Here is a 57,671-nt window from a genome sequence, read left to right on the forward strand (position 1 = left end):
GCTGGGAAGTCGGTGCAATGTGGGAAGACACTAAACTAGGATTACAGCACAACCGTGATTTTATCCGTTTAGCGGTCGTTGGCGGCGGCGAATGGCTCGATTGGGCAGTAAAACTCGGCGCACTCTTTATCAGAGGCGAAACCAAACATTTTAAAGATACTCAGTTTTTACAGGCACTTCACTGGATTGATGCAGGCGAGTAACCGTCCACTACAGATAAGATAGACAGATCAGGCTTGATATCAAACGCCTCTCAAGCCTGTCACCTCTCGACACAAAATCATCCAACCATTTTTCAGCACCAAACCTTGATCTGAATACCGAGACCAACCCTCGGTTTCTGCTACGCTAGAGCCATGCTTTCAACGGAAGGTGAATATCATGGATTCTCACAGCAAAGACCGGACATTGCACACCGCAAACGAGACAAGCGAAGCCCCTGTGTGGCATACCTGTAATGCACAGCAGATCAACGACCACCTACAAACATCCCCTCAAGGGCTAAGTGCAGCAGAAGCGGCTCAACGCCAGCGTCAGTATGGTGCAAATCAACTTCCCCCCGCTAAACGCCGTAACGGCTTGATGCGTTTATTAGCTCAATTTCATAACGTATTGATCTATGTGCTGCTGGTCGCCGCCGTCGTCACCGCCCTACTGGGCCATAGTATCGATTCTGGGGTTATTATTGCCGTTGTTCTCATTAACTCGCTGGTTGGCTTTATACAGGAAGGTAAAGCCGAGAAAGCGATTGATGCCGTGCGCAATATGCTCTCACAACAAGCCGTAGTGATTCGTGACGGGCATCGACAAGAGGTGCCCGCCGAAGCGTTAGTACCCGGTGATATTGTCTTTATTCAATCGGGTGATCGGGTGCCCGCTGACCTGCATCTACATAAAGTCAAAGAGTTAAATATTGAAGAAGCGTTACTCACCGGCGAATCTGTTCCGGTGCTCAAGCAAACACAACCGGTAGCCCCTAATGCCGACCTTGGCGACCGTACCAATATCGCTTTTTCTGGCACCCTAGTCACCTATGGTCAAGGTACCGGCACCGTGGTGGCCACCGGAGCAAACACCGAGATCGGCCGCATCAGCACCCTATTAGCCGATGTCTCCCCCCTAACCACCCCATTAACCCGCCAATTAGACAGTTTTGCGCGTTGGCTAACCGGCTCGATCCTACTGATCGCGCTAGCCACCATGCTGTTTGGCTCTTGGGTAAGAGGCTATGCGCTGGAAGATATGTTTCTGGCGGCGGTCGGTTTGGCCGTTGCCGCCATTCCAGAAGGCTTACCTGCCGTTATCACCATTGCACTGGCCATCGGAGTACAACGGATGGCTAACCGGCGCGCCATTATTCGTCGCCTGCCCGCGGTAGAGACATTGGGTTCAGTATCGGTTATCTGTTCAGATAAAACCGGTACCCTAACCCGTAATGAGATGACCGTGACCTCCGTGGTATCCGCCTGTTGCAACGCTGAGATCAGCGGCGCTGGCTATAATCCCCATGGCACCTTCACTTGCAACCATCGGGATCTTAACCTCAGCAACCTAGTCGAACTGCAACAATTATGTCGCGCCAGCATACTCTGCAACGAGGCACAGTTGCGTCAAAAAGGAGATGAGTGGATCATCGAAGGTGACCCCACCGAAGGTGCACTCTTAGTTCTGGGGGCAAAATCCGGTCTTGATATTACCGAACTGCAGTCAGAAATGCCCCGCGATGATCTGATTCCATTCGAGTCAGAGCATCGTTTTATGGCCACCCTACACCATGATCACAATGGTAATGGGGTTATCTATATCAAAGGCGCTATCGAAGCCATTTTACCCCGTTGCCAGTGGCAGATGAGCAATGGTCGAGAAGATACGTTAGATAGCGAATACTGGAGCCGCCAGCAGGAACAGATCGCCAATCAAGGTAAAAGAACCTTGGCATTGGCGATGCTCCCCGTTGATGAAAACCATCGCATCCTCCATTTCGATGATGTTAGCAAAGGGCTGGTGATGCTCGGTCTCGTTGGCATTATTGATCCCCCCCGTGAAGAAGCTATTCAGGCTGTCGCCGAATGTCACCGCGCGGGTATCAAAGTCAAAATGATCACGGGTGATCATATTGCTACCGCCTCTGCGATCGCTCGGCAGATGGGCATTACCGATAACCCCCGCGCGATGACCGGCAACGAAGTCGAACAATTGAGTGATAGTCAGCTTCAGGCACGGGTAGAACAGGTCGATGTATTTGCCCGCTCTAGCCCTGAACACAAGCTACGCATTGTCCAAGCCCTGCAAGCCTGCCAGCATGTTGTCGCTATGACCGGTGACGGTGTCAACGATGCCCCTGCGTTAAAACGCGCCGACGTGGGTACCGCGATGGGAATAAAGGGCACTGAAGCGGCAAAAGAGGCTTCGGAGATGGTTTTGGCGGATGATAACTTCGCCTCCATTACCTATGCCGTCGAAGAGGGCCGGACAGTTTTCGATAACATTAAAAAATCGATTCTTTTTATCCTACCCACTAATGGCGGTGAAGCGCTCACGGTGATCGCTGCTATCGCGTTCGGTACAATGCTGCCGGTAACGCCCGCTCAGATTCTTTGGGTGAATATGATCACTGCGGTGACACTCGCCCTATCGCTAACATTTGAATCAACCGAACCAGGCGTGATGCTGCGACCACCCCGTAATACTCGCAGTCCGATACTATCGCCCTTTATGATCTGGCGGATTATCTTTGTATCCCTGCTAATGGTCAGCGCCACCTTCGGGCTATTCCTTTGGGAGCGTAGCAACGGCACTGATATCGATACCGCCCGCACCATTGCGGTCAATACCTTGGTGGTACTAGAGGTGTTCTATCTCCTCAACTCACGCTATCTCACCCGCTCAGTACTGAGTAGAGAGGGGTTATTAGGTAACCGTTATGCGCTCTATGCGATCGCCACGGTCATGGCGTTTCAACTTCTATTTACCTATCTGCCGATTATGCAGCTGTTTTTTCACACCCATGCGCTTGATCTCGCTGACTGGGGAAAAATACTGGTAGTAGGCCTGATACTGTTTCTGGTCGTGGAGTTGGAGAAAAAACTACTGCATTCAACCAATAGAGGTGAATAAGCAACTTAGCAACCCAAACTGAGGTATCTCTTTTGCTATTACGACACTAAATAGGGCATAATTGATCGTTTATTATACACATCAGGGGGAATTGAACATGATCAAGCGTCAAACCAAATCCGAACTGCGCAAACAATTGCAGCTGCAAACTCAAGCCTTTCTTAAAAAAGGCGGTGAAGTAGCGGAAGTTGAAACCGGCGCGACAGGTCTGATCAATGGCTCCTATCGTAATGCTGGTTTTATTCTTAACCCTCAACGGCAAGAACGTACGCCACTCAACGGCGTGCTCGCAAAAATCGATGCTCGCAAAGCTGAGCGAACGCAAAGAACCGTGCCAAAAAGCACTCGGCAGCGCAAAAAAGTGATCTATGATGATTTTGGCGAACCGTTGCGGGTGGTATTTGAATAACCCCCTTACCGTTCTTGGTAGACGTTCGTAGCCCATGCTTAGCCAATAGAAAGCAGTCTTAGCGGTAACACCCAAAGAACGACATTCTAACGATAGACAACCCACACAGGCTTAATGCCCCAGTATCTGATTGATTTTAAGCGTATCAATCAGGCTGGTCGGTTCTGTTTAGCACGGTTCTGTTTAACACAACGGCTTGGCGGGTCAAACACTACAACCGATCTCTACAGTAAACCTTAATAACCTGCCCGATTAATACCCCATCAACTTATGACTGATTTTCATCAGGCGCTCTCAGTGGACCGCCTTCTGGATGACCCTCTGGGCCACTAGGACGCACCGTCTCACCGTGGAAACAGCCAATAAACATGTTTTCACTCGGACTAGCGGCATGATAGTGATAGCCACGAACATCATCCGTTTGACCGCGACAGGCATCTAGCCCTTCAACCGCTTTGCCCTCGGCATTTTTCAGTGCATAAATACCATAACCATCTGACGCATAACCGATTAAGGGTGCGTGGCCATCATCGCTATCCGATTTATCGGTACAGCCTGCCGCCGAGTGGTAATGATAGCCCTGATGTACGTTGATATGCCCACCACAATCATCAAAGGCGGCGATGGTATAGGCGCCTAAAATAGCATCAATCGGTGCTGATCCTGAGAGTTCAGTTCCATCAAGTGCAATACCCGCGGTTCGTACACGACTGGGTTTAGCGGCGGGGATCGGCGTTGTAGGTATCAAAAAAGTACGTGAGAAGTCATCCTCAAGATAGGATAGTTCGCACTCAATACAGTTCTGCTTATACTCATCTTCAACATCGGGTTTGGCTGCGCCTAAACAGGCGGCCTTTGTCGCGGTATATCGTACTTTGTTACTTTTAGCGTCATATACCATCCACTTCTCATCACCATAATAATCTCCCAGCTTAAGGATGAACTCACCCGTGATATCCACTAAGTCGCCGGTCCCCTCTTTGCTAAACCAAGCACCTGCGACATCTGCACCATCGGACGTTGTTCGTGGACAAAAAGGCCCGGGGGTTCGTCCTGCTGGCGCGCCATTGGTCACAAACTGATAACAGGTGGTTTTTGTGCCTTCCACCGTTTCACAGTCAACAATGATAGGCTCTTGAGTAAAGGCATCCTTAGCAAACAAAGAAAGGTCGATGCCTTTCGGTTTCGACACCTCTCCATCAGCAACGTGCTTATGGCTAACCCCATGCCTGTGATCATGGAAATGGGCGCAGCCGCCTAACATGAGTGTACTAAAGGCGATAACACCTATTAATGATCGGCTCGTCAAACTCATCGTCTATGTCCTGTTCAATTAGTGGGTAGATTTCACTGCTGCAGATCATGCAGCACAATTGTGCAGATAATAAGAATGATAGATTACTTATATCGATCAAGCAGAAGAGGAAAATGTGGCGCAAAACCAAAACAATAACGGCAACAGTAACCGTCCACTACCTTAAGCGCTTGCGGGCCTGTTGTTACACGGATGTTTCTTTAGGTTTTTAGGCGCAGAGCATCCACAAATGCAGTACAGGTCTGAACCCAAGCGGTAAGATTTTTATCCGATTCAACCTCGGGCAGAACATACACCATGCTGCGGATCGGCTTACCAGTAAAATCCGTCTCTGCGGTATAAGGCTAAGCCAAACAACGGTCATAATCATCATGGCCGATACGTGCCATCAGTTTATTGCCCATAACGCCACAGCACATATGTTCAGACAATAAGAAACATAAGCCAGCCAACATTCTTTTCACGACTAAATCGTGACGATCCTGAAAATGCTCGTAAAGCCTTTATTCTAAGCCTCGATCAAATGCCATGCTTAACCAATGCCTCTTACCGGTATTAAGGGCGGGTGTTCTCCCTAGATCGTCATTAGCATTGCAAGGCAGCAATAATGTCATCAGGCTCTGAACGGGTTCGATAGTCGACATCAACATAACGCCAGCTAACGATACCATCACGGCCGATAATGAAGGTGGCAGGAATCGGCAATACATGACCATTGCCGTTATTGATAGCGTCTAGGTCGAGCTGGCGATCCACTCGCATATGTTCCGTTAAAAACGCAGGCACTTTCCATGCAACACCGAACTCGGCGGCGACCTTCGCATCTTGATCTGACAAGACACAAAAACCCATGTCACTAATGGCATCTTTTGTCATTGAACCATCGGGCACCTGCGGACTAATGGCAACCAGTTGAGCGCCCAAGGCATGAATTTCATCTAATCGCGCACTCAAAGCTCTAAGCTGCAAGTTACAATAAGGGCACCAACTGCCACGATAAAAAGTCACAATCAGTGGACCCTTTTTAAGTAAATCGCTCAACGAGATTGATTGACCATCGGCATCTGGCAATGTAAATGCAGGTGCCTTTTCGCCAACAGCAATGGCGCTATCGCCTTGCTGAAAGGCTTTTGCCTGTTCAATGATCTCATCGACCGCTTGCATAAAATCAGGATTAGCCTGTCGTCCCGCTTCGATCTTTGCTTCAGTTTGCGCTTTTAAAGTTCCCATATGTCTCCTAATCTATTTTACGTTTAGATACTGCTTGAAAAACTAATCAATAAACACATAGTCTTTAGTATTTCTATCGTTTAGTAACGGAACACCGAAAAATAAACGTTATTTTAACCGATTAGCGCTGTTTGACGATCACGCTTAAGCACGAACGACAGGCTATTGTTATCTGCCCGTTTGAACAACTTCAGCCTCTGACGCTATATCACCACCACCGAGTGATTGATAAAGTTTTGCCTGAATGACGAATTGGTTATAGCGGTTTTCCAACAGTGATGTTTCGATACTGCGTCTCGATTCCATCGCGCTGATCCAATCGATGATATCACTCTCCCCCTGTTGATAGCGGCTACCGTAGATCGCCTCAATTGCTTGCGCGTTAGTATACTGCGCTTGATAAACATCCCCCTGATATCCGAAATGTTGTTTAGCTGTCAACAGGTTCGCCACCTCTTCGAATGCTTGATAAATCGTATCTCGATAATCCACCACCGCCAGCTGATAATCGACTTCAGAAATATCTTTGTTTAATGTCATCTCCTGCCACTCTAAGAAGGGCAAAACAATACCGCTACCCAACGTAGCAACCGGGTTTTGCAATAAATTCAATAAGCTTGAAGATGAGGTGTTTAGCGATCCGGTTAGGGTAAAGGTCGGCATATAGCTGGCATCTAACGCATCTTTAGACGCTAGCGTGGATTTCAGTGCATACAAACTGGCTTTAACATCCGGTCTGCGCAACAGCAGATCCGCCGGAATCCCCGCCTCAATATCAGGGATAAGTTGAGCCGGTAATCGATCGACGTTTATACCAGCGTCTTGCAAAGGCTGATTAAGCAGAATGGAGATCGCATTTTGCGTTTCTGATAGCGTTTGTTGCAATTGACTCAGTTCCACCCGCTGGTTATACAGCGACTGGGTTGACTCTAACACCGCCAGACGGCTCTCTGCGCCAACCTCATATTTGTTTTGTGTCAGCATAACGACCCGTTCAGTATCGGCGATGGTCTGCTCCCTAAGCGCAATCACCTGATTGAGATAGGCGACTTTCCAATACAGCGTCGCCGTTGTTACGACGAGGTTGTGGGCGGTATTCTCACGATCTTCATAACGCGCGCTGGCGGTCCATTCAGCGGCATCGGCCACCGCATCCACCCGTCCCCAAAGATCCAGTTCATAGGCTAGAGATAAGCTCAAACCAAAACTACTATCGGAGCTATCTGCGTCAATATCATATTCCTGTGACGAGGACTGCGAAGCGCTGATGCTTGGTACTTTGTTATTTTCACTGACACCGGCCTCCAGCCGTGCTCTCTTTAACGTCAGCGTCGCTTTTGCCAAATCACTATTGGACGCCAATACCTGATCGATCAACCGATTTAACTGTGGGTCTTCAAATAACGTCCACCAAGCGTCAGGGCGCGCCACGGTTGCGCTCGCTTGCACTTGAGACTGGGACCAGCTTTCTGGAACATCTAACTCTGGCGGCTGATACTCACTGCGCATTGAACTACACCCAGATAACCCAAGTACGCATAACAGCATGACGGTAGAGATTTTGTTGACAATTTTCATTTTAATATCCTTCACCCTAATCTCGGGAAAGTGCCTCAATAGGGTTAAGTCGTGCGGCATTACGGGCAGGCAGATAGCCAAACAGAATGCCAATTAAGGTCGAGCAGGTAAACGCCGCCACGATAGAGGTACCGGAATAGATCATCTGAAAATCGCTACCGCTATAGCTAAAGATGATACCAACGAGATAAGCCAGCCCTATCCCTAACGCACCACCACAAAAGCAAACCAGCACCGCTTCGATTAAAAACTGCCACATGATATCGGTCTGCCTAGCACCGACGGCGATACGGATACCGATCTCGCGTGTTCGCTCGGTAACGGAGACCAACATAATATTCATCACTCCAATGCCGCCCACCAGCAGTGAGATGAAAGCGATAGCCGAAATAAGCATGGTCATGGTATCCGATGTTTTCTCAATACTTTTGCGGATGGTGTCGGTATTGATCGTAAAGAAATCCACCGTGTCATGACGCATCGTTAGCAGACTAATAATGCCCTGCTCTGCCAACTCACTCTCGACATTTTCATCCACTCTAACGGTGATATCGTCGACATAGTTTTGCCGAAAAATACGCCCTGATACGGTGGTATAAGGTAACCAAACATTCAGTTCATCACTGTTACTAGAAACACTTTCAATGGGTTGTGTTACGCCAATCACCCGTACCGGCAGGTGACCAAGAAAGATAACGCTACCCAGTGCATCCCCTTCAGAAAAAAGCGCTTGCTCGGTGTTTTCGTCTATGACCGCCACCTGCTCCATCGCGACGACACTGTCTTCCGCAAAAAACTGTCCCTGCGCCAAGCTATAACCGCGCACACGGAAGTAATCCGTGCCAACCCCCTGCACTGAACCGCTTACCGTTTCACTGGAATAGCGAATTGCCACATTCGCTCTCACCGTTGGTGTAACACTATCGACAAAGGATAAGCTTTTCAGTGCATTGGCATCCGCCGCCGTTAGTGTACGAATCCGCCCAGAACGCCGATCACCGCGACCGGTCCCGGGCTTTATCTCAATGGTGTTGGTCCCCATAGAGGCGATATTATCCATAATCGACTGCTGCGATCCGGCCCCTAGTGCAACCACCGACACCACAGAAGCAATACCAATAATAATGCCTAGCATGGTCAAAAATGTGCGCAGCCGATTATTCGTCATTCCAACCAGCGCCATTTTTAACGCTTCAAGGTAACGTGACCAGTTAAGCGTGCGCGCCAACCTACGGTGCTTAACCGCTGGCGGCTTAATTGTTTGTTGATCGGCTTGTGGCTTATGATCGTCAAGCTCGATTGCAGACAGCGATGCGTCCTCTGCCGCGCTATCACTCGATTGATCGTCATTGATTTTAGTATTGAGCGTATCGCCAATGATCTCGCCATCTTTGATCTCAATGACACGATCGGCAAACTCGGCAATATGCGGATCATGTGTTACCAAAATAATGGTGTGGCCATCACGGTGTAGCTCACGCAGCAGCTTCATCATCTCTTCGCCGCTGCTGCTGTCTAACGCGCCGGTCGGCTCATCCGCGAGGATCACATCTCCGCCATTGATCAGCGCCCTAGCGACACTAACCCGCTGCTGCTGGCCACCACTCAGTTGATTTGGCTTATGCTCTAAGCGATCACTTAATCCCAACCGAGTGAGTAACTGTTTCGCTTTTTTCTGCCGCTCATTAGGCCCTTCATTCGCATAGAGTGCCGGCACTTCGACGTTACCCAAGGCGGTTAAATCACCCAACAGATGATAACGCTGGAAAATAAAGCCGAAGTATTCACGCCGTAGCGCCGCCAGCTCATTTTCATCCATCGCCGAGGTATCTTGGCCATTGATGAAGTAATGCCCTTTATTGGGTTTATCCAAGCAGCCAAGGATATTCATCAGGGTCGATTTTCCCGAGCCAGAGGCGCCGATAATCGCCACCATCTCGCCGCGATTAATCTGAAGATTAATCTCCTTCAAAACCGTCAGTTCGTCTTCTCCGGCAGAAAAGCTACGGCTGACACCCACTACATTTAACAGTGCTTCAGTCATGGGTTATCACCTTCTACCTGAGCCGGGCCGAGTTTGCCCCATCAACCCACTCGCCAGGCCGCCAGCGCTCGCCTTGGCACTGCTACCGCTGGACGACTGACCAATAACGATTTCATCTGTTTCGTTAAGGCCTGACAAGATTTGCGCGTAGACTTTATTATTGATGCCCACCGTCACATCGCGGTATTCCACCTCATCCTTGTTTTTCACCAGCACCTGATAAGCGCTCTTTGACCCCCGCTTGGCGACTAACACCTGCGAAGGCACCAATAACGCTTCCGCTGCCCGCGCTAAAATAATAGAGACCTGCGCAGTCATACCGAAACGCAACAGGTTGTCGGGGTTTTCCACATCAAACAGAGCGTTGTAATAGATCGCCTCATCATCACCAATCGTTAGATCGCTATCATCACCGCTGAGCAAGGTAGGGCCGGGTTCAATCGCCCGTAAAACACCGTGATACTTCTTATCCGTCGCCCCCAAAATGGTAAAATAAACTTCCTGCCCAGCAGCCACATTAATGATGTCGGCTTCAGACACCTGCGCCTTGATGGTCATCACATCCAGCTGTGCCAGCTCGATAATACTGGGCGTCCCCTGATTGTTATTAACCGTCTGGCCCTCTTCGACAGAGACATAAACCACCGTGCCATCAATGGGCGATGAAATGGTGGTGTAACCTAGATCGAGCTTGGCATTATCCACGCTGATAATCGATTTTTCTTTCTCGGCGCTCAGTTGGTCCAGTTCTGCCCGATAGACTGCCAATGATGATTCCGCCGTATCGTATTCCGCTTGCGAAGTAGCGCCATCCACCAGTAGTTTTTGCTTACGTTTAAACTCGGCTTCTGCGGCTTTAATCTGCGCTTGTTTTGCTTTGTATTGAGCATTAATGCTCTTGAGTGATGCTTGCGCTTCTTTCAGCGCATTTTGCTGTGTCAGATTATCGATCTGAGCAATAAGCTCACCCTTTTTTAACGTATCGCCCACCTGAATATCGATTTTTTCGATCAAGCCAGACACCTGAGAACCTACACTCACCAATTTTGACGGATACAAAACCCCGTTGGTCAGCACCACATTTTCGATGTTACCTCGCCTAACAACATCCGTGATATAGGCAGGCTGAACCTGCTGTGCCAAGGTGTATTTATAACCAACCCCGATGGCGACAGCCACAATCAGAAGCAGGACGATCAACGTGTATTTCATCTTCTTTTTCATATCAATCTCTTGAGATCTTGTGACGATTCAACTTCGTGAACACAAACAGGTTTATACAATAGTCACCACTGATTGGCGTGACGATTTTCAATGAACCGGCTTCTGCGTTTCAACATATCGTTCAAAACTAACAGTGAGGGAATCAGACCCCAGCACCAAACCTTGCATCTTGTTTCGCAGCACCGCAGCGGACACATTATCGGACTCTGGCACCGCTAAAAACGTTGACAGTGCATAGAGATGAAAGCTGTAGTTCTTCACTCCAGGCCCTTTGGAACAGGGTGGTGCGTACTCATTTTTCCGATTCACAACATTGCTGCCCAACGCGCCGGCAACTTGTCCAGCTTGAATACCCGACACCGTGGCGGGCACGTTGTACATCCCCCAATACCAACGCAATCCTTCCGGCTTGTTTGGCTTATGTGAGGGAAGAGGAGCGGGAGTGACCTGTGCGGGATAGTTTTCATCATGACCCGCCTGAGGGTCTGGGCTGCCGGCTGGGTACTTGGCCACTTTAGGCTCAGGTTTAGACATCGGCATATGATCCATAATAATGACCAAAGACTCTGTACCCTGCGGTACTCCACGCCAACTTAACGGTGGCGATATACCCTCACCTTCACAGGTAAACTTAACGGGTAAGCGTCCTTCATCAACAAACTCAGAGCTGCTAAGTTCGAGGGAGTCATGAGCCTGAGCCCCAGACACCAGCAGTATCGAGGTAACGAGAGTCAATAGAACAAATTTTTTCGTCTGCATGGCTAATCTCTTTAGTCATTAAGGTAACGATTTTATCAGTTAACTTAAGTCTAACGATTAGACGGCTGGGATGGATGACAATGCTGTCATTTAACGATGGGCAACACTAATCTCATCATCACAACATCTTGCGCGCTGGGCTCAAGTGAAAGATCGCCACCGTGGGCACGGGCTATCTCGCGCGCCAAGCTCAACCCAAGACCACTACCAGAAACACCTTGAATTTGTGCGGACTCGCCACGGTAAAAACGCTCGAATAGCTGACTTCTCACCTGTTCTGACAGTGGTAAACAGGCGTTGCTGATCACCACCTCAATGGTCGAGCCGTTTTCGCTGGCGTTAATCGTAACGCCTTTTTCTGGCAGGCAATAGCGCATCACATTAACGAGTAAATTATTCAGCAGCTGCGTCAGCAAGACACTATCGCCTTGTGTTATTAGGCCTTGCTCGATCGAGCAATGCAGCACTAACGCTTCGGACAACAGCTCCATATCGGCGGTTAGTTCATCTAATAGATCGGTCATATTAATCGGTTCCAGATGAAGTGCCATAGAGCCGGAGTCTGCTTGTGACAAAAGCAGCAATTTACGCGTGATCGCCGAGAGGTGCCCGACTTCATCAAGAATGGCATTGAGGTCTAACTGCGATGAATTTTCAGCGAGCACCGCTTGTTCCAGCTTGCCTCTTAAAACGGTCAGCGGTGTTTTTAATTCATGAGCGGCATCGGCAGTAAAGCGTGAGATTTGCTGAAAGCTATCCTCAAGCCGATCGAGCATTGTATTGTAAGCCTCAATTAAACGCTGAAACTCTTTGTCTTCTTTATGCTCAGGCAAGCGGTGGCTCAGATCTTTCTCGGTCACCCGATCCATGGAACGATGCAGACGATTGATCGGCCGAAGGGTATGACTCGCGATCAGCCAAGAGCCCAACAGACTGAGCAAAAAAGAGAATGGAATCACAACAACCAACGCCTCACGCAGGGTGCTTTTTAACTCCCGGGTGCTGGCTGCCACATCAATGCCGATAAAGCTCTGATAGTCTCGAACCTTTAACAGCGCACCGAGCCATTGCTTCTCTTCATGTTCAAAAAAGGCTACTCGACAATAGGCTTTGGCTTGGTTTTTATCGGCTAATTCTAACTGATCGGCGCTAGCCCAATTGATGTTGCTGATAATCGCGTTGATATCAACACCCTCAGATGTTCTCACAACACCAGCGTCACCAGCATCGAGATAGATCATGACCTCATTTGGTGAGCTAACTCTTAGTTTATTGACTAAGTCAGCAATAATCTGACTATCTGAAGGCTTTCCCGTACTTGAAATCGGTCGATAAAGAGGAGAACCATCGGCATCAAACCGTGGAATCAGTCGCCTTGCTTCCATACACAGTCGGTCATCAAGGCGATTAAACTCGACTTGCATAATGCGTGACCAGCTCAGGGTGATCACAATCGCCAGCACTGCGCTCACCGTTAGCAGGGAGATGGTAATAATCCGTGTGCGAAAATACATGCTAGCCCCTCAGCCTGCGCTCAAACGGTAGCCCGTACCGCGCACGGATTCAATCGCGCCGACCATCTTGCCGGCCCCTTCCAATGATGCGATTTTACGACGAATGCGCTTAATACAGACATCCACTACATTGGTGCAGGGATCAAAATCGTAACCCCAAACATGTTCCAACAACTGGCCCCGCGTTAAGACTTGATTGGGCGAGCGCATCAAATATTCAAGCAGGCTAAATTCGCGGCTGGTGAGTTCCACCGATTGCCCCTGGCAATGAAGACTGCGATTGATGCAATCCAATTGCAGCGAACCAACTTCCAGCAGATGCTGTGCTCTGCCGCTATGGCGTCTCAGTAACGCTTGAATCCGCGCATTCAACTCTTCCACATAGAAAGGTTTGGCCAAATAATCATCGGCCCCCATCTCTAAGCCCTGCACACGATCACCTAACTCATTTCGAGCCGTCAGCAGAATAACCGGCGTCTCAACCCCGATTTGTCGAAGGGAGGCCAAAATATCCAGCCCATCGCGGCCCGGCAGCATAATATCGAGAATAATAACATCGAAAGCCTGACTGCTTGCAGCCTCATACCCCTTATGGCCATCGGCACAGTGGGTAACGCTGAAATTTTTTGCCCGTAAACCTTCACAAATAAAATCAGCAATTTTTTGTTCATCTTCGACTAGCAACAGATTCATTGAGACTCATCCTTAAATGACTCAAACAAGTATCTCAGCTGAGCTATTGCAACCGCAATCAATATGACAAATTTGTCATTTTAGATAAGGCTATTCGCTGACGCCACGGGTTGCCCTATCCATCGTCGATGCATTTAAACCGGCCCTTGAGATGCTTCCTAGCAATTGCAGAAAAGGCTCAGACAAAGAAAAACAATACCCAGTTAAACCTTACTATCTATAACTGCTCACTCAATAGCCTTATTTAAAAATGGATCATAACGTTGCTTTTGATTCCCAATGGCCTATCCGCACTGCTTATATGAATCCTCTGTACAGCTTGATTAATAATGGATTAGCACGACGAACAACCCATAAAAAACTGAATTTAATCGATCAAGCGCTGTCTTCAATTAGTAACCTTTTTTATGTGATCGTTAAAACAAGAGCTAACCTAAATGACATTAATCAAACGCCTCGCTTGCTGTGTTCTCTGCTTTGCAGCAGTACTCTCCCTCAACACCTACGCTGCACCCAAAGCCGAACTATGGGAACACTGGCAACAACAGAACCCACAGAGCAAAACGGTTATTACACACACTGAATGGGATCGTTTTCTGTCAACCTATATCGTGACCAATAATGACAGCACTGCCGCGATACGAGGAATTAATACCTTCAACTACGCTAAAGTCACTCCCAGTGATAAACAGACATTAAAGGCTTACATTGCCAAGCTCACCGCTCTGCCCATTAGTGAATATAACCGTGACCAGCAACGGGCCTACTGGACCAATCTATACAATGCGTTGACCATCGATGTGGTTCTCGACCACTACCCAGTCAAATCCATTATGGATATAAAACTCTCTGGCTTCTTCACTCGAGGTCCGTGGGAAGAGCAACTGGTTACGGTGGAGCAACAGCCTATCAGCCTTAATGATATAGAACACCGTATTCTGCGCCCTATCTGGAATGACCCTAGAACCCATTACGCCGTTAACTGTGCTTCCCTTGGCTGCCCAAACCTGAGTAACAAAGCTTATACAGCAGAAAACATGGAACAACAGTTAGAACAGGCAGCAAGCGACTTTATCAATCATCCGCGCGGGGTTAGCGTTAATAGCGATGAATTAACCGTATCGAGTATCTATAACTGGTTTAAAGAAGATTTTGGTAGCAGTGATACACAGATTATCGAACACTTAAAGCAGTACGCCAAAGCGCCTCTTAAACAGCAACTCGCCGCTATTCAAGAGATTTCAGATGATCAATACGATTGGCAGCTGAATGAGGTACGTTAACCTCAGCCTGTCTTAGCGGCTAACCGCTAAGGCATGACTGCGCCGAATTTAACCCGCTAAATGGCCTTTTCTAGCAGAAAAGGCCATAAGAGCGACTGCACTCTCACTCCTCCACAGTACTGCACTTCTGGTGAGCGTCTCTTTGTTGATGTTTACCAACCCCTTCTGTGTCTCAACAACCGAAACGCTTGCAATATCTACAGCCGCATCCATCACTTCTACAGCATTTTGCCCAGATTCCGCTAGCGCTTTCATAACGAGCAGAATGGGGGACAGGCCGCCGCTTTCCTCGCTTTTACCGTATAGTGTGCTATACATAATGGTGAGTTCGAAAGAAACACACTAACGTTCTAACTCATAAAGAGTTCAGAGCATGATTTATAAAAATAAGCTCTCTAAAAGAGCATAGCTTACCTCCTATTCATGCAGTATTTCATCGAGCCCAATACTCAATGACATTGAAAAACAGTTGGATCAAAAAAGCACTGCCCTTCTTAACACTGATTTTCTTTTTATTCTCGTTACTGTTGATATGGGGATTTCTGACGCTCAATCACAGTAATTATTTTCATCAACTCAATATGCGTCACTTCAAACACACGGCTGCTTTAACCGGTTTAATTTACGAACCGACAAAGCTACTCGAAACAGAAACGCCCATTGATATCAACCAAATTCGTGCCGCTATTATTGATATTCGCAATCAACCGACCGAATGCTTATCCATCATTAATAGCGCTGATCGGCTGCTAATGCGTTTGATTGATACCGAGTCAGTCATTACCATTTGTGAAAGTGATGTCAAAAGCGCCGACGAAACCCTTGAAGCACTCACTCGCTATGAAAATGGTGCTATCAGTATACAGACGCTACAAACTCAGTTGCTAAAGGCGCTTGGTGAATTCAGAACGAACTCAAGCCGATTTGAAATACCGGTTGAAAAGACCGCCAATTTCATAGCCAAAACAACTATCGGAATTATCATTTTATCTTCAATTATCGTTTTGTTTTTTACAGTGCTGCTGTCTCGCGCAGTATCCATCGTACTCACAAAGAGAGAAGAGGCGATGAACGCCCTCGCAAAAAGCGAGGAGCGCAATAAGCAACTGGCCTATAACGACACATTAACCGGCTTACCGAATAGAAATTCACTCGAGCATACAATAAACACCGCTATTGCCAGATCAAGCCGGAGCAAGTCACAGTTTGCGGTTATGTTTATAGACCTTGACCAGTTTAAAGATATCAACGATACCCTAGGCCATACCGTGGGCGACCTGCTCCTAATCGAGATGGGTAAACGTATCGCACATACCCTGAGAGAAAACGATTCAGTGGTCCGTTTTGGCGGGGATGAATTTGTCGCCGTGACAGATTGTTTTGAATCCATTGAAACCGCCGATATCATAGCTCGCCGAATTATCGATGCGATCAGTAAACCGGTCAAGCTAATGGACATTGAATCGTATATTACGGCGAGTATCGGCATTGCCTGCTATCCCCGAAACGGCGAAAACGCCACCGCTTTACTAAAGCATGCAGATACCGCGATGTATCAAGCCAAAAATGCGGGCAAAAATCAGTCTCAAGCCTACGACAAACAAACGGCCATTAAGCAAAACCGTAAACTCAGCATCGTTAACCAACTTCACCAAGCCATTAACAATAATGAATTCCACCTAGTTTACCAACCCGTGGTCAAACTGGCAGACGGCAGCACCGTCGGTAGCGAAGCTCTCTTACGCTGGACGAACGCCGAGAATGAGATCATTGGGCCTGATGAGTTTATTCCTATTGCAGAAAACTCAGGTCAGATCATTGATATTGGTAACTGGGTGCTGCAACAAGCGTGTAGGCAATGTAGAATTTGGCACGACGCAGGTGCCATCAACCATGCAATGGCCATTAATGTGTCTTCCCATCAATTGAAAGATCCACTGTTTACTAAACGCTTAGCGGATCTGTTAACCCGTTTTTCTTTACCCGCAGATTGTATCCACATTGAAATCACAGAAAACAGTGTTATTTCTGAAGATCAATACAGTGTTGCCACGCTGCATGAACTGGATGAGTTGGGTACTCGATTACTGCTAGATGACTTTGGTACAGGTTATTCCTGTTTAAGTTACCTGAAAGACTTACCCTTCGACGTGTTAAAGATTGATAAAAGTTTTATGCCCGCTAATACCACGATTGCATCAACCATTATTGCTATGGGGCATGAACTCAATATGGAAATTATTGCCGAAGGTATCGAAACAAAGAGCTGTTATGAGTATCTCAAAAACCTAAACTGCCAATATGGTCAGGGCTACCTATTCCAAAAACCTGTCCCGCCTAGTGAATTCGATCTTTTCAAACGGTTCAACTAAACAGCATGATGAATCATCATGTCATAGGTTGCTTATAACAACACTTCAATCGCAAACTCAGAGGCCGCAAAGTAAACGCTATGATGCCTCTCAGTCACCCGCTAATCGGTTACTGTCCCATTATCTTAAGGGCGATATAGGGCACGATGAAAAAGATAAGCGATAACGTTTTGTAATTAGCTAGATACTTAAAGTAGATAATGGCTAGCTCATTGTTTGAGATACCAAACATTTTGCTATGAATGGAAGTGATCAACGGCCTCATATAAACCAGCACCGCGCTAACAAAAACCAACATTCCGATATTTAGAAGGGAGGCCCATCCAAGCAGCTCTGTCAGTTGTGATAGTGTCATCATAATGGTGTTCCTTATGGACTAACGGGTCTAGCAACAGAGCTTATACCTGAGAGGGTCGTAGATGACTCAGCGTGAGTAGCTAAGAATAACCCCTTTAAACGGATTATCCATAAAGTCAGGCTGTCCTGGGCGGTCGATTGATAGTGTAAAACCGGCCTCTTCCATCGCTTTACTAAAACGGGCATGTCGTCCACGGCCGGGATCCACCAGTACCACCTCACCTTCAGGCTTACTATGCTGACAGATAAAGCCGGCCAACTGTTTCACGTGCTCATCTTCATAGAGAAGATCGCTACCGATAATCAGATCAAATTTCCCTAAATCAGTTTCAGGATCGGCCCAGCCGGTGCGGACAAAAGGCACCCGTGGGTCATTATTGAGATCGGTATTACACTGCATAAAGCTTTCAGCGCGGGGGTGGTAATCGGTGGCGGTGATATCCGCATGGAGATGATTCAACAAAATACTGGTAAGGCCAATGCCACAGCCGACCTCCAGTATGCGTTTATCTTTAAAATCGGAGTGATACAGATGGTGTGCAAGCACTTTACCCGATGGCCAGACAATACCAAATAAAGGCCAAGTAGCGGATGAGATACCTAAGGCTTCAGCCTCGCCAGCATCATCTTCAAATTCCTGATTGCTGCGAAGGCTTCGCAGATGGATATCAACTTGATCAAACTCATGGGTTTCGTAACGAACGCGTAATGACATATAAGCTCCTGCTAAGTTAGAAAAATAGCAGATGGCTTGAAATACAACGGTTACTTCACAAGGAATATGCTTTGAACCTTCAGGTTACAGCAGATAACGATAAATAGCGAACAGAGGCAGTAGCGAAAAAACGCATCAAAAGATGCGTTTTATAGAGAAATAGAAAGGCCATAATAGATTAGCTAGTCTGTTCTACAATCTTATCGCAGATATAGTTACCAATAGGTATTGCTGAAGTAGCTGCGGGTGATGGTGCATTGCACACATGCAGTGAACGCGGACTTTCAGCAAAAAGAAAATCATGGACCAGCGAGCCATCGTTCATCACCGCCTGCGCACGAATGCCCGCCGGATAAGGCTGTAGATCCTCAAGTTTCAATTGCGGACAGTACTTCTGCACCAGTTTCAAATAGCCTGGTTTCCACAGGGAGTTTTTAGTCTCAACAATACCCGTGCCAATATTAGCCTTCAACACGCGCCAAAAACCGGGAAAGGTCACCATATCCCAGATATCCCGCAGGCTAATATTGATTTTGCCATAACCTTCCCGCTTCCATCCTTGCACCGCATTTGGGCCAACAGTGACTGAGCCGTCGATCATTCGCGTTAGATGAACCCCCAGAAATGGCAGTTCAGGATCAGGAATAGGATAGATCAGATGATTAACGATACTGTTGTATTTATCCGGCAATTTATAATATTCGCCCCGGAATGGGATGATCTGAAAGTCCGTTTTGATACCCAGCATTTTGGTAGTACGATCCGCCATTAAGCCGGAACAGGTAATCAGGAACTTACCTTTAAAGCTAACCGTTTCACCCTGATGTAACGCCTCGACTCGGACCTCATCAGCGGTTTCCTGCAAACCGATCACCTTATGATTTAGGCGAGCATCACCGCCCATCTCAACAAAGCGTTCGGCCATTTTAGTGGTCACTTGCTGATAATTAACAATGGCAGTGTCTTTTACTAGCATGCCACCGACACCGACAATGTTCGGCTCACGGGTTTTTAACTGCTCAGCATCCAGTAGTTCAACATCAATACCATTATCATGACAGCGTTGATACAGCGCCTGCATCCGTTCGGCTTCTAAGGCGTTGGTGGCCACCAGCAACTTACCGCACTGGTTATAGGGCACATCATTGTCATCACAGAACTGCATCGTTGCTGCGACACCCGCTTTGCAGAACTGTGCTTTAAGACTGCCAGGCGCATAATAAACACCCGCATGGATTACGCCACTGTTATGCCCTGTTTGATGCTTTGAATAAACGGATTCTTTTTCCAGCAACAGGATATTAGCGTCTGGAAAGCGTTGTTTTAACTGCCAACCGGTGGACATACCGACGATGCCTCCGCCAATGATAATGTAATCGTATGTCATGGTTATCACCCGTAAATCTGGAATCAATGGAATGCTTTATTAAACGCGCTTGAACATAGCTCACAACAAAAGGCGGAAACGCTTAAGCGCCCCCACCCTGTCTATCGGCCCTGCCTTACTTAGTGAAACGACCACGCTGACGCAGCAACTCACGGCTAAGCTGAGGATGGGCAACAAATTTATCACGGCCATGCAACCAGCAATGGTTTTGCGCAACCAACATGGTACCAACCGGCAAACGTACACGGAAGAAGTTTTCATCCGCTTCCAGTGACGCGCCCATCTCGTAAAGATAAAGACCTTCGGCCATATTCTGCGGCTCGGCAAATTGATCGATAAACAGCATGTTTGGCTTGCCGTTTTTATCTTCTTCAAAAAAGATTGGGTGTTTAATTTTGCTTTCTACATTTTTGGATTTAGGCGCACCCCAAACAATATCCTGTTTCGCTAGTGGGTGACGGTAAAACTTATCGAGTTCGGCCCAATCATCCACATGCAACAGCAATGAATCACCCCCTTCCATATGGGCTTCACCGAGCTTTTGCATCAAAACAAAATCAGTGCGCTCATTCACATAGGTGCCATCATTGTGCAGCTCCATACGACGATGTGCTTGACGCAGGTAACTATCGGAGTTGTCATCGTTCAGTACGGTGAAACGTGCATAGTATTTACCATACATCGCATCATGATTTGGCATGCCGATCAGATGAGAGATAGCCGTCGACAGTTTGATATCAAACTCTGTACGCAACTCACCCTCAGTGACTGCCGGTTGCCCTTCATACTGGAGCAAGAAGGCGGCGGTATTACGATCCTGCATCGTGGCATTCAAGAACTTGCCCAGTGAGTATCCGGTCAACGCATCCAGTTTATCCGCCACGGCAAAGCGTAGAAACGGTTTGTATTCTAGCGCTTGTACAGGCCATTCACTGATCGCCTCATCAAATGCGGCAATGGTTTCCGCCGTCAGTGTCACAACTTGCAAACGCTTGTTCGCAGCATAAGGGGCAACGGAAAAACCATTAGGTTGGGTCGCTTCAACTTCACGTAACAGAGCAGTCATCTTCTTCTCTCCAAAACTGTATTCGTTCTGATTACCAAATATTTTTATAAAGCTCTTTCCAAATGTGCTTACCAAAACTACTGATTAGCACCCGAATACCCTTCAACACCTGCGAGGTTATTGGTACTTGGATAAGGTTCTTTAAAATATTTTTGTTTTCTTGGCAGATATTTAATCCTTGTATTGATCTGCATCACTGCCAACATCGACGCAACGCAATAATGTCGATGTTTTTGCTTATCGTCAACAATATTTTCAAATATTAATCTTAACTATTAAATGTCGGTAAATTAAAATAGGCTGTACAGAGTGAAACAACTCATCAATAAGCCTTTTAAAAACAACCGAATAAGACCCTATCAATGATGACGTACAGCAGCGTAGCAATACCCGACAATGGCGATAACTCTGCCCTGAAAGTGGTAGGTGATCTGAAACAGGATATTCTCACGGGCTACTTTGAACCTGGCGAAAAGCTCAAAATGAACCGTCTAAAAGAGCGCTATCAGGTTGGTGTGAGTCCATTGCGCGAAGCACTTTCGCAGCTATTGATTGAGCAGTTGGTGGTGGTTGAAAATCAACGGGGCTTTAAAGTGCATCCGGTTTCTCGAGAAGAGATGCTAGATATCTACGCGACTCGGGCAGAAATCGAAGCCCTCTGTATCGCGCTGGCGATAGAGAAAGGAGATGATGAGTGGGAAGCCGGTATCTTAGCCGCTGCTCATACCATGCAAAAGTTTAGCGATATGATCGAAACAGACCCACAAGAGTGGGAGCGACGTCATCAGGCGTTTCATACAGCGATCGCTCGAGGTTGTAACTCCCCTACCTTGCTGCAGGTGCGTCGCTCCCTCTATGAAAAAGCGTCCCGTTATCGCAACCTCTGGCTGAAAAAGAATATGGCTAACAGCATGGTTTTCGATGCCAATCAAAAAGAGCATCAACAACTGATTGATGCCCTACTCAAGGGTGAAGGCGAAACCGCCCGCACCTTGATCCGACAACATCTGCTTAGCCCTAGCCGCGCACTGGAGAAAACGCCGGGACTCGAAGCACTATCAGGGTGAGTTTATTCAGCTAGGCTCGCCTTATTACAACGGTTTTATCAAAAAACAGTCTTATCAACCAAAAGGCGCTACACCGATTAACCATTTGTGCGCCCACAGTACGGTAACAACATAGAGTGCTAGGCCCACCACTAGCAAAATCACATCATTGACCCAGGATTTCGGCATTCCGGGCACTGGCCGCGGTTGACGCCTTTTCATTGAGATACGATCAATCACCGCCCACGCTAAGAAGCTGCCAAACAAAATCAGATCAGCTAATGTACCGTTAACTAAAAGATGAGATAGTGCCCAGAGCTTAACGGCCACCAACTGTGGATGCCCTAAAACCCGTTTAATACGCCCAGGAAAATAGGGCGCCAAAGCAAACACAAACACCGGTAGTAATAACAGCGCCGCCAGATGTCTCGTCCAGCGAGGGCTGACATAGATAAGATAGGGATCAAGTCGCGCGGCGCTATAACCACTGATAATCAACCACAAGCCCAGCAATGACACTGCCGCATAAAAGAGCTTCCAACCCAGTTCACTGATGGCAACAGCGCGATCTCGCAATGGCTCCGCCACAATAGAAATGGAATGAATTCCCAAAAAAAGAATCAAACCCAAAATTAAAACCAGCATTGTTAGCCCCTGTACAAAAAGTACATTAAATAAATCTAATAAATAATGCGTATAGCTAACCATAAAAGTGTAACCGATAACCATCATTAACCGATTAATCAATCACAATCCAGCCATTCAATGTCATCTCCCTGTTACCTGCTAGTCATCTAATATTCATATTTCGAGTCTAGTCTTATGGCGATAAATGACTCCACTCACCTTTGTTATCAGACCGTTTTTAGGAACATTGAGCATGAAAAAAGATCTTCTGCAGGCCGATTCAGCATTGCATACCGAACTAGACTCCGACTTCAGCAAAATTATTGATGCCGGTATGAGCCGCCGCCGCTTTATGCAGGGTGGTGCCACTGCAATGGGGCTTTTTCTGGCCGCCAACCCACTGAGCAAAGCGGTTGCTGCCACGACTCATCCTGACAGCAAACTACTGGGCTTTACAAAGGTGCCGACCAGCACCGCCGATACCTTTATCGTGCCTGACGGTTATGTTGCCAAACCGCTGATCTCTTGGGGTGATCCTATTCTTAAAGGTGCACCGGCGTTTAATGAAAATGGTATGCAGCCGGCATCTGCTCAAACAGGACAGTTTGGTGATAACACCGATGGTATGTCGTTCTTTCCACTGTCTGATGATCGTGCCCTACTTGCCGTCAATAACGAATACACTAACTACAAGCTACTGTTTGAGCATCAAGGTAAGGCGCTCAGCGCCGATGATGTGAAAAAAGCGCAAGCGGCGCACGGTGTCTCTGTATTTGAAATCAAACGTACATCCTCTGGCTGGGAGTACGTGGCTGAATCACAATACAACCGCCGTATTACGGCCAACACTGAGATGATGCTAACCGGCCCTGCTGCCGGTGACGCGCTGCTCAAAACCAGTGCTGATAGCACGGGTAAAAAGGTTTTCGGCACCATGAACAACTGCTCCAATGGCGAAACACCTTGGGGCACTTACCTCACCTGTGAAGAAAACTTCAACGGCTACTTTGCTAAGCCCGGTGGTGGCCAAGATGTCCACCAGCAACGTTATGGCATCGGTGACGACAGCAAATATCAGTGGTACAAATCTGATGCTCGTTTTGATCTAAACAAAGAACCAAACGAAGCTAACCGCTTTGGTTGGGTGGTTGAGATTGATCCAATGGATCCCACCTCAACGCCAATGAAACGAACCGCTCTGGGTCGTTTTAAACACGAAAATGCCGCCGTAACCATTGCCGACAATGGCCATGTGGTTGTTTATTTGGGTGATGATGAGCGCGGTGAGCACCTGTATAAGTTTGTCACTAAAAACAAATACAACCCAGCCGATAAAGCCGCTAACCGTCATTTACTCGATGAAGGTACCCTTTACGTTTCCCGCTTCAACGCCCAGCCGGGTGAGGTGAAAGGTAGCGGTGAGTGGATTGAACTGACCCATGGCAAAAATGGCCTAACGACAGAAAATGGCTTCAACAACCAGGCCGAAGTCATGATCTTTGCCCGTGAAGCCGCCACCGTGGTCGGTGCGACCACCATGGATCGGCCTGAGTGGGTAGCAGTAAACCCACACAATAATACGGTTTATTGTACGCTGACGAACAATAAGCACCGTGGCAAGAAAGCCGGACAACCGGTGATCGGCCCTAACCCTCGTGCCGAAAACCACTATGGCCAAATCGTACGTTGGAAAGAAGCCAACAATGACAACGCTGCCTTAAGCTTCAAATGGGATCTGTTTGTGGTCGCAGGCAACCCTACCGTGCATAAGGATTTCTACGCTGGTTCTGCCAACATCAACGATGAAAACATGTTCAACAGCCCTGATGGCTTAGGCTTTGATAATGGCGGCCGTCTGTGGATCATGACCGATGGTTCATACTCCAACAAGGGTGATTTTGCGGGCATGGGCAATAACCAAGTGTTAGTAGCTGACCCGGACAGCGGGGAGATTCGCCGTTTCGCCACAGGCCCTATCGCTTGTGAATTGACCGGACTTACCTTTAGCCCAGATCAACGCACTGTTTTCATCGGTGTGCAGCATCCAGGTGAAAAAGCTGAATCTCACTTCCCTGCCGGCGGTAACAGCAAGCCTCGTTCGACCATCATGGCGGTTCAGCGAAAAGATGGTGGCATTATCGGCGCCTAACCTAATTCAGCCCTCGGTTTAGCACCATAAAAAACCGGATTAAAAGCGATAATTAGCCTGAGCACCTGCTCAAAGATTACCTGCTAGAGAAAAAGCCTCTTATTTAGAGGCTTTTTAATGTTTACCCTCCCCCTCAATCACTGACAGCTATGCTTAAGCTCTGCTAATATAAGGGTATATTTGTGTTATACGAAACTTCACCATGACGCATTGATCTGAATAAATTTTAAGCAGCCATACGCTAGGTCACTTTATTCAGTTAATGTCGAATAAGGCTATTTAATCCTAATGCTAGCTCGCCTTCTTCTTTTTATTATCTTAATAACAGCCGACATGCTGACCATCCACGGCATGCAGAAACTTGATATCGCCATCAATTTCTTCTGGTTAGAGACCTTTCTAAACGCCTGTATTATGGCGCTAGTGACCATTTTTTCTGTTCGAATTTTTACCCACTTCAAACAGCTTAAATCTAGAGAGGGCCTCTCCTCTGAGTCTCTTTTGCTACGTTCGGGCTTAGTTGCCTTTGCCGTTGAAACGGTGTTGTCCCTATCCTTGCCATTACTGAAGTTATCCGCCACACAAGTATCAACAACCATCACCTGCGGCTTATTATTTGCCCTATTAACCACGGTATTAATCCATTTTCTACTCTTACATTCCGGTGAGATAACCCAATTTAATAACCGCTCCCTCATCGAGAAAATCTTTGCCTTACGGGGTGTTTTGCTACTTTCGTATCTCTTTTCACTGAGCCTTTTCCTACTGTTACTGCTGAACATCTATCAGCAGCAACATCTCAGTAATATTCGCCAATCTATTACTCAAGAACAGCAACAACTGGCTTTGGTAAGAAATGGTCTGAACGAGCATATAGACAAAGCGGCCTTAGATACACGCATGCTGGCGCTGCAGGATAACCTGCAAAAACTACTCACAGGCGATCCTGAAGCCATCACCCGTTTAACCCATGACTACCTAAGTCTGGCAACCATCAAGCCCGCTTATGAGCAGATCCGCTTTATCGATAACGAAGGTATTGAAAGAATAAGAGTTGATCAGTCCAGTCTAGGTCCTATCGCAATCACGTCGAAAAAAATGCAAGACAAGCATCAACGCTATTACTTTACCGATGCTTTTAAACTATCTGCTGGGCAGGTGTATATCTCGCGAATGGATCTCAACATTGAGAATGGCCGTATTGAGCTACCTTTTAAACCTATTGTGCGTCTCGCCACGCCTGTTTTTGACCAACAGGGTGAAAAGCGTGGGATTGTGATTATCAATCTCAATAGCAGCGCGCTATTCACTCAATTAAAGAATGAAGCTAAGAATATTACCGGCGAACTCATGCTGCTTAATGACGAGGGTTATTGGCTATTTGGTCGTGAACGGGATGCGGCTTGGGCCTTTATGTTTCCACGCTATAAAGATCGTACTATTGATAAATACTACCCAGGCATATGGCCCAAGATCAAAACAGATCAACGGGGTTATATCATGACATCCGATGGCTATTTCATATTTGACACGATCTCGATCAGCCATCATAACACCCTAGATACCGACCAGACCCGTTCGTCTAGCGAACCTCAGCGGCATGAATGGAAATTGATCTCGCTGGCCAGTGACGAAGATTTTTCCGCTGCATATCGCAATATGCTCCCGCCGCTGATCATGTTTTTTATCCTCACATCCATCATTACCGGCATTGGTACGCTGCTCTATTTCAGAATTCAGCGAAAACACCTCACCGCGCAACAAAAAATAGAGCAACTCGCTCACTACGATCAGTTAACAGGCCTGTACAACCGCAACCTATTTATCGAACTGTTAGAGCTGCAGTTGGCACAGTCAAGACGTAAAAACGAAGCCCTCGCCGTCATCTATATGGACCTCGACCAATTCAAGCCCATTAATGATCAATATGGCCATCAAGCCGGTGATTATGTTTTACAACAGGCGGCGACTCGGATGAGGGAAGTGCTCCGTGACACCGATAGCATCGCCCGTCTGGGCGGGGATGAATTTGCCGCCATACTGCCATCCCATGGCACTCGGCGACAACTATCAATAATAGCCCAACGTGTCATTACCTCGATGCAACAGCCGATTCACTTTAATGGTCAAACAATCAATATGAGTATCAGCATTGGCATTGCCATTCATTTTAAAGGCCAGCCTCTGGAGTCACTGCTGCACGAAGCGGATTTAGCGATGTATGCGGCAAAACGTAGCAAGAATGTTCATTTTAAATATGCAGATGAGCTTCCCACAACTTCGGAGTAAGCAAGCTAAGCTATCGAACAACGATGGATTAGCACGCTGACTATTTAGCGCCTAGTTTTGATCGTTCAGATCACCATCCTTTTATTCTTTATTTGCATCAAAAAAAACTACTTATAACCAAAAACAATTACATATGGTAAATCAATATTAGAACTGATTCTTCTAACCGGTATAATCCCGCCTTAAATTAGTGGGGTTACCTATCAGGTCTCTCCCTATCCATTTATCAGCCTTTATTTCAAAAGAATACTAGGTTTATTCTTGCTGATTCTGCTCATTAGCAGAATATAATCAGCACGCGTTTCTCTATCTTGGAGCCCGACATGAGAGCCAACCCGCTCGCGCTACTACCGCTACTACTGTTTCTCGCCCTGTTTATTGGCAGTGGCGTTTACTATCAGTCCGTTAATGTTGACTACGCTTTCTATCAAATATCCGCCCCTGTTGCGATTCTGCCCGCCGTCGTACTCGCACTGCTGTTAGGCAGTGGTGCCCTGAACGAGCGTCTGGACACCTTTATCAAGGGCGTCGGTGATAGCAATATTATTACCATGTGTTTGATCTACCTACTCGCCGGTGCCTTTGCTAGCGTCGCCAAAGCCGTTGGCGGTGTTGATGCGACCGTTAACTTCGGCCTGAGCTTTATCCCAGCACAATTTGTGCTGCCCGGCCTATTTATTATTACCGCCTTTATCGCCACCGCGATGGGCACATCAATGGGCACCATTGCTGCGATGGCCCCAATTGCCGTGGGTCTAACCGAAGTCAGTGATCTCTCATTACCGCTGTGTATTGGTGCCGTTGTCGGTGGCGCGATGTTTGGCGATAACCTGTCGATTATCTCAGATACCACTATTGCCGCCACCCGCTCTCAGGGCTGTAATATGCGCGATAAATTCCGCATGAACTTTAAAATTGCCCTGCCCGCAGCACTCATCACCCTCGTATGGCTCTACTTACAAGGCACTGATGCCAATATCGCTCAAGACACCGACTATCAGTTGCTCAAAGTATTACCCTATCTAGTGGTGCTAACCATGGCACTGACCGGCTTCAATGTCTTTTTGGTCTTGTTTAGCGGCATTCTCCTGGCGGGCGCCATCGGCTTAAGCGGACTGGACAGCTACTCGATTGCACAGTTTTCTAAGGATATCTATGCGGGCTATACCGGCATGCAGGAGATCATGATTCTGTCGATGTTGATCGGTGGTTTAGGGGCGTTAATGAAAGCCCAAGGAGGTTTAGAATTTCTAGCCCGCCAAATAGAACGGCTCACCTCTAAAGGCGATAATGCAGCCGCCAGTCCACGGGCTGGCGAAGCCGCTATTAGTGCCGCCGTTGCAATAACAAACGTCTGTACCGCCAATAACACAGTATCCATTATTATCTGTGGCGGTTTAGCAAGAGACATCGCCGAGCGTCAACATGTCGACCCGCGTCGCAGTGCTTGCTTGATGGATATATTCTCCTGTACGGTGCAAGGATTATTACCCTATGGTGCTCAGGTACTATTGGCCGGTTCGATTGCAGGGATATCACCCCTGATTGTCATTGCGAATATCCAATACACCTGGCTATTGGGTGTGATTGCACTGGGAACCATTATCTTTGGCAGCTACGCCGCTAAGCCGCGTGCACAGCTCGCGGAATACTAACGCTTACACATAGACGCAAGCTCCGCTTAAAGCACAGTGGAAAGCACGTCGAAAAAGCCCAATGGCCTCGCCATCCCTTAACGGCTAGGTTTAAGCACAAAAAAAGGGGATCACATTAATAATGTGATCCCCTTTTTACGTTTAGATCACGCCACGATCGGCGCACTCAGACGGTCAGTTTTACACACATCCATAAACTGCTTAGCGACGGCGAGCAAACGTGCATCATCACCTCGAGCGGCTACCAGCTGTAAACCAACCGGTAGCCCTTTAACAAAGCCGCAGGGAACCGTAGCAGCCGGCTGCTGGGTCAAGTTAAATGGATAAGAAAATGGCGTCCATTCCATCCACTCTGTCTGGCTATCATCCACTGTATTTTGTCCCGCAGCAAAAGCCGTAATCGGTAACGTTGGCGTCAACAAGAGATCATAGCGCCGATGAAACTGGTTCATCATCATTCCTAGCTCGGCTCTAGCATCGACGGCTTTCATATAGCTAACAATGTCAATGTTACGACCCTGCTCACCTATATTGCGAAAGCCTGGATCAAGCAGTTCCCGCTGTTCTTCACTAAAACTTTCAACGACTTTTCCGGCACCGGCAAACCAGAGCGTTGAAAAGATCTCCGCCGGATCCGTAAACCCGGGATCAACCTCTTCAACATTTGCGCCCAAATCAACCAACAACTTGATGGCCTGATCAACTTTCAGCTGTACTTCTGGATCGACATCCACGTATCCGAGCGTTGGGCTGTAAGCGATTGTAAGCTTGCTAAAATCAATACTTGGCGACTCACTCCAGCGACCACTAAAGATACGATCAGAATACCAATCACGATCATCAGGTCGGGCAACGGCATCCATCATCAACAAACTATCGTCAACCGTACGAGTCATCGGACCAAGATGAGACAGCGTGGTCATTGCACTAACCGGCCATTGCGGGATAAAGCCAAAGGTTGGCTTGATCCCAAACACACCACAAAAACCGCCGGGGATACGAATAGAGCCACCCGCGTCACTTCCTTGGTGTAAAACCCCCATATTCAGAGCAGCAGCGGCGGCAGCACCGCCAGATGAACCACCTGCGGTCAACCCAGTATTCCAAGGGTTACGGGTGATACCGGTTAAACGATTATCGGTAACGCCTTTCCAGCCAAATTCAGGGGTACAGGTCTTACCCAGAATAACCGCACCCGCTTCAAGCATCCGATCAGTAAATGGCGCATTATCAGTCACCGGTTCCGCTGAACTGATCAATGATCCGCTACGATTTGGCATGCCCGCTACCCGGGTCAAATCTTTAATTGATGAGGGTACGCCATCAATTGGGCTTTGCGGGTTACCCGCCATCCACCGCTGTTCTGACGCTTTGGCAGCATTTAGCGCTCTTTCTGCATCCACATAACAATAGGCATTAACATGCTCATTACAGGCCTCTATCCGTGCCAGTGCGGCCTCAGTCGCCGCCACCGGTGAGAGCTCTTTACTGCGATATAACCGACTAAGCGTGGTTGCATCAAGGTCCGCAATATCCGTCGCTTTGTTTATATCCATCTCAATTGGCCCGCCCAGCGCTTGCCAATAAGGCATTTAATAATACCGAGGCTCCCGCCGCTAAATCTTTAGCGTCGGCACGCTCCATCTCATTGTGACTGATGCCACCTTCGCAAGGCACAAAGATCATCCCAGCAGGCGCAATTTCTGCCATGAAAATAGCATCGTGTCCCGCACCGCTAACAATATCTAGGTGGCTATAACCCAGCGCTTCAGTCGCATGACGAACCGCATCAACGCACTCAGGCGCAAACGCCAGCGGCGGAAAATCAGCGGTCGGTGTGAGCACTGTTGTCACACCAAACTGCTGCTCTATTCGAGAAATTTCAGCCTTCAGTTCCAGCACCATCGCTTCCAAAATACCCGCTTCGAGGTGGCGTAGATCAATAGTGAGGTCGACCTGCCCCGGAATAACATTTCTTGATCCAGGAAACAGCTCTAAACAACCAACGGTTCCACGCCCGTGTGGTTCATATTTCAACGCTAATTGATTAACGAAAACCATCACATGAGCGGCCGCCAAACCGGCATCATGACGCAATTTCATAGGCGTAGGGCCCGCATGCGCTTCAACCCCGGTAATACGCAAATCAAACCATTTTTGCCCCAGCGCACCGATGACAACCCCAACGGTTTTATCTTCATCCTCTAGCACGGGCCCCTGTTCGATATGAGCTTCGTAATACGCCGCAGCCTGATGGCCGGTAACCGACCGCTCTCCGGCAAAACCGATGCTTTGGAGTGCCTCGTCGACAGAAACACCATCGCTATCACAGGTCGCTAACGTATCTTCCAGCGTAAACTGACCGGTAAAGACGCCAGACCCCATCATACAAGGTGGAAAACGTGAGCCCTCTTCATTAGTCCAAACGACCACTTCGATCGGTGCCATCGTTTCAATATTCAGATCATTCAGACGCCGAATCGCTTCAAGGCCGGACATCACCCCAAAACAGCCATCAAACTTACCACCGGTTGGCTGTGTATCAATATGACTTCCGGTCATCACGGGCGGCAAGCTATTATCGCGTCCCGCTCTACGCGCAAAAATATTACCTATTTGATCAATGCTGACGTCACAACCCGCGTCAGTACACCATTGAATAAAAAGCTCTCGCACCTGGCGGTCAAGGTCCGTCAATGCCAACCGGTTCAAGCCGCCTTTAGCGGTCTCCCCGATTTTGCCCTGCTCCATGAGACTCGCCCAGAGCCGATCTTGATCGACTCTTAATACATTAGAAGCCAACATCTCGTTACTCATTTTATTCATCATTCATTATCCTTTTAGCTGTCGGCTAAACTGCCAGATAGCGATCTTTAATCGATTCTTGCTGACGGAAATCCTCGCCCGTGCCGCTATAAACAATATTGCCCTGCTCTAACACATAGTGCCGGTCTGCTAGGCGCTCACATACCGCTAGGTTTTGCTCCACCAGCAGCACCGACACGCCCGCTTCTCGGATGCGTTCAAGAATGCGGACGATTTCATCAACAATGACCGGGGCTAAACCTTCGGTGGGCTCATCCAGTAATAATAGCTCCGGCTTATTTACCAAAGCTCTCGCCATCGCAAGCATCTGCTGCTCACCGCCGGACAGTTCATTACCACCATTTTTACGCCGTTCATAAAGCCGCGGGAACATTTCATACACATCACCGATGTCCCAGCGACTTCCCGTTCGAACAGCAATGGCTAAGTTTTCTTCGACACTCAGCAGACTGAAGATACCGCGGTGTTCCGGTACTAAAGCAATGCCATAACGGGCGATCTCAAAGGTCTCTTTCCCCACCAACTCAACGTCATTAAAACGGATGGAGCCCTGTTTCGGTTTCACAATGCCCATGATGCTGCGTAATGTAGTCGTTTTACCCGCGCCATTACGCCCCAGCAATGTCACCAGTTCACCGGAACCCACCTCAAGAGAAAGCCCTTCCAGCACATGGCTTTTACCGTAGTAAGAATGAACATTATTAAGCTCAAGTTTCATGATCCACTTTCCCCCAGATAGGCCTTCTTAACACGCTCATCCCCACTGACCACTTCGGGTTCACCTTCAATCAGAATATTGCCCTGATGCATCACGGTAATTCGATCTGAAATTGACATCACCAGTTTCATATTATGCTCAATCAACATCACCGTATGATCTTGCCCCAGCTCAGATATCAGCTGTGTCATCACCGGAATATCATCCACGCCCATACCAGAAGTAGGCTCATCCAACAGTAACATTTGCGGGCTACTACACAGTGCCATACCGACCTCAAGGACCCGTTGCTGACCGTGCGACAGCTCTCCGGCATAGGTATCAGCCACCGCGCCCAACTTGATCCGTTCAATCACTTCATCGGCTTTATCGCTATGTTGCCGCCGATGGTTCTCCGAATACCAGAACGCTAATGCCGCCAACCCATCGCGTCCTTGAGCAGCTAAGCGAAGATTTTCACGCACACTCAGATTCTGAAACAGACTAGTGATCTGAAATGAGCGGGACATCCCCACGGCTACCCGCTTATGAGGTGCCTGATGAGTGACATCATGTCCCGCAAACTGGATGCTTCCACTGGAGGGTTTACGTTCACCCGTCAGGCAGTGAAACAGGGTTGTTTTACCGGCACCATTGGGCCCAATCACCGTGTGTATAGAACCTCGTTTGATCTTCAAATCGACGCTGCCTAGCGCCGCAAATGCGCCATAGCGTAAACCAAGGTTTTCTGTTTCGAGTATATAATCGTTCATCAGTTAACCTCCGAGGACTTCGCCGCAGATGCTTTGCGACGACGGTATTCACGCCAGCGATCGGCAACAGAACCCACACCACCCCAAAGACCCGATGGCATAAACAGCACGACGCCGATCAGAGCAATACCTAATAAAATCATCCAGCGAGGCCAGACGGAAGACAATATATCGCCCAATAACACGATGGATCCTGCCCCTAGGATAGAGCCGAATAAAGAACCTGTACCGCCAATGATCGTCATGATCAAAATGCTTTCTGACATCTGAAGCTCAATATTAGAAAGCGGCGCAAAGTTGAGTAACATCGCGTAAAGCGCGCCGGCAATACCGGTGATACCGCCCGAAATAACAAAGGCCAACAACTTAAAATGATTGGTCGAAAAGCCAACGGCTGAAGCGCGGTTTTCGTTCTCTCTAATCGCCACCAGTGTGGTGCCAAAAGGGGAATGAATCACACGACGGGCAAACACAAAGATCAGCATGAAAAGCACACCAACAAAAGCGTAGAACGCCTCACTGGAGACCAGGTCACTCACCTCAAATCCAAGCAACATCAACGGCGGACGAGGAATATCGAGTAAACCATTATCACCGCCAGTCCAATCGCTCAGGCTATAAGCAATAAAGTACGCCATCTGTGAAAAAGACAACGTCAACATGACAAAATAGATCCCCTTTCGACGTATCGACAATGCGCCTACCAATCCGGCGAGTAAGGCGCCCGTTAACATTGCAATAAGCAGTGCTTCGAGTAGTCCAAATTGCCAATGAATCATGCATATCGACGCCACATAAGCACCACCACCAAAGAAAATCCCCTGACCAAAAGAGAGTAATCCGGTATAACCCAATAGCAGGTTACAAGCTAACGCGGCCATCGCAAAAATAAGAATTTCAGTCGCTAAAGTTGCCGAGGGCAATAACAGTGGCATCACGATAATCGTGACTAACGCAGCCAATGTCACCCCGCCAAACAGTGATGATTTTTTTTGTTTCATCATAATCAGCCTCTCCCGAATAAACCGTAAGGACGTAACAGAATGACAAAAGCCATCGCACCATAAATCATCAGACTTGAGCCTTGAGGCCAGATCGTCGTCATGAGGCTCTGCACCAATCCGACAATCAACCCACCTACTAGCGCTCCGGTGAATGATCCCATCCCGCCAATCACAACAACCACAAAGGCAATACCGAGGACTTCAACGCCAACAAAGGGATGTACACCGCGAATAGGCGCCGCCAACACACCAGCAAGACCCGCAAGCCCCACTCCTAGCGCAAAAGTGATCGAGAACAGTTTATGTATGTGCGTTCCTAACAGCGAAACGGTTTCTGTATCCTCACTACCGGCTCGCACCAGCGCGCCAAAACGTGTTCGTTCTAGCAGCAACCAAAGCGCAAAAGCGATAACCGCAGCAAATATAATCACAAATAAGCGATACTTCGGATAATAGAAATGCCCCATCTGGAATACGCCCTGCAAGGCATCCGGTACGGAAACAGATTTACCGATAGGCCCCCAGATAGAGATGGTCAACTCCTGAATAATCAGAGCGATACCAAGGGTTATCAAGATGTGATAAGTATGCGGCAAGTGATAGGCACGTTTAATCAACGTCCTTTCAGTCAAAAAAGCCAATGCCGCAACAATAAGAGGCGCTATCGCGAGCGCCAGCCAAAAATTACCCGTCAAAGAAACAATGGTAAAACAAAGATAGGAGCCTATAAGATAAAAGGCACCATGGGCAAAGTTAACAAAATTCAAAAGACCAAAGATAATCGTCAGTCCGACCGAAATCAGAAAATAGATCATCCCTAAGCCGACACCATTCAGTATCTGAAAAAGATAGAGACTCATCGGTTCACTCCAGCAAAAGTCATATATTCCGTATTCCGGCATAACCGGAATACGGAGGTCAAATTAACTACGTTTGCACGCTAGAGTTGCTTCATCAGGAAACGATTTTCCAGAGCTGATAATATCGACATAATCATCTGCATCAGCCATTTCTGACGCTGGCTTGCCTTTCAGCAGGTAGTAATCTTTAAGTACCTGGTGATCGGCTGCACGCACAAATTCACTACCGGTAGGACCATCATAGGTCACACCTTCCAATGCCTTAGCGACAACAGCACTATCAGTCGTACCCGCCTTAGCGATGGCGTTCAAGATCGCGGTAGTACCAATATAGTCAGCCGCTAATGGGTAGTTTGGGTTCATGCCGTAAGCTTCATTCACCCTTTTAACCAGCGCATTGTTCATTGGGGTATCAACGGTATGCCAATACTGAGCACCAAAATACACACCATCTGCAATGTCGGGACCGAGCTCTTGCAATTGATCAAGACCTGAAGACCAAGCCATCAGAATGGTCATCTGGTTTTTAAGGCCAAAGTTGATCGCTTGACGCAATGCATTGGATGACTGAGAACCAAAGTTCAAGAGCAGTAAAACATCAGGTTGAGCGGCCATCGCATTTGTCAGGTAACCAGAGAACTCTTGCTCTTTCAACGAGTGGTAGCTGTTACCCACATGCTCGACACCTTCGGCTTCAAACACCTGCTTCGCATTTTCTAGCAGCGCTTCACCAAAGACATACTGAGGCGTAATGGTGTACCAACGTTTTTTCTCTGGAAACTGATCGATCAAGGGCTTAACAGTTTGACGGATAGCACCATATGTTGGCACAGACCAACGAAAAGTGGACATATTGCAATCGACACCCGTTAACTCATCAGCTCCTGCAGGGGTCATGAAAACACCATTGACCTTATTCACTTCCTTACCGATTGCCAACGCGGTAGAAGACAGTGTGGCACCATCAAAAAAGCGCGCGTTATCTTGACTGACCGCTTCCTGAACCTTGCGCACAGCTTTACCCGCGTTACCTTCAGTATCGAGCGTCTTATAGCTCACCGGCTGCCCCAGTAGCGTGCCATAATCCTCAACGGCCAGCTTTGAACCCATATCGGCATATTTACCATAACTAGCAAAGGCTCCCGATACAGATTTAACGCCATAAATAGTAACCCCCTCAGCGGCAAACGTGAGTGTCGTCGTCGCCGTTAAAACAGCGGAGAGTAAGACATTCCTCAAAATCATTTTTTTCATAGTGCTTTCCTCTAAGGTTTCTTTACTATTTTATTTATTGCCTTATCTTGAAGCTTCTCAGTCATTCTCGGCCTGTTTAACAAGCTCTTTTTGATGGGTACTTACATACCCGGTTTTACATTTTTTGAGATATTTGGCCATCCAGCGCGACAAACTGTTCTTCTGCCTCACACATATGCTCACCCATTAAATGACGCACAGCGGCTACGTCTTCGGCCCGATAGGCTGCTAGCAAACGCTGGTGATAAACGACATTCGAATGGGTAAATTGATAAGCATCGATTTGATAGGATTTTTTGAGTACCACCAAATCACGCAGGGTTTCGTTTAAAAAACGACCCATAAAGCTAAACAGAGGATTAGGGCTAGCGTCGGCCAGTACATTGTGAAATTCGAGTTCAGCAATCCGCTGAAGCCGCTGCTCATCATCCGATTCCGGTGCTGTTGAGCAGACCTTGGTATACTCCTCGAGCCGTTCAAAATCAGTGGGTGTTAACTTGCCAACCACCGAAACAGCAAGTTCAACCTCTATCAGCTTACGCATCTCATACACTTGCTCGGCTGATAGGTGATTAAAATAGAGATAATTTCGTAACATTTTACTGGCTGGGTCCGTACCCACTTCAGAAAGATAGGCTCCGCCGCCGGGGCCTGGTCGAGTATAAACAAGCCCCTCAACCTCCAACGCCTTCAACGCCTCTCTCACCGTTCCCTTTGAACAACCAAACTGCTCAATCAAGTCTCGTTCGTTCGGTAGGCGATCGCCCGGGAGAAGTTTTTTCGCCACTATCATCGACTTCACTTCATCGACAATGAGATCAGATAATTTTTGTTTACGGTACTTTCGCTGAACTTCAGCCATTTCATCTCCGAAAAGAGCCATTTTAATAATTAATGTAAATAATCATGATTAATTATTTTGGCTCAAAAAAATCAGCCCTAGAGCTGTTCCTGATAACGACGAGTACAGACTGATTTGAATAGTAATGAAGCACAAATCCATACTGCCACTTAAAACTACAGTACTACTTACCGTGAGTTAAATGCCAATAAAATTAACCATAGTTATGATTTCAGTTACGCAAACAAAATATTTAGCGACTTTTATTAGGTTTATTAATCTGATAAAAATAAAAATAACAGAAAATAAACCTAAGAATATACACAAAAAAGAAAATATTAATTAGAGAACAAAACGAACGCAAAAGAAGTGCAAAAACAGTAAAAATTCATACAGACGGACCGTATCGGCGAAAAAAACAAACCTCTCGCCGCCATACGACGATTAAAAAAACGGGGCAAAGGGTGTATAAACCCTCTTCCCTCAAACGAACAGACCCAAGATGAGTTCAGGATTAAGCCTGAACGCGTCATAAGTCAGCTAATGAAACCGTTTTAAAGCGGCGCACCTTGGTTAGGTTTTTTCCAGCTGACCTCAACGCCTGGAGCGGGGTTTATCGGCACCATTCGCGCCAACACCAACGAAACGGCGCCCATCGCTGCACCGGTCAAGAACACAGCCGCTGGGGAGATAATCCATAACATCCCATAGGCTGCTGGCAGAATAACCGCCGCGATATGATTAATGGTAAATGAGACACCGGCGGTGGACGCTAAATCTTTAGGGTCTGCTATTTTTTGCAGGTAAGTTTTCTGTGCGATAGCCATCGAAAACAGCAGGTGATCCGCGATATACAAGCCCACGGCGATCCAAGGATCTGACACCAAGGCATAGGCGGTGAAGACAACAATCAAGCCGATATATTCGACAGTCAGTGTTTTTCGCTCGCCCCAATAACCAATAAGTTTGCCGATTTTGGGCGCAAAAATCATATTCAAAGCGCCATTGACGAGAAACATAATAGATATTTCGCCAGCAGAAAAGCCAAATTTCTCAACCATCAAGAAGCTCGCAAACACCATGAATATTTGCCGCCGCGCGCCCCCCATAAACACCAAGGCATAGTAAAGCCAATAACGTTTGCGCAACAGTAATTGCTTATGCTGTTCGACCTTACTCGGCATATGCGGAAAGAAGCACCAGCAAAATAACGTAATCGCCACCGTTGCACCACCACCCAATAAATAGACGGTTTTCATGGATAGGCCTGAGACATCCAATGCCAGCCACACCAACCCAAAGGCCAACAGACTGGCAAAGGAACCAATCGCCACCATCTGGCCTAGACGGTGAGGCGCTTCCTCCTTACTGAATAACTGTAGTGATAAGCTTTGATTCATGGTTTCGTAATAGTGAAACCCCAATGACATCAACACGGTAGTACAATAAAGCCCTATCTCCGTCGGGAAAAAACCAGTCATTGCAGTGCCCAAGCCAAGCAATAACATCGACAGTAGCGCTAAGGTTTGTTCCCGTAGCAGCAGTAACAACAGCACAGCACCAAATGAGAGAAACCCAGGGATCTCCCGTAATGATTGCAAAATACCGATCTCAACCCCGGTAAAGGCGGCTTGTTCGATGGCAAAGTTATTCAGTAATGCCATCCACACGCCCATCGATAACGGCATTGCCGCGGCGAGTAAAAACAGAAACATTTCGGGACGACGGATAAAATTCAACACAGTGACTCCAGCGAATCAGGGCACAACCATAGGCTAATACCCGACCCAGTTACTCAATTAAGTTTAATGTTCTACTTTAAAAAACATCTCACCTGTCGTATACAATAAACCATGCCAACTTATATCGAAAAACAGACAGAATACCCTGAAATCCAGAACCACTGGCTTAGACCTGATGAAAAACCTCTTAACCGACTCGAACAGGTGCCCCGCCAATTGGTTATTCGCCAAGTAGACCATACGGCAGGCTTTTATACCCCTTTTCACCGTCATGGCTGGGGACAGCTTTTATTTATCGCCGATGGTCTGATTCAGGTATCGGCCAAAAACATCGGTTACTGGGTCGTACCACCTCAACGAGCGGTCTGGATTCCCGCCTATATCGAGCATGATACCCGCACCATTCATTCTGTGCAGATGCGTAACGTCTATATCGCTCCGGCCGCCGCAAAACATCTACCGAATCACTGTCAGGTAATCCATGTCACCCCACTGTTACGAGAACTGATATTAGCCATGGTGAATTTCGATACCCTGTATGATGAAGTTGGCGCCGAGGGACGCTTAGTACAGGTGTTTCTCGATCAACTCAAGGCGACACCGGAAACCCCCTTGTATCTGCCACATCCGAAGAGCAAACCACTCATAGAGATAGCCCATCAGTTAAGGCATAACCCTGCGGATGCTCGCTCAATGGATGATTGGGGAGCCCAACTCGGCACCAGCGCCCGTTCTTTAGCACGCCATTTCCGGCAAGAAACGGGGATGACCTTTGGTCAGTGGCGACAGCAGGCGAGATTATTAGCCGCGCTCACCCGTATTGCACAGGGAGATGCCATCGCCAATATTGCCCAAGATCTTGGTTACAACAGCCAGAGCGCGTTTATCACCATGTTTAGAAAAGCATTAGGAAAAACGCCAGGACGTTATTTTGAACAAGAAGAACGGTGATAGCAGCGTCATGGCTCACCCGTTATCGAACCGGTGAGTCATATCAGATCTGCTGTTATTGAGAAGAGAAGCCGGTTAAGTACGCTTAATCACCGCGATGGCTGCTTAAAGAATCGCGGCTAAAATCAGTCTTATCGCTTTGATAACCATCCGAGTGGTGACGATGAAGCACGAGATCAGCATGCAAGACTAACCAAAATGTTAATGCAATAACACAGATAACGAGGCCCGCCGGAGCGATCATGTTATATAACGCATCGTCGGAATAAAGGTCGATAGATTGGCTTGAAGCCCATAGGCCCGTTAAAATAATAGCTAATGATTTCATCTTACTTCCTTATAAGAATTAACAACGCGATAAATAGGTCGGATTACATTAAACACTAATCGTTCCTAACTTTTTATTCTGACAGCGATAGCATCTGCTGCTATGTGCGCCTTGCAACGACCCGCAACAAAAACGGCAACCGTCCAATAAACTTATCAATTTTGTCAGTGATGACACTTCCAGAGTATCGGTAGAATTAAGAAAGAAGCAAGTATTACGGCTTCAGCCTTATCCTCTGAAAATCAGTAAACTTGTTGATTAATTACGCCGCTAGGCATACATCCTCTGCTAACGTGTTTCCATACTAAGCTGATAATGACAAAAAAAACGACGGGTTACAAATACTTTTTACGTGTCACAAAATAAACCACTCGGTTTAAGAGACTCATTTGCAGTGATTTGGATACCCTGACAATGACAGTAAAAACCTTAGCGAAAGCCGATTAAAATCAAATAAGTCGTTGTAATTCTGAATCTTATAATACTCACCTTAGGAAAAACAGCGGCTAAAATCCTCTCTAACCACTGATACGAGCGATCAATGCCGCCTGAGAATCCACCGAGTGATAACCCTCTTCTAAAAGATCAAAATCGGTAAAAATAATCTCTAATGCTCGATCATTGGTGAGCAACATAACGATCGAGTAGTCTTTGGTTCGCTCGATTTCATAGACCCCAGATTTAAACCAGCTCGTCGCCATTTCCATCTGCTCTAGATAGTCTTTGCGGGAAACCGAATGAAATTCTAGAGGTACAGCTTCGCTACCTTTAAACTGAACCGTAGTATAGGTTTTAGGCACCGACAGAAAATCCCGTTTCGTGGCATAAACAACCGTCAGCAACGGCTCACCAAGGGGGCTATGACTCATAAAAGAACAATCGGTACCCGGTTCGGTTTCCAGCGCTGGCAGTTCAGCAAAACGTTTTAAAATCATCTTATCGATATCCTGTAAACAATAAAGGCAACCTGATGTGAGCCTAAGGGCATCACATCACCACCAATTCTTTAATCATCCGCTCATGGCCCGCTTGCTGTAAGCCCTGAAGTATTTTTAACGCCGCATAGGCATCATTAGCGGCATAGAGTAACTGTGCATCACTGAGTGTTGGTAACGCCCAGTTAGAGGTGGAAACCCGTTTTGATTTAGTAAACTTTTGCCCGAACTGCACCGCGATCGCCGCTTTAACCCCTAGCTGACGACGATAGCCAAGCTTACGATAAACCGCATCAAGATCGAGTATCGCGCTGATTTCAACACCGAGTTTGCGCCGTATATGACTACGATCAGACTGCAAACCAAAACCCACCTTCACCACCTGTTTAGCTTGCAATACTTGGCAGATAACGGGATAAACAGATTTATCATGCAGCTGAAAAATGTAACCCGTATCAGTGGTGCACAGCTGAATCACATGGGGGCCGGTTGATGCTTGTTCTTTGCGAAACACGGGTTTAGATTCTGTATCAAAACCAACAAAGGGGCTGCTCAAGAGATCTTGCGCAGCGGCAGCCAAAGCCTCGGCACCGACGGGCAGACAGATATGTTCCCGCGTCATCGCAGGGAAAGGCGGAAACTGGGCGATCTCCTCCCGTGTCGGTGGCAGCTGTTTCTCTTTCATTGCTGATCAGCTCTTTTTACTGCTTTTCGCCAGTGCTTTGGCCCATACGGAACCACTGTCCGTTGTCGCTTTTGCCGGTTTTGCCGCCTTATCAATCGAAGGCTTAGCTGATGCGGGCTTATCAACAACAAATTTAACATCCTTAGCGGCCGGTCGCTCTGCCGGTTTACGCACCGGTTTATCTGCAGTGGCGGTCGCCGTAGCAGTAACGCGCTGAGGCTTATCGGTATTTATAGTAGGCTCTTTGTCGCGCCACTGATGTTGCAAGCCGGTTAAAAAGTTACGCAGTACTTGATCTTTGCATTCTCGATAGTTTTGATGCCCCTGTTTACGAAACAGCGCACTCAGCTCATGCTTACTCAGGCTAACACCGGCGAGCTTTAAGAGGTGGAGAATATCATCGGCGGTTAGGTTTAATGCAATTTTCAATTTACGGAAGATAATATTGTTATTCAGATGCCTTTCAGGCTCTGGCTGATCACCTTCCTTACGGCCACGTTTTTCGATGATTAGACCGTTGAGAAATGTTGCCATCTCTTGATCGGTGATGCGCACAAACTCAGCGTCTTCCTCTTTTTTCAGCCAGCCACTCAGCTGAACCCGAGTCACCGCCAAGTTCGCATGACGAAAGATACCAATCATTTTGGTGTCACTGAAATCGAAGGTATAGCGCAGACGGCGCAAAATATCATTATTGGTCACAAAAAAAATCCGGACAGAAAAGAATAAGGCTGGCACTTTAACACAATTAGACGATAGTCATCTCAGATTCTTTAAAGAGCCCTTACTGAAAGACCGATCGTCAATGCCACCCTGTTAATTAACTACTAATCACATGCCTAGTTCACTAAAAACGGTTTTCAGACCTTCAATAGCCTAGGGATTTATCGACTGTTGGCGGGATAACACCCTCTAACAGATAGAGACTGATATTATCGGCGACAATCCGGCTAGCTGTCGATACGCTCGTCGGCCCCGAAATATGCGGTAATACCGTTACTCCTGGATGCTGCCAGAAAGCTGAATCCAGAGGCAATGGCTCCTGCGTAAAGACATCCAAGACGGCATGGCTGATCTGTCCCCGATCTAATGCCTGCAACAGATCAGCATCAACAATCGAGGCTCCTCGACCAAAATTGATCAACGCAGCCCCCGCTTTCACCTGTTGGAAAAACATTTCATCCATCAGGCTCTCAGTCGCCGCCGTCAAGGGGAGCAAGTTGACGATAATATCAGCATCATCTAGCAGTTCAGGCAAGGCCTGTTCGCCGGAGTAGCAGCAAACCTTGTCAAGCTGCTTTTCTGACCGGCTCCAGCCAGACACACGAAAACCATTATCAACCAACCGTAAAGCACTCTTGTGGCCCAACACCCCCAACCCCAAAATAACGATATGACGATCGCAGGCATCGGTATAAGGACGCGGCTGCCATTGCCCAGCAGATTGCTGCTGTCGGTATTGAGGCATTTCACGATGCAGATACAGCACCCAAGCCAGCACCGCTTCAGACATTGTCTGCGCTAAGTGCGGATCGGTTAAACGAACAATTTCAAACGGCATATCCGCCAGACTAGCCATCATTCCTTCAACCCCAGCCCAGACGGAGTGCACCCATTGCAGATGACTCAACTGAGCGACATCAGCCGGTGCAGGATTAGCCACGACCGCCACCTCCACCCGCGCTTTGTCCTCTTCGCTCAGCTGCTCAAATAAACGTACATCACACTGTGGCAACATCTCACGGAGAGTGGCGCACCACTGCTCCGCCTCGCTGCTCGTTGACTGATGGACAAACGGGATAAGAGGTCGCATAGATCTATCCTTATCTATCTCGATTAAAACGAATTAAAAACTATTCTGCCGGTCTGCTTATTTAAGCTTTTCATAGGCAAACAGCAGAATGAATGCACCCACGGTGGCGGTCACGATACTGCCAAGACTCAAACCATTAAGACTACCAAAACCGATCAAATTACCTAGAAAGCCGCCCACAAAGGCACCCGCAATACCCAGCAAAGTGGTAATAATGAATCCACCACCATCTTTACCCGGCATGATCCATTTCGCCAATACCCCTGCGATCAAGCCTAAAATAATCCAAGATAAAATTCCCATTGCCACACCTCTTTTATGTTTATATTAGTATTACATTTAGATGAACTAATGTTCACTCACTTTCGAACCGTAATTTTATTTCGCCGAGGTGGTCATACGTTAAAGTAACATCATCACTCGGCCTGATATCAATCACACCCGCATATGAACTGGTAATCACCCGCTGGCCCGCTTTAATATCGATGCCCTGTTGATGCAAAAAATTAACCAACCAAAACAACGGCAACTGTGGTTCACCGCAAGGGTGCTTACCCGCAAAGAGCTGAGCCTCTGGCGTCGATGAGGTCGTCAGTGATAGCTCGATCGTTGAAGCCTGAAAAGCCTGTTCCAAAGAGATCTCAGGCCCTATAAACAAGCCCTGATTAAATAAACAGTCGGCTAAATGTTCAACATAGCTGACCGAATCAGGTTGCAGGTAGCGACTGAGAATAAGCTCCAACGCTAGAGATGCACAGGACAGCGCCGCCACAATCTCCTGCTCGCTATAAGGTGTTGAGCGGCACGGCAGATCTTGAGCGAAACAAAAGGCAATCTCGGGTTCAATTTTGCACTGTCCTTCATCTGTGATGATTGGACAGGGTGAATCGGTATGGATACTACGACTAAAAATTGGTGCAACCACCGGCACATCGGTTAAACCATCGATCGCAATCGGCAAAGCACATTTCCAACCGCCAACGGAGTTACCCTGCTGCGCCATCAGCCCAATCAAACCCTGTTGAATCGCCAAGGCATCGGATACCGAGTTAGGACGATATTGAGGATTAAGCTGTCCGGTAATATGGTTATTCAACCGTCGGGTGAGTAATGCCTGAGCGGCCGCGTGAATATCTGCCTGCTGCATAGGATGTCCTAAGAATCAGTTAAGGGCTTTGATACGCTGATCAAAACGCTCACTGTACCTTAAAGTCGGACGATAGGAACTATTTCAAACAGAAAAAAGACAACCCGAGTCGAACCATGCTCAAACCAGGTGATAGATAAAGAAAAACCAGTGGCATCGGAGGAGATGCCAGCCGGTTTTTGAGGTGATGGAAAGGGTTATTAAATTAAACTATTTTGTCCCGCTGGCGCACCATTGAACTCATCCATCGCATCCAATAGAGCATCCCAAAGGTAACCAGCAGAAGCACTATCGCTGAAAATAGAGAACACGTTTTTACCCGCCATTTGATGGCGACAGATAACCCCACTGACACGCGCCAGTGACGTCATGACTAAATCACCTGAGGCAAAGTTTTGTTCTCGTAGATCGACCGCACACACTTTCGCCATCACGTCCGCCAGATGATCGCCAGACATCACTAACCAAGCGAAACTATCATGACAGTACACCGGATAAATGCCGGGGCCGGACAACTGCTGTTCTAACGCTGGCAGATCAACCGTTGCACCGGGCACAGCCAGCACCCAATACTCGGTGTAACCCAAGCGCAACACCATTAAGCCCTCATCTGACAGGGTCAGTGTGTTTGGCTTGTCTGGCGGTAACAGCCCCGCTGCAACCAACGCATCGGCAGCCGCTGGACCGCGCAAACCAAATCGCGGCAAGACGGATAGATCGGTCAGTCCCATCTCAGGAAAACGCTGACCTTGATAACTGACTACCTGTGCGGCACCGGCAACCTCGGCAAACTGAGCCTGCTGATGTTTACGGTAGATAAAACTACGGCTATCGAACTGTTCAGGGGTAATTAGGCTCATGATCACATCTCCTGCCTTAAGTTTTCAGGATCATAGAAAGGCAGTGTCACGACTTCCGCCTTAATCTCTTCACCGTCTACACGAATGCTAATCTTCGAACCGGGTTCGCTATCGGCGATATCCGCATAGGCCAAACCGATAATCGCTTGACGGGCAGACGAATATTCACAGGAGGTCACGTTGCCGGCAATCCGATCCCCTTTTAATACCAGATGCCCCTCTTCAGGCTTGGTACTGTCAGTAGGCAAGATGAAGCCCACCAACTTACGGGTCTGCGGTTGTGCCATCACAATATCCACCGAACGACAGCCGATAAAGAATGGTTTTTTACGATTCACCGCCCAGGTCATATCCAGCTCACCCGGATGACTCATCCCATCGGTATCCTGACTGACGATCACGTGGCCTTTTTCCAGTCGTAACAGACGCTGTGTTTCAACCCCGAACGGCTTAATATCAAACGCCTTACCGGCTGCCATCAGTGCATCCCAAAGGGCTTCACCATAGCGGGCAGGCACGTGTATTTCGTAACCCAGTTCACCGACAAAACCGACCCTTAATAAACGCGCAGGAATATCGGCCACCTTGCCTTCTCGATAAGCGAGATACGGAAAGCCTTCAGGGCTAAGGTCAACATCACTCACTAGCTGCTCAAGTACCTTACGGGAATCTGGGCCTGCCAAGTTAACCGCCGCAAATGCAGAGGTCACATGTAAGATATCAACGTCTAAGCGCCACTGCGCATTCCACTTAGTCATCTCACGATAGACGCGATCGACACCACTGGTTGTGGCGGTCACATAGAAGTGATCTTCAGTGATCCGGCAAGCAACACCGTCATCAATGACGACCCCATGTTCATTAGTCAGCACCGCGTAACGAGTACGACCCACCGGCTGTTTCAGGAACACAAAGGTATAAATTCGGTTCATAAATTCCGCAGCATCGGGGCCTCGCAGCTCGATACCACCGAGGGTACTCACATCGATCAAGCCCACTTTAGACCGAACATGCTCAGCTTCTTCACGAATCCAACGATCTCGCTGGGCCGCATCACCATAATAGGCAGGACGGCGCCAGTTACCCGCGGCGATCATTTTCGCCCCGAGTTCTAGGTGACGGTGATGCATAGCGGTATGTCGACGAGGATCAAAGATCCGGCCAGCCACATGAGCAAGTTTTTCCGGTGCAAACGGTGGACGCGCGGTGGTCACACCGGTTTGAGTCACAGTGCGATCGGTCGACTTGGCCACCAAACGTGCGGTTGGCAAGGCTGAGTGACGCCCTTGAGATGGCCCCATGCCAACGGTTGAAAAGCGTTTAACCAGTTGCACATCGCGATAACCCAAACGGGTAGCATTGACAATATCTTTCGCCTGTAGATCTTCGTCATAATCGACAAAATCTTTACCTTTCGGATGGCTAAAGATCGGCCAGCTAAAGTTAGGTTTCGCCTGACAGCTAACCGGCTGCTCAGTTTCATCACTTAACTCTAAGTTATGTAGCGCCCGAATCGCCGCATTAGTACCATCAGACACAACCGCATCCAGTGTATGCAAACCATTCACGGAGCCGGCGATATGAATCCCTTGCGGTATTCCAGACAGTTGAAATTCAGCCAGCTCATCTTTATAGCTCAGCTGCGCGCCAGCCTGACAAAGTAGTTGATAAGCAGGCATATAACCGGCCGACATACAGAGCAGATCACACTCAAGAGTGCTACCCATAGCACTCACTTCGCCTTCAGCGACGATGGTGCGAATATCAACCGCCGTAATGTGCTTATTACCCTTACTCGGGATCGCCTCATAAACCGTGCTGTTCTGTATGACCTTAATACCCTTCTGTTTCACCATCCCGAGCAGCTCAGGCCAAGGGTGTTGTGGGCGAAGATCGACAATGGCGGACACTTCAACGCCATTATCTAGCAACTCTAACGCGGTTAGATAACCATCGTCATTACCGGTCAAGACCACGGCTTTGCTGCCCGGCTTAACCGCATAAAGTTTCATCAACCGGGTGACGGCACTGCATAGCATGATGCCGGGTAAATCATTGTTGCGGAATACCACATGCTGCTCATAGGCACCGGAAGCAACGATGCACTCCTTCGCCCGCAGTTTATACAGCCGCTTACCTTTGATCAGCGGCAGGTAATTATCGGTAAACCAAGCATTACAAACAGTATCCGTCATCACCTCGATATTCGCGTGGCTGGTGACTTTTTCAATGAGTTCATGGCGCAGGCTATCAGCCTGTATACCTTCAATATCGAAGCGGTTGTAGGTAAGCGCACCGCCTAATAGGGGCATCTCTTCAACCAACAAAACCTGTGCACCAGCATCAGCCGCTTTCAGCGCAGCGCTCATACCCGCTGGGCCAGAGCCGATGACAACAACGTCAGTAAATAGGTACTTTTTATCGTAATATTCCGGTTTAAAATCTAGATCAATCTTGCCTAATCCAGCTTTTTTACGGATATAGCCTTCCCATTTATCCCACACACCCATCGGCTTGAAGAAGCTACGGTAGTAAAAACCTACCGGCATGAATCGCCCGAAGTTACCCAGATAGGCATCTTTATCACCTTCTAAGGTGCCTTTATAGTTCTGCCCTTCGATGTACATGCCTTCACTCGCCATTTGGCGATCGGCCAAGACATTCGGCTCGCCACCAAGCTGCACTAAGGTATTAGCATCCTGCCCCGCCATGGTCAGCGGTGCACGGGGACGGTGATATTTAAACGAGCGGGACATCATCCATTGCTGATTTGAGAGCAACGCACTGGCGATGGTGTCGCCTTCAAAACCATGATATTGCTTTCCTTCAAAACTGAACGAGAGGGGCTTTTCCCGGTCGATCAGCAACCCTGCGGGGGCACTAAGACGCTTCTCGCTGCTCATGCGGTTTTCTCCTCAGACGCACTAGGCTCTTCTTTTGCCTTGAACTCGACCCGACTGGTATATATTTCAGCAGGATCATAGGTGCGTAAAATCTCATCACTGCCGGTATGCCGCTCAGCGATAAACCAATAACCAGACGGTGCATGCAACCACCATTCAGTTACCACGCCGATCAGGTTATCACTATAAAAAACGTAGTCTGCCCACTCTTTGTCGGTACAGTTATTAGGGTCCGGCATCTGCCGTACCTCGCCACCGTGGACAAACTCACTACTATTTCGGGGTCCATTCAGAGGACAATTAATAATCTTCATTGCAGATTCCTCAGTGACTAGCCGCCGTAGCGCCCATCTCATTAACCTGACGGAAGGTATCGAAACGCGACATCGAGAACGGTTTGATAAGTTCCGGCACCTTACCGGTTGCCACGAGTTCAGCCATCGTTTTGCCGCAGATAGGTGTCGCTTTAAAGCCCCAAGTTCCCCAGCCGGCATCAAGATAGTAATTTTCGACAGGGCTAAGTCCCATGACAGGGCTGTAATCGGAGGTCATATCGGTTAACCCTGCCCATTGCCGCATCAGGCGCATATTGGCCATGAAGGGGAACAGCTCTACCGCATGGGCCAGCAGACTCTCTTTCAAGTCCATCGTCGAGCGGGTGTTATACAGTGGATAAGGATCCGAACCGCCACCAAACACCAGTTCGCCACGGCCCGTTTGTTGGACATAACAGTGCAGTGCCGGCGAGCTAACCAGTGGATTAAGAAAAGGTTTAACCGGCTGGGTCACCATCGCCTGTAGCGGATAGGTGGTGATCGGCATACGAATACCCGCCATGGCGCCAACAATAGAGCTATGGCCAGCAACCGCCTGGACCACACAACCACAGCTGATCTTGCCACGGTTGGTTTGCACACCGGTTACCTTACCTTTATCAACATCAACACCAGTTACTTCGGTGAGTTGATGCAGTTCAACGCCTCGCTGAGTCGCACCTTTCGCATAGCCCCACGCGACGGCATCATGTCGCGCGGTCGCCCCATCGATATGCCACAAGCCTGCCAAGACAGGCTGATCGGCAGGATTCATATTCAAGCTGGGGACTAATTCACGAATCTGCTGTGGATCGATCAGTTCAGTTTTTCCGCCGAAATGCTTATTGACTTCGGTGCGCTGGCGAAAACCACGAATCGCCGCATCCGTGTGTGCCAAGGTCAGCTGACCACGGCTGGAATACATAATATTAAAATCGAATTCGTTCGATAGCCCCTGAAATAGTTTTACCGATTCACTGTAAAACTTAACCCCTTCAGAGGTCAGATAATTAGAACGGATAACGGCAGTATTCCGAGCAGTATTGCCGCCCCCTAAGTAACCTTTTTCCAGCACTGCGACATTAGTAATACCGTGGTATTTAGCCAGATAATACGCCGTCGCTACACCGTGACCACCAGCGCCGATAATCACTACATCGTAGTGAGACTTCAGCGCTGACGGGGATGGCAGGTCCGCATTTTGTTCAAACGGGTAGTCTTTATTAAGACCGTATTTCAGTAATGAGAAAGGCATCAACCTCTCCTCCATTCAATGTCACATGTTCTGTATTACCTAGGGGTCAGACCTAGGATCAGACAGACATCTGTTGGCGCGCGGCCGTCAGGGTATTCTTCATCAGGCAGGCAATGGTCATCGGCCCAACACCACCAGGTACCGGAGAGATAGCGCCTGCCACGTTGACGGCTTCGCTGAAATCGACATCCCCAACCAAACGACGTTTACCCTCTTTCTCAACCGCATTGATACCCACATCGATCACGGTTGCACCGGGTTTAACCCAATCGCCTTTGATCATCTCAGGCCGGCCAACCGCCGCCACTAAGATATCCGCCTCACGACAGAGCGCTTCAATATTTTGTGTTCGGGAATGCACAATAGTGACGGTACAGTTAGCCTGTAATAGCAGCGCCGCCATCGGTTTACCCACAATGTTCGAACGGCCAACGACCACCGCATGTTTGCCGGTCAGATCACCTAATGTTTGCTCAAGCATGATCATGCAGCCCATCGGAGTGCAAGGAATCAGATCCGCACCACCCGACGCGAGCGCGCCGACATTCAGCGGATGAAAGCCATCAACATCCTTGTGTGGGGCAATTAAGCGGATGATCTCAGGTTCACTCAGTTGTGCGGGTAATGGCAGTTGAACGAGAATGCCATGCACAGACGCATCGTTATTCAGTTGCTCAACCAGTGCGTTCAGATCTGCCTGAGTGGTATCTGCCGACAAACGATGTTCGGTGGAGTTAAAGCCCGCCGCTGTTGCCTGTTTAACTTTATTACGCACATATACCTGACTGGCCGGGTCTTCCCCTACCAGTACTACTGCCAAACCGGGCGTTACACCCGATGTGGCAATAAATTCACGGGTATCGAGTGCTAACTGTTCAACCACTGCGGCTGAAATTTTCTTGCCATCGATTAAACGGTTCATGATCAATACCTATTTGAATACAACAGTTCGGTTACCATCTTGGAAAACACGATGCTCAGTGTGCAGTTTGACTGCCCGAGCCAGTGCCACTGTTTCAGTATCACGACCCATTGCTACCAGCGCATCCGCCTTAAAGGTGTGATCAACCGGTTGTACTGACTGCTCAATGATAGGACCTTCATCCAAATCTGAAGTGACATAGTGAGCCGTTGCACCGATCAGCTTAACGCCACGTGCATGGGCCTGATGATAAGGCTTAGCCCCTTTGAAGCCAGGCAGGAATGAGTGGTGAATATTGATCGCCCGACCGCTCAACTGCTGACACAGTCCATCGCTCAGAATCTGCATGTAACGCGCCAGCACAATTAACTCAGAACCGGTCTCTTCGACAATATCCATCAGCGCCGCTTCTTGCTCTAACTTGTTGTCTTTATTAACCGGCAAGTAGACAAAACGGATACCTTCACGTTCAGCCATCGGCCGCAGATCTTTATGGTTAGACACGATAGCGGTGACTTCCATATTGATCTCACCCTTGTGCAAGCGATACAACAGATCATCAAGACAGTGATCAAACTTGCTGACCATGATCAGGGTTTTCATCGGCGCTTTAACAGCAACCATTTCCCATTTCATAGCAAAACTTTCAGCAACTTCAGGAAACTCCTGCTGCAGATCACTGATCTGACAGCCACCACTCTCAACATGAAAACGGGCCCGCATAAAGAAGTTGCCGCTGCCTTCATCATCAAACTGCGCCAGTTCACTGATATAGCAGCCCCGCTCGGCTAAAAACGTGGTGACTTTAGCAACAATGCCGCTTCCCGCAACGCAGCTGGCTCTTAATACAATTTCATTATCTGCTTCGTGTTTACTCATGATGGCGACTCCATAGTCTCCGTATTATTTTATTCAGATAGATAGATTCCCATCACGGGGTACGCTGCACCCCGTGAGGTCTCTACTCGTATTTAGTCAGTTATCTCGACTTAGAACCCCTTACCAGGAATCCAGCTCGTACCGGCTAATGGCACATTGGCCATCGCTGCAGATTCAACGGTCAACGCCACCAAATCTTCAGGCTCTAGGTTGCGCAGGTCGTTCTTACCACAGGCACGTGCCAGCGTCTGAGCTTCAAGGGTTAGCACGTTAAGGTAGTTAGCCAAATGACGACCGGCTGCCACGGGGTCTAAACGCTTCATCAACTCAGGGTCTTGAGTCGAGATACCGGCAGGGTCTTTACCTTCATGATAATCATCATAAAAGCCAGCCGCTGAACCGATCTTTTGAAACTCTTCTTCATACTTAGGATGGTTACAACCCAACGCGACCAGTGCCGCTGTACCAATCGCTACCGCATCAGCACCCAGTGCCATACACTTAGCCACATCGGCACCGTTACGAATACCACCGGACACGATTAGCTGAACCTTACGGTGCATGCCCATCTCTTGCAGAGCCCGCACCGCTTGAGGAATGGCCGCCAGCGTTGGAATACCGACATGCTCGATAAACACTTCTTGAGTCGCCGCTGTACCACCTTGCATACCATCGACCACGATTACATCAGCGCCCGCTTTAACCGCTAGCTTGACGTCATAATAGGTACGGGTAGCACCCACTTTGATGTAAATCGGCACCTGCCAATCAGTAATTTCACGCAATTCCTGAATTTTAATCGCCAAGTCATCAGGACCGGTCCAATCGGGGTGACGACAAGCAGAACGCTGGTCCACGCCCATTGGCAAGGTACGCATCTTAGCCACTCGGTCAGTAATCTTCTGGCCTAACAACATACCGCCGCCGCCAGGTTTAGCACCTTGACCAAGTACCACTTCAATCGCATCCGCTTTACGCAGATCATCCGGGTTCATACCGTAACGGGATGGCAGATACTGATAGACCAACTTAGTGGATTGGCCACGTTCTTCCGGGGTCATACCACCGTCACCGGTAGTGGTCGAAGTACCCATCAAGGATGCACCACGACCCAGCGCTTCTTTGGCATTCGCCGACAGGGCACCAAAGCTCATACCGGCAATCGTGACTGGAATATCCAGTACGATTGGTTTTTTAGCATAACGGGTTCCCAGCGTTACCGAGGTGTTACATTTTTCACGGTAACCCTCCAATGGGTAGCGAGACATACTCGCTCCTAGGAACAACAGGTCATCAAAATGGGGCAGCTTACGCTTAGCACCAAAACCACGGATGTCATAGATACCGGTTTCAGCAGCACGGCGGATTTCGGTCATCGTATTGCGGTCAAACGTTGCAGACTCGCGCAGACCTGGTTTTACTTTAATATCATCACTCATCGTCTTATCCTCGAAATCAGCCTTAGTAAGCGGAAGTGTTATCCACTTTAAAGTTATATAGCTGGCGGGCAGTGCCATAACGTTTAAATGCAGTTACATCTTCATCAACGCCAGCACGATTCAGCAGCTCTGATAGCTCTTCTATATGTTCATCACGCATCTCTTTGGCGATACAGTCAGCCCCTAGAGATTTCACTTCACCTTTCACATAGATATGGGTTTCGTATAGCGAGTCACCCAGAGCATCACCCGCATCACCACACACTACTAGCGAACCCGCTTGACCCATGAAGCAGCTCATATGGCCAACACTACCCTTAACAACAATATCCACGCCTTTCATCGAGATACCACAACGCGCGCCGGCATCACCTTCGATCACCAACAAACCACCGTGCGCGGTAGCACCGGCGGCTTGAGAGGCATTGCCCTTAACCCGTACAGAGCCAGACATCATGTTTTCCGCCACACCCTGACCGGCATTACCGTGAATGGTGATATGGGCTTTTTTGTTCATACCGGCACAGAAGTAACCGGTAGGACCTTTAATATCGACCGAGATATTCTGATCAAGACCACAAGCGATGTTGTGTTGGCCTTTAGGCTCGAGTACTTCCCATTCACGTTCGGTACATTCCACAGTCTGATCATGCAGCGCCTGATTAAGGTCGCGAACAGTGCATTCAGTTAAATTAATTGTTTTCATCATTTCACTCCTTCATCGCTGCTGCGTTCCCAGACATAGATAGTCGCGGCTTCTGGTTCCCAAATTTTGGCGTTTTCAATACCGGGTAACGTGGTTAATGCTTGGTACTCAGACGCCATCGCCACATAATCATCAGTTTCCGCCATCACTGCAGGTTTGCAGGCAATAGGATCACGCATCACCGCAAAGCCGTCCCGAGTACCGACGGTAAAGGTGAAAAAACCATCCAGATCTTTCAAAGAGTTAGTCAGTGCTTCATTTAGCGTGTCGCCTTGCTGTAGGCGCCAAGTGAGATAGCCAGCCGCAACTTCAGAATCGTTTTCGGTTTCGAACACAATCCCTTCACGCTGTAACTCTTGACGTAAACGGTTGTGGTTTGAAAGCGAGCCGTTATGTACTAAGCAAAGGTCCATACCGGTTGAGAACGGATGGCTACCTTCCATAGTGACAGCAGACTCAGTCGCCATACGGGTATGGCCTATGATATGGCTGCCCTTCATCCCTTTCAGGTTAAAGGTTTTAGCGATATTTTCAGGCAGGCCAACTTCTTTCAGAATTTCAATCGATTGACCGGCACTCAAAATCAGTACATCCGGTGCATTTTCAGTAATAAATGCTTCAGCAATGCCATCACTGGTATTAATTTTAAAGATGGCAACTTTGCTGTTATTGAACCACTCAACGCCGACATTCAACTCGGTTTTCAACTTGCCAGCCAAACCAGCCCAGTCATAATCTTCATTTGCATGACGCAACGTTAATTTGATGCTGCCTTCAGGCACTTCATCGCCATAGATTGCAAAACCGGCACTGTCAGGGCCGCGATCTGTCATCGCAATCAACATAGGTTCGAACAACTCACCCAGTTGACTTTCTAAAGCCTTGTTTTTCAAGTAAAGGCCAACAATTCCACACATAGTTATGTCCTCTTAAATCGACAATGTAAGCTTTCTAGGCTTAGAAGAATTCCGCGTAACGTTTAATTTCCCAGTCGGATACATGCCGGCTGTAATCAATCCATTCTTCGCGTTTTGTTTTAATAAATTCGGTAACAATTTCATTACCCAATCGTTCCGCCAGAACCGTATCAGCCTCAAGTTCATTGATTGCTTCATTCAAGCTCTGGGGTAAAATTTCGATACCTTTATCCAGACGTTCCTGTTCGCTCATGGCATACAGGTTAATGTTCTCTGGAGTGCCTGGATCAAGTTCACGCTCAATACCATCTAAGCCCGCCGCGATAATCGCAGCATGCACCAGGTAAGGGTTACAGCCAGAATCTGGAAGGCGGAATTCCAAACGACCGTAAGGCACTCGAACCATCGCGGTACGGTTGTTATCACCGTAAGCGATATAAGCAGGCGCCCAAGTAGAACCCGAAGCCGAACCACCCACAACCAAACGCTTATAGGAGTTCACTGTCGGTGCGGCAAACGCACACAGCGCTTTCGCATGATGCAGCAGACCCGCGGTAAAGTGATAAGCCATCTTAGATAGCCCCATGCCGTTGACATCGCTGTCATCGCCAAACAGGTTGCGACCATCTTCATCGGTGATCGACAGATGGAAGTGCATACCATTACCGGTACGATCAGACGCTGGCTTAGGCATAAATGAACACACCATGCCCATATCATTGGCGATTTCACCGGCCGCCATACGGACGAAGGTGAAACGGTCAGCAGACTGTAGCGCATCACCGTAGGTATAATTGATCTCAAACTGACCGTTAGCATCTTCGTGATCGATCTGATAGACATCGAAATCGACGGCTTGTAACGACTCAACCAATGTTTCTAAAAATGCACGCGAACGGGACAGGCCTTTATAGTCATAGCAAGGCTTATCCAACACATCGGTTTCATCAACCGTGACCAAACCACCGTTGCTATCACGCTCAAACAGATAAAACTCAGGCTCAAGACCGGTATTCAGTGTCCAGCCTTTATCATCGAGCAGTTTCAACTGACGCTTCAGTACAACTCGGCTATCGTAAGGATGAGGCTCACCATTCACATAACCTTCACAAACAAGGCGAGCATAGCCAGGCTGCCAAGGCACAGCAGACAGGGTGCTAAGATCACCGCGTGCCATAAAGTCAGGACCATGTGGCTCCATACCCATGCCGCTAACAGCGAAACCCGCAAATCCAGCGCCCTTCTCAACCACATCCATCAAGCAGTTTGCTGGCACAGACTTTGTCTTTGCTACCCCATGGATATCAACAAACTGAGCCAACACGTATTTAATGTCGTTATCCGCAATAAACTTCTCTGAATCCTGTGGCATGGTAGCCCTCCGTTTGATACTGAACTCCGCTCCGAGAAAGAGCAGACCCATATTTTCTCAACAGTAATTATTTATGATTATTAAGAAAGCAACGCCTGTGCCAGAAAAGTTCTTTTTAGGAATATTATTTTCCTGATAGGATAACTCATTGATTTCAAAGCATCTAGTAAAAAAAATTTCTTTGTGGGAATATATAAGCCATCAACATTCGCTACAGGACGCATGAACAGGCGCACAACGCTGGTTCACGACGCCCTAAAGAAGGGCATATAAATGACAGAAAACAAGGGACATAAGTTTGAACTTGATCATTACATCGGCATGAAGGTCAAAAAAGCGCGTTTAGATGAGGGCCTTAAAATCACCGATGTCGCACGAATATCAGGTATCAGCCAAGGCATGGTCAGTAAGATTGAAAACGCTCAGGTATCCACCAGCCTAGAAACCCTCAGTCGTCTCTGTTCCACATTAGGATTGCCCATTTCAAAACTGTTTAATGATTTCGATCGTCCAGAAGGCGGTGCGCAGTTCACTAAATCGGGAACCGGCTTAGAAGTGGTTCGCAGAGGCACAGAGAAGGGACATACTTATCAGCTACTCACCTATCAACGCGGCGGTAAAAAAACCTTCGAGCCCTTCCTGGTGACCATGGATGATCTATCAGAGGTGTTCCCCACCTTCTCTCACCCCGGTGAAGAGTTTCTTCATCTACTGAGCGGCAAGATTATCTATCGCCACGGTAATCACCTGTATGATATGGAGCCCGGCGATAGTCTTACCTTTGATGCAGAGATCCCCCACGGCCCGGAAACCCTGTTAGAAGTGCCGATTAAACTACTATCTATTATTCACTATGAAGATAAGACGTAAGAAGCACCGCTAGATCATTGATATGAAAATCGGAAAGCATCATTGATGCTGGGACTCTGGCTAAAACGATAAGCGCCATCGATCGAGCGTCAATGGCGTTTTGATAAGAGGTTAAGCAGATCAGCTTGTGGTTCAATAACTACGCTTGATTAGCCTATTACCGAACGTTATCGGTTGACTCAGTACCATTATCGCCAATCAAATCACCTAATTCATTCGCGGCATCACGTAACAACGTTTCGTACTGCAGTAGTTCATCTAAACTCTTACGCAAAATCGGCGCATGGGTAAATAAACAGGCGAATAACCGACCCTTTTTATCCTTGATCGGCACGGCGAGCGCCACCATACCATCGATAAACTCTTCGTTATCGATACCCCGTTCAAGCTTAGCCGTGTCTGCTAACTCGGCTTCTAGTTGCACAGGATCAATCTGAGTATTACGCGCACGTTTTTCTAACGGCAGTTTTTTAAGAATACGCTGTCGCCTATCCTTCGCCAATGAACTTAGGTAGAGTTTGCCACTTGCAGTGCACCAAATAGGAGTCC

At 47.9% G+C, this 57,671-nt stretch carries 51 protein-coding genes (2 of these 51 cut by a window edge); 11 read left to right on the plus strand and 40 right to left on the minus strand.

The genetic code is table 11. The annotated features are described in order from the left end of the window. The 3 genes from KO512_RS08465 to KO512_RS08475 form a co-directional block, all read left to right on the plus strand. Positions 1–203: the 3' portion of an STAS/SEC14 domain-containing protein gene (locus KO512_RS08465; protein WP_215951900.1), read on the plus strand. It extends 166 nt beyond the left edge of the window; the window shows 203 of its 369 coding nt (coding positions 167–369); its start codon lies off the left edge, out of view; it ends in the stop codon at positions 201–203. Between the two features lie 178 nt (positions 204–381). After that, positions 382–3,117 carry a cation-transporting P-type ATPase gene (locus KO512_RS08470; RefSeq protein WP_215951901.1) on the plus strand — a complete coding sequence of 912 codons (2,736 nt, stop codon included), beginning with the start codon at positions 382–384 and terminating at the stop codon, positions 3,115–3,117. Positions 3,118–3,214: 97 nt separating this feature from the next. Next, positions 3,215–3,526 carry a hypothetical protein gene (locus KO512_RS08475; protein ID WP_215951902.1) on the plus strand — a complete coding sequence of 104 codons (312 nt, stop codon included), beginning with the start codon at positions 3,215–3,217 and terminating at the stop codon, positions 3,524–3,526. A gap of 268 nt (positions 3,527–3,794) precedes the next feature. Here KO512_RS08475 and KO512_RS08480 read toward each other — a convergent pair whose 3' ends face one another. The 8 genes from KO512_RS08480 to KO512_RS08515 form a co-directional block, all read right to left on the minus strand. Then, complete coding sequence (locus KO512_RS08480; RefSeq protein ID WP_215951903.1) at positions 3,795–4,841, minus strand: YHYH protein; 1,047 nt, start codon at positions 4,839–4,841, stop codon at positions 3,795–3,797. 585 nt (positions 4,842–5,426) lie between these two features. Beyond that, entirely contained in the window at positions 5,427–6,071 is a 645-nt protein-coding gene (locus KO512_RS08485) for a peroxiredoxin-like family protein (RefSeq protein WP_215951904.1), read from the minus strand. Positions 6,072–6,239: 168 nt separating this feature from the next. After that, positions 6,240–7,649 carry an efflux transporter outer membrane subunit gene (locus KO512_RS08490; RefSeq protein ID WP_215951905.1) on the minus strand — a complete coding sequence of 470 codons (1,410 nt, stop codon included), beginning with the start codon at positions 7,647–7,649 and terminating at the stop codon, positions 6,240–6,242. Between the two features lie 16 nt (positions 7,650–7,665). After that, positions 7,666–9,693 (minus strand): MacB family efflux pump subunit, encoded by a 2,028-nt coding sequence (locus tag KO512_RS08495; RefSeq protein WP_215951906.1) that lies wholly within the window; start codon positions 9,691–9,693, stop codon positions 7,666–7,668. A gap of 6 nt (positions 9,694–9,699) precedes the next feature. Continuing rightward, a complete protein-coding gene (locus tag KO512_RS08500; protein WP_215951907.1) occupies positions 9,700–10,917 on the minus strand; it encodes an efflux RND transporter periplasmic adaptor subunit in 1,218 nt (405 codons plus the stop codon). Between the two features lie 87 nt (positions 10,918–11,004). Then, a complete protein-coding gene (locus tag KO512_RS08505; RefSeq protein ID WP_215951908.1) occupies positions 11,005–11,676 on the minus strand; it encodes a YbhB/YbcL family Raf kinase inhibitor-like protein in 672 nt (223 codons plus the stop codon). An 86-nt stretch (positions 11,677–11,762) separates the two neighbouring features. Next, on the minus strand, positions 11,763–13,190 hold the full coding sequence (locus KO512_RS08510; protein ID WP_215951909.1) for an ATP-binding protein: 1,428 nt from the start codon (positions 13,188–13,190) through the stop codon (positions 11,763–11,765). Between the two features lie 9 nt (positions 13,191–13,199). After that, positions 13,200–13,883, minus strand: coding sequence for a response regulator transcription factor (locus KO512_RS08515; protein WP_215951910.1), 684 nt, complete (start codon positions 13,881–13,883; stop codon positions 13,200–13,202). A 437-nt stretch (positions 13,884–14,320) separates the two neighbouring features. Here KO512_RS08515 and KO512_RS08520 point away from each other — a divergent pair, with 437 nt between their 5' ends. Both KO512_RS08520 and KO512_RS08525 read left to right on the plus strand, forming a co-directional pair. Further along, on the plus strand, positions 14,321–15,166 hold the full coding sequence (locus tag KO512_RS08520; protein WP_215951911.1) for a DUF547 domain-containing protein: 846 nt from the start codon (positions 14,321–14,323) through the stop codon (positions 15,164–15,166). Positions 15,167–15,618: 452 nt separating this feature from the next. Continuing rightward, a complete protein-coding gene (locus KO512_RS08525; protein ID WP_215951912.1) occupies positions 15,619–17,538 on the plus strand; it encodes a putative bifunctional diguanylate cyclase/phosphodiesterase in 1,920 nt (639 codons plus the stop codon). A 109-nt stretch (positions 17,539–17,647) separates the two neighbouring features. On the opposite strand, the gene KO512_RS08530 is transcribed toward KO512_RS08525, so the two are convergent. From KO512_RS08530 to glaH, 4 genes are all read right to left on the minus strand, one after another. Further along, entirely contained in the window at positions 17,648–17,896 is a 249-nt protein-coding gene (locus tag KO512_RS08530; protein WP_215951913.1) for a DUF6868 family protein, read from the minus strand. Between the two features lie 66 nt (positions 17,897–17,962). Further along, positions 17,963–18,610, minus strand: coding sequence for a class I SAM-dependent methyltransferase (locus tag KO512_RS08535; protein WP_215951914.1), 648 nt, complete (start codon positions 18,608–18,610; stop codon positions 17,963–17,965). A gap of 178 nt (positions 18,611–18,788) precedes the next feature. Then, positions 18,789–19,997: an L-2-hydroxyglutarate oxidase gene (gene lhgO, locus KO512_RS08540; protein ID WP_215951915.1), complete on the minus strand. Its 1,209-nt coding sequence runs from the start codon at positions 19,995–19,997 to the stop codon at positions 18,789–18,791. 115 nt (positions 19,998–20,112) lie between these two features. After that, positions 20,113–21,063, minus strand: coding sequence for a glutarate dioxygenase GlaH (gene glaH / locus KO512_RS08545; protein WP_215951916.1), 951 nt, complete (start codon positions 21,061–21,063; stop codon positions 20,113–20,115). A 362-nt stretch (positions 21,064–21,425) separates the two neighbouring features. On the opposite strand from glaH, the gene csiR reads away from it, so the two are divergent. Then, positions 21,426–22,130, plus strand: a complete 705-nt coding sequence (gene csiR, locus KO512_RS08550; protein ID WP_354667739.1) for a DNA-binding transcriptional regulator CsiR — start codon at positions 21,426–21,428, stop codon at positions 22,128–22,130. Positions 22,131–22,184: 54 nt separating this feature from the next. On the opposite strand, the gene KO512_RS08555 is transcribed toward csiR, so the two are convergent. After that, complete coding sequence (locus KO512_RS08555) at positions 22,185–22,754, minus strand: NnrU family protein (protein WP_215951917.1); 570 nt, start codon at positions 22,752–22,754, stop codon at positions 22,185–22,187. Between the two features lie 235 nt (positions 22,755–22,989). On the opposite strand from KO512_RS08555, the gene KO512_RS08560 reads away from it, so the two are divergent. From KO512_RS08560 to KO512_RS08570, 3 genes are all read left to right on the plus strand, one after another. Beyond that, on the plus strand, positions 22,990–24,885 hold the full coding sequence (locus KO512_RS08560) for a PhoX family protein (RefSeq protein WP_215951918.1): 1,896 nt from the start codon (positions 22,990–22,992) through the stop codon (positions 24,883–24,885). A 333-nt stretch (positions 24,886–25,218) separates the two neighbouring features. Beyond that, positions 25,219–27,174: a sensor domain-containing diguanylate cyclase gene (locus tag KO512_RS08565; protein WP_215951919.1), complete on the plus strand. Its 1,956-nt coding sequence runs from the start codon at positions 25,219–25,221 to the stop codon at positions 27,172–27,174. A 323-nt stretch (positions 27,175–27,497) separates the two neighbouring features. Next, complete coding sequence (locus tag KO512_RS08570; RefSeq protein ID WP_215951920.1) at positions 27,498–28,829, plus strand: Na+/H+ antiporter NhaC family protein; 1,332 nt, start codon at positions 27,498–27,500, stop codon at positions 28,827–28,829. 146 nt (positions 28,830–28,975) lie between these two features. Here KO512_RS08570 and KO512_RS08575 read toward each other — a convergent pair whose 3' ends face one another. The 9 genes from KO512_RS08575 to KO512_RS08615 form a co-directional block, all read right to left on the minus strand. Then, positions 28,976–30,421 (minus strand): amidase, encoded by a 1,446-nt coding sequence (locus KO512_RS08575; RefSeq protein WP_252734932.1) that lies wholly within the window; start codon positions 30,419–30,421, stop codon positions 28,976–28,978. Further along, the gene (locus tag KO512_RS08580) at positions 30,387–31,658 is read right to left on the minus strand and encodes a Zn-dependent hydrolase (protein WP_436792275.1); all 1,272 of its coding nucleotides are present in this window, start codon (positions 31,656–31,658) and stop codon (positions 30,387–30,389) included. The genes KO512_RS08575 and KO512_RS08580 overlap by 35 nt, the downstream gene beginning before the upstream one ends. 22 nt (positions 31,659–31,680) lie before the next feature. Further along, positions 31,681–32,373, minus strand: a complete 693-nt coding sequence (locus KO512_RS08585; RefSeq protein WP_252734933.1) for an ABC transporter ATP-binding protein — start codon at positions 32,371–32,373, stop codon at positions 31,681–31,683. Next, the gene (locus KO512_RS08590; protein ID WP_252734934.1) at positions 32,370–33,125 is read right to left on the minus strand and encodes an ABC transporter ATP-binding protein; all 756 of its coding nucleotides are present in this window, start codon (positions 33,123–33,125) and stop codon (positions 32,370–32,372) included. The genes KO512_RS08585 and KO512_RS08590 overlap by 4 nt, the downstream gene beginning before the upstream one ends. Continuing rightward, on the minus strand, positions 33,125–34,129 hold the full coding sequence (locus KO512_RS08595) for a branched-chain amino acid ABC transporter permease (protein WP_252734935.1): 1,005 nt from the start codon (positions 34,127–34,129) through the stop codon (positions 33,125–33,127). The genes KO512_RS08590 and KO512_RS08595 overlap by 1 nt, the downstream gene beginning before the upstream one ends. Positions 34,130–34,131: 2 nt before the next feature. Beyond that, entirely contained in the window at positions 34,132–34,989 is an 858-nt protein-coding gene (locus KO512_RS08600; protein WP_215951921.1) for a branched-chain amino acid ABC transporter permease, read from the minus strand. A 63-nt stretch (positions 34,990–35,052) separates the two neighbouring features. Then, positions 35,053–36,243 carry an ABC transporter substrate-binding protein gene (locus KO512_RS08605; protein WP_215951922.1) on the minus strand — a complete coding sequence of 397 codons (1,191 nt, stop codon included), beginning with the start codon at positions 36,241–36,243 and terminating at the stop codon, positions 35,053–35,055. A 115-nt stretch (positions 36,244–36,358) separates the two neighbouring features. Further along, on the minus strand, positions 36,359–37,105 hold the full coding sequence (locus KO512_RS08610; protein WP_215951923.1) for a FadR/GntR family transcriptional regulator: 747 nt from the start codon (positions 37,103–37,105) through the stop codon (positions 36,359–36,361). Positions 37,106–37,638: 533 nt separating this feature from the next. Next, positions 37,639–38,826, minus strand: coding sequence for an MFS transporter (locus KO512_RS08615; RefSeq protein ID WP_303492807.1), 1,188 nt, complete (start codon positions 38,824–38,826; stop codon positions 37,639–37,641). A gap of 111 nt (positions 38,827–38,937) precedes the next feature. Here KO512_RS08615 and KO512_RS08620 point away from each other — a divergent pair, with 111 nt between their 5' ends. Next, entirely contained in the window at positions 38,938–39,777 is an 840-nt protein-coding gene (locus KO512_RS08620; protein WP_215951924.1) for an AraC family transcriptional regulator, read from the plus strand. Between the two features lie 85 nt (positions 39,778–39,862). Here the strand turns inward: KO512_RS08620 and KO512_RS08625 are convergent, their stop codons facing one another. The 17 genes from KO512_RS08625 to glnT form a co-directional block, all read right to left on the minus strand. Next, positions 39,863–40,105: a hypothetical protein gene (locus KO512_RS08625; protein WP_215951925.1), complete on the minus strand. Its 243-nt coding sequence runs from the start codon at positions 40,103–40,105 to the stop codon at positions 39,863–39,865. 518 nt (positions 40,106–40,623) lie between these two features. Beyond that, the gene (locus KO512_RS08630) at positions 40,624–41,040 is read right to left on the minus strand and encodes a hypothetical protein (protein ID WP_215951926.1); all 417 of its coding nucleotides are present in this window, start codon (positions 41,038–41,040) and stop codon (positions 40,624–40,626) included. Between the two features lie 52 nt (positions 41,041–41,092). Beyond that, positions 41,093–41,725 (minus strand): 3'-5' exonuclease, encoded by a 633-nt coding sequence (locus KO512_RS08635; RefSeq protein WP_215951927.1) that lies wholly within the window; start codon positions 41,723–41,725, stop codon positions 41,093–41,095. Between the two features lie 6 nt (positions 41,726–41,731). Next, on the minus strand, positions 41,732–42,427 hold the full coding sequence (locus KO512_RS20465; protein WP_215951928.1) for a DUF1456 family protein: 696 nt from the start codon (positions 42,425–42,427) through the stop codon (positions 41,732–41,734). A gap of 166 nt (positions 42,428–42,593) precedes the next feature. Then, entirely contained in the window at positions 42,594–43,538 is a 945-nt protein-coding gene (locus KO512_RS08645) for a 2-hydroxyacid dehydrogenase (RefSeq protein WP_215951929.1), read from the minus strand. A gap of 57 nt (positions 43,539–43,595) precedes the next feature. Continuing rightward, entirely contained in the window at positions 43,596–43,841 is a 246-nt protein-coding gene (locus KO512_RS08650) for a GlsB/YeaQ/YmgE family stress response membrane protein (RefSeq protein ID WP_215951930.1), read from the minus strand. Between the two features lie 52 nt (positions 43,842–43,893). Continuing rightward, complete coding sequence (locus KO512_RS08655) at positions 43,894–44,685, minus strand: 2-keto-4-pentenoate hydratase (RefSeq protein WP_215951931.1); 792 nt, start codon at positions 44,683–44,685, stop codon at positions 43,894–43,896. Between the two features lie 200 nt (positions 44,686–44,885). After that, positions 44,886–45,545 carry a sarcosine oxidase subunit gamma family protein gene (locus KO512_RS08660; RefSeq protein WP_215951932.1) on the minus strand — a complete coding sequence of 220 codons (660 nt, stop codon included), beginning with the start codon at positions 45,543–45,545 and terminating at the stop codon, positions 44,886–44,888. 2 nt (positions 45,546–45,547) lie between these two features. Continuing rightward, positions 45,548–48,448, minus strand: a complete 2,901-nt coding sequence (locus tag KO512_RS20290) for a 2Fe-2S iron-sulfur cluster-binding protein (protein ID WP_215951933.1) — start codon at positions 48,446–48,448, stop codon at positions 45,548–45,550. After that, positions 48,445–48,762 (minus strand): sarcosine oxidase subunit delta, encoded by a 318-nt coding sequence (locus KO512_RS08670; RefSeq protein ID WP_215951934.1) that lies wholly within the window; start codon positions 48,760–48,762, stop codon positions 48,445–48,447. The genes KO512_RS20290 and KO512_RS08670 overlap by 4 nt, the downstream gene beginning before the upstream one ends. Before the next feature lie 10 nt (positions 48,763–48,772). Next, a complete protein-coding gene (locus KO512_RS08675) occupies positions 48,773–50,017 on the minus strand; it encodes an FAD-dependent oxidoreductase (protein ID WP_215951935.1) in 1,245 nt (414 codons plus the stop codon). Positions 50,018–50,075: 58 nt separating this feature from the next. Next, on the minus strand, positions 50,076–50,939 hold the full coding sequence (folD, locus tag KO512_RS08680; RefSeq protein WP_215951936.1) for a bifunctional methylenetetrahydrofolate dehydrogenase/methenyltetrahydrofolate cyclohydrolase FolD: 864 nt from the start codon (positions 50,937–50,939) through the stop codon (positions 50,076–50,078). A gap of 9 nt (positions 50,940–50,948) precedes the next feature. After that, complete coding sequence (gene purU / locus KO512_RS08685) at positions 50,949–51,818, minus strand: formyltetrahydrofolate deformylase (protein ID WP_215951937.1); 870 nt, start codon at positions 51,816–51,818, stop codon at positions 50,949–50,951. A gap of 110 nt (positions 51,819–51,928) precedes the next feature. After that, positions 51,929–53,257, minus strand: coding sequence for an FMN-binding glutamate synthase family protein (locus KO512_RS08690; protein ID WP_215951938.1), 1,329 nt, complete (start codon positions 53,255–53,257; stop codon positions 51,929–51,931). 22 nt (positions 53,258–53,279) lie between these two features. After that, a complete protein-coding gene (locus KO512_RS08695; RefSeq protein ID WP_252734936.1) occupies positions 53,280–53,966 on the minus strand; it encodes a protein glxC in 687 nt (228 codons plus the stop codon). After that, entirely contained in the window at positions 53,963–54,880 is a 918-nt protein-coding gene (locus KO512_RS08700) for a class II glutamine amidotransferase (RefSeq protein WP_215951939.1), read from the minus strand. Before KO512_RS08700 ends, KO512_RS08695 begins: the two co-directional genes overlap by 4 nt. Before the next feature lie 40 nt (positions 54,881–54,920). Next, a complete protein-coding gene (glnT, locus tag KO512_RS08705; protein WP_215951940.1) occupies positions 54,921–56,252 on the minus strand; it encodes a type III glutamate--ammonia ligase in 1,332 nt (443 codons plus the stop codon). A 273-nt stretch (positions 56,253–56,525) separates the two neighbouring features. Between glnT and KO512_RS08710 the strand changes: the two genes are divergently transcribed. Continuing rightward, positions 56,526–57,122: a helix-turn-helix domain-containing protein gene (locus KO512_RS08710; protein WP_215951941.1), complete on the plus strand. Its 597-nt coding sequence runs from the start codon at positions 56,526–56,528 to the stop codon at positions 57,120–57,122. A gap of 157 nt (positions 57,123–57,279) precedes the next feature. Here KO512_RS08710 and KO512_RS08715 read toward each other — a convergent pair whose 3' ends face one another. Further along, positions 57,280–57,671, minus strand: the end of a protein-coding gene (locus KO512_RS08715; protein ID WP_215951942.1) for an IclR family transcriptional regulator. The gene runs 403 nt beyond the window's last position; only the last 392 of its 795 coding nucleotides appear in the window; the start codon falls outside the window, past its right edge — the gene reads right to left on this strand; the stop codon is at positions 57,280–57,282.

It is taken from the genome of Amphritea atlantica, from assembly GCF_018860855.1.
GTDB lineage: Bacteria > Pseudomonadota > Gammaproteobacteria > Pseudomonadales > Balneatricaceae > Amphritea > Amphritea atlantica_A.

Bases quoted from the DNA above. Each gene is read 5' to 3' on its own strand.
- KO512_RS08470 (WP_215951901.1), top strand. From the start codon at position 382: ATGGATTCTCACAGCAAAGACCGGACATTGCACACCGCAAACGAGACA.
- KO512_RS08475 (WP_215951902.1), top strand. From the start codon at position 3,215: ATGATCAAGCGTCAAACCAAATCCGAACTGCGCAAACAATTGCAGCTG.
- KO512_RS08480 (WP_215951903.1), bottom strand. From the start codon at position 4,841: ATGAGTTTGACGAGCCGATCATTAATAGGTGTTATCGCCTTTAGTACA.
- KO512_RS08485 (WP_215951904.1), bottom strand. From the start codon at position 6,071: ATGGGAACTTTAAAAGCGCAAACTGAAGCAAAGATCGAAGCGGGACGA.
- KO512_RS08490 (WP_215951905.1), bottom strand. From the start codon at position 7,649: ATGAAAATTGTCAACAAAATCTCTACCGTCATGCTGTTATGCGTACTT.
- KO512_RS08495 (WP_215951906.1), bottom strand. From the start codon at position 9,693: ATGACTGAAGCACTGTTAAATGTAGTGGGTGTCAGCCGTAGCTTTTCT.
- KO512_RS08500 (WP_215951907.1), bottom strand. From the start codon at position 10,917: ATGAAAAAGAAGATGAAATACACGTTGATCGTCCTGCTTCTGATTGTG.
- KO512_RS08505 (WP_215951908.1), bottom strand. From the start codon at position 11,676: ATGCAGACGAAAAAATTTGTTCTATTGACTCTCGTTACCTCGATACTG.
- KO512_RS08510 (WP_215951909.1), bottom strand. From the start codon at position 13,190: ATGTATTTTCGCACACGGATTATTACCATCTCCCTGCTAACGGTGAGC.
- KO512_RS08515 (WP_215951910.1), bottom strand. From the start codon at position 13,883: ATGAATCTGTTGCTAGTCGAAGATGAACAAAAAATTGCTGATTTTATT.
- KO512_RS08520 (WP_215951911.1), top strand. From the start codon at position 14,321: ATGACATTAATCAAACGCCTCGCTTGCTGTGTTCTCTGCTTTGCAGCA.
- KO512_RS08525 (WP_215951912.1), top strand. From the start codon at position 15,619: ATGACATTGAAAAACAGTTGGATCAAAAAAGCACTGCCCTTCTTAACA.
- KO512_RS08530 (WP_215951913.1), bottom strand. From the start codon at position 17,896: ATGATGACACTATCACAACTGACAGAGCTGCTTGGATGGGCCTCCCTT.
- KO512_RS08535 (WP_215951914.1), bottom strand. From the start codon at position 18,610: ATGTCATTACGCGTTCGTTACGAAACCCATGAGTTTGATCAAGTTGAT.
- lhgO (WP_215951915.1), bottom strand. From the start codon at position 19,997: ATGACATACGATTACATTATCATTGGCGGAGGCATCGTCGGTATGTCC.
- glaH (WP_215951916.1), bottom strand. From the start codon at position 21,063: ATGACTGCTCTGTTACGTGAAGTTGAAGCGACCCAACCTAATGGTTTT.
- csiR (WP_354667739.1), top strand. From the start codon at position 21,426: ATGATGACGTACAGCAGCGTAGCAATACCCGACAATGGCGATAACTCT.
- KO512_RS08555 (WP_215951917.1), bottom strand. From the start codon at position 22,754: ATGCTGGTTTTAATTTTGGGTTTGATTCTTTTTTTGGGAATTCATTCC.
- KO512_RS08560 (WP_215951918.1), top strand. From the start codon at position 22,990: ATGAAAAAAGATCTTCTGCAGGCCGATTCAGCATTGCATACCGAACTA.
- KO512_RS08565 (WP_215951919.1), top strand. From the start codon at position 25,219: ATGCTGACCATCCACGGCATGCAGAAACTTGATATCGCCATCAATTTC.
- KO512_RS08570 (WP_215951920.1), top strand. From the start codon at position 27,498: ATGAGAGCCAACCCGCTCGCGCTACTACCGCTACTACTGTTTCTCGCC.
- KO512_RS08575 (WP_252734932.1), bottom strand. From the start codon at position 30,421: ATGCCTTATTGGCAAGCGCTGGGCGGGCCAATTGAGATGGATATAAAC.
- KO512_RS08580 (WP_436792275.1), bottom strand. From the start codon at position 31,658: ATGATGAATAAAATGAGTAACGAGATGTTGGCTTCTAATGTATTAAGA.
- KO512_RS08585 (WP_252734933.1), bottom strand. From the start codon at position 32,373: ATGAAACTTGAGCTTAATAATGTTCATTCTTACTACGGTAAAAGCCAT.
- KO512_RS08590 (WP_252734934.1), bottom strand. From the start codon at position 33,125: ATGAACGATTATATACTCGAAACAGAAAACCTTGGTTTACGCTATGGC.
- KO512_RS08595 (WP_252734935.1), bottom strand. From the start codon at position 34,129: ATGATGAAACAAAAAAAATCATCACTGTTTGGCGGGGTGACATTGGCT.
- KO512_RS08600 (WP_215951921.1), bottom strand. From the start codon at position 34,989: ATGAGTCTCTATCTTTTTCAGATACTGAATGGTGTCGGCTTAGGGATG.
- KO512_RS08605 (WP_215951922.1), bottom strand. From the start codon at position 36,243: ATGAAAAAAATGATTTTGAGGAATGTCTTACTCTCCGCTGTTTTAACG.
- KO512_RS08610 (WP_215951923.1), bottom strand. From the start codon at position 37,105: ATGGCTGAAGTTCAGCGAAAGTACCGTAAACAAAAATTATCTGATCTC.
- KO512_RS08620 (WP_215951924.1), top strand. From the start codon at position 38,938: ATGCCAACTTATATCGAAAAACAGACAGAATACCCTGAAATCCAGAAC.
- KO512_RS08625 (WP_215951925.1), bottom strand. From the start codon at position 40,105: ATGAAATCATTAGCTATTATTTTAACGGGCCTATGGGCTTCAAGCCAA.
- KO512_RS08630 (WP_215951926.1), bottom strand. From the start codon at position 41,040: ATGATTTTAAAACGTTTTGCTGAACTGCCAGCGCTGGAAACCGAACCG.
- KO512_RS08635 (WP_215951927.1), bottom strand. From the start codon at position 41,725: ATGAAAGAGAAACAGCTGCCACCGACACGGGAGGAGATCGCCCAGTTT.
- KO512_RS08645 (WP_215951929.1), bottom strand. From the start codon at position 43,538: ATGCGACCTCTTATCCCGTTTGTCCATCAGTCAACGAGCAGCGAGGCG.
- KO512_RS08650 (WP_215951930.1), bottom strand. From the start codon at position 43,841: ATGGGAATTTTATCTTGGATTATTTTAGGCTTGATCGCAGGGGTATTG.
- KO512_RS08655 (WP_215951931.1), bottom strand. From the start codon at position 44,685: ATGCAGCAGGCAGATATTCACGCGGCCGCTCAGGCATTACTCACCCGA.
- KO512_RS08660 (WP_215951932.1), bottom strand. From the start codon at position 45,545: ATGAGCCTAATTACCCCTGAACAGTTCGATAGCCGTAGTTTTATCTAC.
- KO512_RS20290 (WP_215951933.1), bottom strand. From the start codon at position 48,448: ATGAGCAGCGAGAAGCGTCTTAGTGCCCCCGCAGGGTTGCTGATCGAC.
- KO512_RS08670 (WP_215951934.1), bottom strand. From the start codon at position 48,762: ATGAAGATTATTAATTGTCCTCTGAATGGACCCCGAAATAGTAGTGAG.
- KO512_RS08675 (WP_215951935.1), bottom strand. From the start codon at position 50,017: ATGCCTTTCTCATTACTGAAATACGGTCTTAATAAAGACTACCCGTTT.
- folD (WP_215951936.1), bottom strand. From the start codon at position 50,939: ATGAACCGTTTAATCGATGGCAAGAAAATTTCAGCCGCAGTGGTTGAA.
- purU (WP_215951937.1), bottom strand. From the start codon at position 51,818: ATGAGTAAACACGAAGCAGATAATGAAATTGTATTAAGAGCCAGCTGC.
- KO512_RS08690 (WP_215951938.1), bottom strand. From the start codon at position 53,257: ATGAGTGATGATATTAAAGTAAAACCAGGTCTGCGCGAGTCTGCAACG.
- KO512_RS08695 (WP_252734936.1), bottom strand. From the start codon at position 53,966: ATGATGAAAACAATTAATTTAACTGAATGCACTGTTCGCGACCTTAAT.
- KO512_RS08700 (WP_215951939.1), bottom strand. From the start codon at position 54,880: ATGTGTGGAATTGTTGGCCTTTACTTGAAAAACAAGGCTTTAGAAAGT.
- glnT (WP_215951940.1), bottom strand. From the start codon at position 56,252: ATGCCACAGGATTCAGAGAAGTTTATTGCGGATAACGACATTAAATAC.
- KO512_RS08710 (WP_215951941.1), top strand. From the start codon at position 56,526: ATGACAGAAAACAAGGGACATAAGTTTGAACTTGATCATTACATCGGC.